At 67.4% G+C, this 56,166-nt stretch carries 53 protein-coding genes and 2 pseudogenes (1 of these 55 only partly in view); 17 read left to right on the forward strand and 38 right to left on the reverse strand.

Annotated elements, in window-relative coordinates; translation table 11 throughout:
• Nucleotides 1-95 (forward strand): annotated as a pseudogene (locus ACWELQ_RS00800) (cytochrome ubiquinol oxidase subunit I); the annotation flags it as partial.
• Between the two features lies 1 nt (nucleotide 96).
• On the opposite strand, the pseudogene ACWELQ_RS00805 reads toward ACWELQ_RS00800, so the two are convergent.
• The 3 genes and pseudogenes from ACWELQ_RS00805 to ACWELQ_RS00815 all read right to left on the reverse strand — a co-directional run.
• Nucleotides 97-906 (reverse strand): annotated as a pseudogene (locus ACWELQ_RS00805) (lipase family protein); the annotation flags it as partial.
• Between the two features lie 148 nt (nucleotides 907-1,054).
• On the reverse strand, nucleotides 1,055-1,699 hold the full coding sequence (locus ACWELQ_RS00810) for a TetR/AcrR family transcriptional regulator (RefSeq protein ID WP_452394934.1): 645 nt from the start codon (nucleotides 1,697-1,699) through the stop codon (nucleotides 1,055-1,057).
• 145 nt (nucleotides 1,700-1,844) lie between these two features.
• Nucleotides 1,845-2,195 (reverse strand): SPW repeat protein, encoded by a 351-nt coding sequence (locus tag ACWELQ_RS00815; protein ID WP_452394935.1) that lies wholly within the window; start codon nucleotides 2,193-2,195, stop codon nucleotides 1,845-1,847.
• A 157-nt stretch (nucleotides 2,196-2,352) separates the two neighbouring features.
• Here ACWELQ_RS00815 and ACWELQ_RS00820 point away from each other — a divergent pair, with 157 nt between their 5' ends.
• The 3 genes from ACWELQ_RS00820 to ACWELQ_RS00830 all read left to right on the forward strand — a co-directional run bounded on the left by ACWELQ_RS00820 (nucleotide 2,353) and on the right by ACWELQ_RS00830 (nucleotide 4,748).
• The gene (locus tag ACWELQ_RS00820) at nucleotides 2,353-3,549 is read left to right on the forward strand and encodes an NAD(P)/FAD-dependent oxidoreductase (protein ID WP_452394936.1); all 1,197 of its coding nucleotides are present in this window, start codon (nucleotides 2,353-2,355) and stop codon (nucleotides 3,547-3,549) included.
• 84 nt (nucleotides 3,550-3,633) lie between these two features.
• On the forward strand, nucleotides 3,634-4,428 hold the full coding sequence (locus ACWELQ_RS00825; RefSeq protein WP_452394937.1) for a glutamate racemase: 795 nt from the start codon (nucleotides 3,634-3,636) through the stop codon (nucleotides 4,426-4,428).
• 35 nt (nucleotides 4,429-4,463) lie between these two features.
• Entirely contained in the window at nucleotides 4,464-4,748 is a 285-nt protein-coding gene (locus tag ACWELQ_RS00830; RefSeq protein WP_452394938.1) for a hypothetical protein, read from the forward strand.
• Between the two features lie 9 nt (nucleotides 4,749-4,757).
• Here the strand turns inward: ACWELQ_RS00830 and tuf are convergent, their stop codons facing one another.
• The 7 genes from tuf to hppD all read right to left on the reverse strand — a co-directional run bounded on the left by tuf (nucleotide 4,758) and on the right by hppD (nucleotide 11,823).
• Complete coding sequence (gene tuf / locus ACWELQ_RS00835) at nucleotides 4,758-5,948, reverse strand: elongation factor Tu (protein WP_452394939.1); 1,191 nt, start codon at nucleotides 5,946-5,948, stop codon at nucleotides 4,758-4,760.
• Between the two features lie 115 nt (nucleotides 5,949-6,063).
• On the reverse strand, nucleotides 6,064-8,169 hold the full coding sequence (gene fusA / locus ACWELQ_RS00840; RefSeq protein ID WP_452394940.1) for an elongation factor G: 2,106 nt from the start codon (nucleotides 8,167-8,169) through the stop codon (nucleotides 6,064-6,066).
• Between the two features lie 179 nt (nucleotides 8,170-8,348).
• On the reverse strand, nucleotides 8,349-8,819 hold the full coding sequence (gene rpsG / locus ACWELQ_RS00845; RefSeq protein WP_040813378.1) for a 30S ribosomal protein S7: 471 nt from the start codon (nucleotides 8,817-8,819) through the stop codon (nucleotides 8,349-8,351).
• The gene (gene rpsL / locus ACWELQ_RS00850; protein ID WP_014353064.1) at nucleotides 8,819-9,193 is read right to left on the reverse strand and encodes a 30S ribosomal protein S12; all 375 of its coding nucleotides are present in this window, start codon (nucleotides 9,191-9,193) and stop codon (nucleotides 8,819-8,821) included. Before rpsL ends, rpsG begins: the two co-directional genes overlap by 1 nt.
• Before the next feature lie 279 nt (nucleotides 9,194-9,472).
• Nucleotides 9,473-10,036: a DUF3558 domain-containing protein gene (locus tag ACWELQ_RS00855; protein ID WP_452394941.1), complete on the reverse strand. Its 564-nt coding sequence runs from the start codon at nucleotides 10,034-10,036 to the stop codon at nucleotides 9,473-9,475.
• Nucleotides 10,037-10,047: 11 nt separating this feature from the next.
• Nucleotides 10,048-10,581: a DUF3558 domain-containing protein gene (locus ACWELQ_RS00860; RefSeq protein WP_452394942.1), complete on the reverse strand. Its 534-nt coding sequence runs from the start codon at nucleotides 10,579-10,581 to the stop codon at nucleotides 10,048-10,050.
• A gap of 36 nt (nucleotides 10,582-10,617) precedes the next feature.
• Nucleotides 10,618-11,823 carry a 4-hydroxyphenylpyruvate dioxygenase gene (gene hppD, locus ACWELQ_RS00865; RefSeq protein ID WP_452394943.1) on the reverse strand — a complete coding sequence of 402 codons (1,206 nt, stop codon included), beginning with the start codon at nucleotides 11,821-11,823 and terminating at the stop codon, nucleotides 10,618-10,620.
• A 161-nt stretch (nucleotides 11,824-11,984) separates the two neighbouring features.
• Between hppD and ACWELQ_RS00870 the strand changes: the two genes are divergently transcribed.
• Nucleotides 11,985-12,506 carry an Lrp/AsnC family transcriptional regulator gene (locus ACWELQ_RS00870; RefSeq protein WP_452394944.1) on the forward strand — a complete coding sequence of 174 codons (522 nt, stop codon included), beginning with the start codon at nucleotides 11,985-11,987 and terminating at the stop codon, nucleotides 12,504-12,506.
• A 20-nt stretch (nucleotides 12,507-12,526) separates the two neighbouring features.
• Here the strand turns inward: ACWELQ_RS00870 and ACWELQ_RS00875 are convergent, their stop codons facing one another.
• The 9 genes from ACWELQ_RS00875 to ACWELQ_RS00915 form a co-directional block, all read right to left on the reverse strand.
• Nucleotides 12,527-13,171 (reverse strand): GntR family transcriptional regulator, encoded by a 645-nt coding sequence (locus tag ACWELQ_RS00875; RefSeq protein WP_452394945.1) that lies wholly within the window; start codon nucleotides 13,169-13,171, stop codon nucleotides 12,527-12,529.
• A 28-nt stretch (nucleotides 13,172-13,199) separates the two neighbouring features.
• Nucleotides 13,200-14,192 (reverse strand): isopenicillin N synthase family dioxygenase, encoded by a 993-nt coding sequence (locus ACWELQ_RS00880; RefSeq protein ID WP_452394946.1) that lies wholly within the window; start codon nucleotides 14,190-14,192, stop codon nucleotides 13,200-13,202.
• On the reverse strand, nucleotides 14,189-15,349 hold the full coding sequence (locus ACWELQ_RS00885) for a nitrate ABC transporter substrate-binding protein (protein ID WP_452394947.1): 1,161 nt from the start codon (nucleotides 15,347-15,349) through the stop codon (nucleotides 14,189-14,191). The genes ACWELQ_RS00880 and ACWELQ_RS00885 overlap by 4 nt, the downstream gene beginning before the upstream one ends.
• Before the next feature lie 29 nt (nucleotides 15,350-15,378).
• Entirely contained in the window at nucleotides 15,379-16,278 is a 900-nt protein-coding gene (locus ACWELQ_RS00890) for an ABC transporter permease (protein ID WP_452394948.1), read from the reverse strand.
• Nucleotides 16,278-17,009 carry an ABC transporter ATP-binding protein gene (locus ACWELQ_RS00895; RefSeq protein WP_452394989.1) on the reverse strand — a complete coding sequence of 244 codons (732 nt, stop codon included), beginning with the start codon at nucleotides 17,007-17,009 and terminating at the stop codon, nucleotides 16,278-16,280. Before ACWELQ_RS00895 ends, ACWELQ_RS00890 begins: the two co-directional genes overlap by 1 nt.
• 137 nt (nucleotides 17,010-17,146) lie before the next feature.
• Nucleotides 17,147-18,481: an amidohydrolase family protein gene (locus ACWELQ_RS00900; protein ID WP_452394949.1), complete on the reverse strand. Its 1,335-nt coding sequence runs from the start codon at nucleotides 18,479-18,481 to the stop codon at nucleotides 17,147-17,149.
• A gap of 117 nt (nucleotides 18,482-18,598) precedes the next feature.
• Complete coding sequence (locus ACWELQ_RS00905; RefSeq protein ID WP_452394950.1) at nucleotides 18,599-19,720, reverse strand: winged helix DNA-binding domain-containing protein; 1,122 nt, start codon at nucleotides 19,718-19,720, stop codon at nucleotides 18,599-18,601.
• A 40-nt stretch (nucleotides 19,721-19,760) separates the two neighbouring features.
• Entirely contained in the window at nucleotides 19,761-20,735 is a 975-nt protein-coding gene (locus tag ACWELQ_RS00910; protein WP_452394951.1) for an NADPH:quinone oxidoreductase family protein, read from the reverse strand.
• A 110-nt stretch (nucleotides 20,736-20,845) separates the two neighbouring features.
• A complete protein-coding gene (locus ACWELQ_RS00915) occupies nucleotides 20,846-22,654 on the reverse strand; it encodes a protein kinase domain-containing protein (protein WP_452394952.1) in 1,809 nt (602 codons plus the stop codon).
• Nucleotides 22,655-22,950: 296 nt separating this feature from the next.
• Here ACWELQ_RS00915 and ACWELQ_RS00920 point away from each other — a divergent pair, with 296 nt between their 5' ends.
• Nucleotides 22,951-23,724 (forward strand): acyl-[acyl-carrier-protein] thioesterase, encoded by a 774-nt coding sequence (locus ACWELQ_RS00920; protein WP_452394953.1) that lies wholly within the window; start codon nucleotides 22,951-22,953, stop codon nucleotides 23,722-23,724.
• A 63-nt stretch (nucleotides 23,725-23,787) separates the two neighbouring features.
• On the forward strand, nucleotides 23,788-24,567 hold the full coding sequence (locus ACWELQ_RS00925) for a hypothetical protein (RefSeq protein ID WP_452394954.1): 780 nt from the start codon (nucleotides 23,788-23,790) through the stop codon (nucleotides 24,565-24,567).
• 63 nt (nucleotides 24,568-24,630) lie between these two features.
• Here the strand turns inward: ACWELQ_RS00925 and ACWELQ_RS00930 are convergent, their stop codons facing one another.
• Nucleotides 24,631-26,298 carry an FAD-dependent oxidoreductase gene (locus ACWELQ_RS00930; protein WP_452394955.1) on the reverse strand — a complete coding sequence of 556 codons (1,668 nt, stop codon included), beginning with the start codon at nucleotides 26,296-26,298 and terminating at the stop codon, nucleotides 24,631-24,633.
• Nucleotides 26,299-26,525: 227 nt separating this feature from the next.
• On the opposite strand from ACWELQ_RS00930, the gene ACWELQ_RS00935 reads away from it, so the two are divergent.
• Nucleotides 26,526-27,017, forward strand: a complete 492-nt coding sequence (locus ACWELQ_RS00935; RefSeq protein ID WP_452394956.1) for a SixA phosphatase family protein — start codon at nucleotides 26,526-26,528, stop codon at nucleotides 27,015-27,017.
• Between the two features lie 27 nt (nucleotides 27,018-27,044).
• On the opposite strand, the gene ACWELQ_RS00940 is transcribed toward ACWELQ_RS00935, so the two are convergent.
• A complete protein-coding gene (locus ACWELQ_RS00940) occupies nucleotides 27,045-27,248 on the reverse strand; it encodes a hypothetical protein (protein ID WP_452394957.1) in 204 nt (67 codons plus the stop codon).
• A gap of 149 nt (nucleotides 27,249-27,397) precedes the next feature.
• Here ACWELQ_RS00940 and ACWELQ_RS00945 point away from each other — a divergent pair, with 149 nt between their 5' ends.
• Entirely contained in the window at nucleotides 27,398-27,850 is a 453-nt protein-coding gene (locus tag ACWELQ_RS00945; protein WP_452394958.1) for a MerR family transcriptional regulator, read from the forward strand.
• 3 nt (nucleotides 27,851-27,853) lie between these two features.
• Nucleotides 27,854-28,855, forward strand: coding sequence for an aldo/keto reductase (locus ACWELQ_RS00950; protein ID WP_452394959.1), 1,002 nt, complete (start codon nucleotides 27,854-27,856; stop codon nucleotides 28,853-28,855).
• Nucleotides 28,856-28,921: 66 nt separating this feature from the next.
• Here the strand turns inward: ACWELQ_RS00950 and ACWELQ_RS00955 are convergent, their stop codons facing one another.
• Together ACWELQ_RS00955 and ACWELQ_RS00960 are read right to left on the reverse strand one after the other, a co-directional pair.
• Nucleotides 28,922-29,566 (reverse strand): GTP cyclohydrolase II, encoded by a 645-nt coding sequence (locus tag ACWELQ_RS00955; RefSeq protein ID WP_452394960.1) that lies wholly within the window; start codon nucleotides 29,564-29,566, stop codon nucleotides 28,922-28,924.
• 31 nt (nucleotides 29,567-29,597) lie between these two features.
• The gene (locus ACWELQ_RS00960; RefSeq protein WP_452394990.1) at nucleotides 29,598-30,020 is read right to left on the reverse strand and encodes a MerR family transcriptional regulator; all 423 of its coding nucleotides are present in this window, start codon (nucleotides 30,018-30,020) and stop codon (nucleotides 29,598-29,600) included.
• Between the two features lie 74 nt (nucleotides 30,021-30,094).
• On the opposite strand from ACWELQ_RS00960, the gene ACWELQ_RS00965 reads away from it, so the two are divergent.
• From ACWELQ_RS00965 to ACWELQ_RS00980, 4 genes are read left to right on the forward strand one after another with little or no spacing between them, the layout of a single operon-like run.
• Nucleotides 30,095-30,847: an alpha/beta fold hydrolase gene (locus ACWELQ_RS00965; protein ID WP_452394961.1), complete on the forward strand. Its 753-nt coding sequence runs from the start codon at nucleotides 30,095-30,097 to the stop codon at nucleotides 30,845-30,847.
• A gap of 59 nt (nucleotides 30,848-30,906) precedes the next feature.
• Nucleotides 30,907-31,386 (forward strand): carboxymuconolactone decarboxylase family protein, encoded by a 480-nt coding sequence (locus ACWELQ_RS00970; RefSeq protein WP_452394962.1) that lies wholly within the window; start codon nucleotides 30,907-30,909, stop codon nucleotides 31,384-31,386.
• A 3-nt stretch (nucleotides 31,387-31,389) separates the two neighbouring features.
• On the forward strand, nucleotides 31,390-31,704 hold the full coding sequence (locus ACWELQ_RS00975) for a GNAT family N-acetyltransferase (protein ID WP_157393575.1): 315 nt from the start codon (nucleotides 31,390-31,392) through the stop codon (nucleotides 31,702-31,704).
• 16 nt (nucleotides 31,705-31,720) lie between these two features.
• A complete protein-coding gene (locus ACWELQ_RS00980; RefSeq protein WP_452394963.1) occupies nucleotides 31,721-32,707 on the forward strand; it encodes a pirin family protein in 987 nt (328 codons plus the stop codon).
• Nucleotides 32,708-32,722: 15 nt separating this feature from the next.
• Here ACWELQ_RS00980 and ACWELQ_RS00985 read toward each other — a convergent pair whose 3' ends face one another.
• On the reverse strand, nucleotides 32,723-33,562 hold the full coding sequence (locus ACWELQ_RS00985; protein ID WP_452394964.1) for a helix-turn-helix transcriptional regulator: 840 nt from the start codon (nucleotides 33,560-33,562) through the stop codon (nucleotides 32,723-32,725).
• A gap of 166 nt (nucleotides 33,563-33,728) precedes the next feature.
• Between ACWELQ_RS00985 and ACWELQ_RS00990 the strand changes: the two genes are divergently transcribed.
• Nucleotides 33,729-34,736 carry an aldo/keto reductase gene (locus ACWELQ_RS00990; protein ID WP_452394965.1) on the forward strand — a complete coding sequence of 336 codons (1,008 nt, stop codon included), beginning with the start codon at nucleotides 33,729-33,731 and terminating at the stop codon, nucleotides 34,734-34,736.
• An 18-nt stretch (nucleotides 34,737-34,754) separates the two neighbouring features.
• Here ACWELQ_RS00990 and ACWELQ_RS00995 read toward each other — a convergent pair whose 3' ends face one another.
• The 3 genes from ACWELQ_RS00995 to ACWELQ_RS01005 all read right to left on the reverse strand — a co-directional run bounded on the left by ACWELQ_RS00995 (nucleotide 34,755) and on the right by ACWELQ_RS01005 (nucleotide 37,506).
• A complete protein-coding gene (locus ACWELQ_RS00995; protein ID WP_452394966.1) occupies nucleotides 34,755-35,225 on the reverse strand; it encodes a PaaI family thioesterase in 471 nt (156 codons plus the stop codon).
• A gap of 94 nt (nucleotides 35,226-35,319) precedes the next feature.
• Entirely contained in the window at nucleotides 35,320-36,825 is a 1,506-nt protein-coding gene (mqo, locus tag ACWELQ_RS01000) for a malate dehydrogenase (quinone) (RefSeq protein WP_452394967.1), read from the reverse strand.
• A 144-nt stretch (nucleotides 36,826-36,969) separates the two neighbouring features.
• Nucleotides 36,970-37,506, reverse strand: coding sequence for a CGNR zinc finger domain-containing protein (locus ACWELQ_RS01005; protein WP_452394968.1), 537 nt, complete (start codon nucleotides 37,504-37,506; stop codon nucleotides 36,970-36,972).
• Nucleotides 37,507-37,545: 39 nt separating this feature from the next.
• Between ACWELQ_RS01005 and ACWELQ_RS01010 the strand changes: the two genes are divergently transcribed.
• Nucleotides 37,546-38,499 (forward strand): EamA family transporter, encoded by a 954-nt coding sequence (locus ACWELQ_RS01010; RefSeq protein ID WP_452394969.1) that lies wholly within the window; start codon nucleotides 37,546-37,548, stop codon nucleotides 38,497-38,499.
• A gap of 77 nt (nucleotides 38,500-38,576) precedes the next feature.
• The gene (locus tag ACWELQ_RS01015) at nucleotides 38,577-39,287 is read left to right on the forward strand and encodes a hypothetical protein (protein ID WP_452394970.1); all 711 of its coding nucleotides are present in this window, start codon (nucleotides 38,577-38,579) and stop codon (nucleotides 39,285-39,287) included.
• Here the strand turns inward: ACWELQ_RS01015 and ACWELQ_RS01020 are convergent, their stop codons facing one another.
• The 11 genes from ACWELQ_RS01020 to ACWELQ_RS01070 all read right to left on the reverse strand — a co-directional run.
• Entirely contained in the window at nucleotides 39,288-39,740 is a 453-nt protein-coding gene (locus tag ACWELQ_RS01020) for a hypothetical protein (protein ID WP_452394971.1), read from the reverse strand.
• A gap of 153 nt (nucleotides 39,741-39,893) precedes the next feature.
• Nucleotides 39,894-43,847, reverse strand: coding sequence for a DNA-directed RNA polymerase subunit beta' (locus tag ACWELQ_RS01025; RefSeq protein WP_452394972.1), 3,954 nt, complete (start codon nucleotides 43,845-43,847; stop codon nucleotides 39,894-39,896).
• A gap of 95 nt (nucleotides 43,848-43,942) precedes the next feature.
• Nucleotides 43,943-47,431, reverse strand: coding sequence for a DNA-directed RNA polymerase subunit beta (gene rpoB, locus ACWELQ_RS01030; RefSeq protein WP_452394973.1), 3,489 nt, complete (start codon nucleotides 47,429-47,431; stop codon nucleotides 43,943-43,945).
• Between the two features lie 533 nt (nucleotides 47,432-47,964).
• Nucleotides 47,965-48,708: a hypothetical protein gene (locus ACWELQ_RS01035; RefSeq protein ID WP_452394974.1), complete on the reverse strand. Its 744-nt coding sequence runs from the start codon at nucleotides 48,706-48,708 to the stop codon at nucleotides 47,965-47,967.
• Between the two features lie 12 nt (nucleotides 48,709-48,720).
• On the reverse strand, nucleotides 48,721-49,578 hold the full coding sequence (locus ACWELQ_RS01040; protein ID WP_452394975.1) for a hypothetical protein: 858 nt from the start codon (nucleotides 49,576-49,578) through the stop codon (nucleotides 48,721-48,723).
• Between the two features lie 59 nt (nucleotides 49,579-49,637).
• Nucleotides 49,638-50,882, reverse strand: a complete 1,245-nt coding sequence (locus tag ACWELQ_RS01045; protein WP_452394976.1) for an MCE family protein — start codon at nucleotides 50,880-50,882, stop codon at nucleotides 49,638-49,640.
• Complete coding sequence (locus ACWELQ_RS01050) at nucleotides 50,879-52,120, reverse strand: MCE family protein (protein ID WP_452394977.1); 1,242 nt, start codon at nucleotides 52,118-52,120, stop codon at nucleotides 50,879-50,881. Before ACWELQ_RS01050 ends, ACWELQ_RS01045 begins: the two co-directional genes overlap by 4 nt.
• Nucleotides 52,117-53,388: an MCE family protein gene (locus ACWELQ_RS01055; RefSeq protein ID WP_452394978.1), complete on the reverse strand. Its 1,272-nt coding sequence runs from the start codon at nucleotides 53,386-53,388 to the stop codon at nucleotides 52,117-52,119. The genes ACWELQ_RS01050 and ACWELQ_RS01055 overlap by 4 nt, the downstream gene beginning before the upstream one ends.
• Before the next feature lie 3 nt (nucleotides 53,389-53,391).
• Nucleotides 53,392-54,399, reverse strand: a complete 1,008-nt coding sequence (locus ACWELQ_RS01060) for an MCE family protein (protein ID WP_452394979.1) — start codon at nucleotides 54,397-54,399, stop codon at nucleotides 53,392-53,394.
• Complete coding sequence (locus tag ACWELQ_RS01065) at nucleotides 54,399-55,475, reverse strand: MCE family protein (protein WP_452394991.1); 1,077 nt, start codon at nucleotides 55,473-55,475, stop codon at nucleotides 54,399-54,401. The genes ACWELQ_RS01060 and ACWELQ_RS01065 overlap by 1 nt, the downstream gene beginning before the upstream one ends.
• An 8-nt stretch (nucleotides 55,476-55,483) precedes the next feature.
• Nucleotides 55,484-56,166, reverse strand: partial view of an MCE family protein gene (locus ACWELQ_RS01070; RefSeq protein ID WP_452394980.1) — the 3' portion only. It continues 670 nt past the right edge of the window; the window shows 683 of its 1,353 coding nt (coding positions 671-1,353); the start codon falls outside the window, past its right edge — the gene reads right to left on this strand; the stop codon is at nucleotides 55,484-55,486.

Consider the following 56,166-nt stretch of genomic DNA (forward strand, 5'->3'; position numbering starts at 1 on the left):
TGTGGATCTTCGGCTGGACCAAGCTGCCGCAGAAGGTGCACCTGGCCTGCATCTGGCTGGTCGCCATCGGCGTCAACGCGTCCGCGTACTTCATCCATTGGCCATGGCATCGCGCGCGGCCAGGCCCGCCGCGTTCATCTGCGTGCTGATCGGCAGCCGATCCGGATACTCGCGCTCCAGCCCGATAGCCGCCGCCATGGCCAGCCCGAACGCCGGATGCGGTTGCAGGCCCAGCGCGTTCACCATCTTGCGCAGATTCATCGGCACGCCGCCGGTTGCCGCGCCCGCGATGGTCAATTCCGGTGCGTAGCGGGGCGCGAGTGCGGCCGCCCAGGCCGTGGCCATGCCACCACCGGAATAGCCAGCCATCGCCACCGGACTGTTGCCCACCCCCAATTCGGGCAGCCGCTTGACCGCGCGAATGCCGTCCAAGGTGATCTGACCACCCAATTTGGCTGCGCCGTAGGCGAAATTGGGGCCCAGGTGATCCGGCAGCGCGACCGACCAGCCCTTGCGCAGCGCCACATTCAACGCGACCGCTTCGCGCACTTGCAGATTCGGGTCACCGGTGTACAGCACTCGCGATACCGCGCACTGCGCGCCGAGACCATTGATGATGTGCTGGTAGGAAAGCAGCGGGCCGTCCGGTGCGTGCTCACGCGGGGTGAGCACGGTGGTGACCGCGGCGATCGGCGCGCCCGCCGAGCTCGTGGAGCGGAATTTCACCAGCGTGACAGTGGTTTCGGGGAACATCGCCAGGGGCGGCATGGGCCGCGTCGCGAGCACCTCGCCGGGGGCGCGGTCGCCGAGATCGGCGGTCTGCGCGTAGAAGGGATCCGGATCCGGCGCCGGATAGATCGGATCCGCCCGCGCCACGGCGGTACCGCCGAGCACCAGACCCGCCATGACAATTCCGAACGCGCGTAGCAACCACTCAGCCTTCACCAGTTTCCTCCACGAACTCGCAGTGGGAATCACACGCTTGCCCCACAACGAGTGTCGTTCGGGAGTCCCGAAGAAGAAACAGCGACACGCCAGCAAACAGCAGCGGCGCTCAGCCCATATGGCTCATGCCCGCCGCGACCACCTGGGCCACATTCATGATCTCGTCGGCCGTCGGCAGCGGCACCCCGTCCAGGGCATGCAGCCGATCCGTGCTCGAGATGGCCAGCATCGCCGACACCCAGGCCGCCGCGCAGGCCCGCAGCGTGCCCGGCTGCACCGGACCCGGCGCACTCGCCGCCAGAATCCGGGCCGTCGTCTCCAGCAACTGATCGCGCATGCGGCGCAACTGCTTCCGCACATCCGGATGGGTATCGGCCTCGCGCCACATGATCACGCGCAGTACCGAGGAGCGGTTGTCGCGCAGATTCAGTGCCGCGTCCATATTGACCAGGCTCTTGGCCGGATCACCCGGCACCACCACCGAATCGATGTCATCGATCGGCTCGGGCGGGACACGCTCATCCATCAGCGCCGACAGAATCGCGCCCTTGGTGGGGAAGTAATAGAAGACCAGGCCCTTGGGCACCCCGGCCGCGTCGGCGATGGATGCCGTGGGCGTCGCGTCGAATCCATTGGCCGCGAACAGACTTTCGGCGGCATCGAGAATGAGCTGGCGAGCGTCCCCGTCGACCTTCTTGCTGCGCCGACGCCCCACCCGGCGAGGTGCGGGTCCCGCATTTGCTGGTGTGGGCACTGCTCGCATTCCTCCTCACGCTTCGAAGCGGAGGCGACCGCCACCGGCTGGGCGGACGTAGACGACAAGCATATCCCCGCGTATGCGCCGACCTCGATTCATCACCCGATTACCGGGAGGAACCGAGGCCGGCGCCGCGAAGCGGTCAGTGCGCCGCCGCCCCGAAACGACCCGAGACCTCGGGCATCTCGGCCAAGGCGACCACTACCGTCAACGCACCCACGATCCAGGCAACCCACGAGGCGTTGCTGTAGGAGTGGAAGTTCATCACCCAGGGGGAGATGAACATCAGGACGCCCAGCACGCCGAGCGCGCGGCCGGTCCAGCCGGCGGCCCGATCGGTGATCTGCGACAGGCCCGCGAGTGCGATCAGCACGCCCAGGACCACCAGGGTCCAGAGTGCGTGGGTGCTGTGCGAGACCCAGATCGGGGACAGCGCGGCGACTGCGCCGAGCACGACGGTGACGGCCTGCTCCGCGCGACTCACGGTGAACATGGAATGCCTCCTTTGAAAGGCGAGGGAATATGTTCTGCTTCCGTTGTATTCCTGATTGACCGCCCGATCAATCAATGACCGGCCACGCTTCGGCCGCAGTTCGGGTGTGACAGGCGACACAGCGGTGCGCGCGGGGCCGGACCGCTATGGTTGCCCTATGTCGTCGTCGGTAGAACGCGTTCTAATTGTTGGGGCTGGCCTCGCGGGCCTGCGCACCGCCGAAGAGCTGCGACGTGGGGGTTACACCGGCGAGCTCACGCTGCTCGGCGACGAGAACAAAGCGCCCTACGACCGGCCTCCGCTGTCCAAGCAGTACATGCGCGGCGACATCGACGACACCGCGCTGCGGCCCGCGGAGTTCTACGCCGAACACGACATCCGGCTGCGGCTCGGCGTCGCCGCCACCGGGGTCGACACGGCTGCCCGGACGGTCCGGCTGTCCGACGGCACGGCACTCGAATACGACGCGCTGGTGATCGCCACCGGATTGCGGCCGCGCCGGATCCCCGGCCTGCCCGAGGTCTCCGGGGTGCACGTGCTGCGCTCGCACGCGGACGCCGCCGGGCTGCGCTCGCACGTCGGCAATGCCCGCAACGCCGTGATCGTCGGCGCGGGGTTCATCGGATGCGAACTCGCGGCGAGCTTCCGGGCGATCGGCCTGGACGTGACCATTGTCGAACCCCAGCCCACGCCCCTGTTCGCCGCGCTCGGCGCGGAGGTCGGGGCGCTGGTGACCCGGCTGCACGAGGCGGAGGGTGTCACGCTGCGGTGCGGCATCGGCATGGAATCGCTTGTCACCGAGGGCGACTCGGTCAGCGGCGTGCGGCTGGCCGACGGCAGCGTGCTCGACGCGGACCTGGTGGTCATCGGTATCGGGTCACTGCCCGTCACCGACTGGCTGGCCGACTCCGGCATCCCGCTGGCCGCACCGGCCGACGGCGGCGGCGTCCTCACCGACGAGACCGGGCAGACCTCGGTACCCGGCGTCTGGGCCGTCGGCGACGTCGCGGCCTGGCCGCACGCCACCGGACGCAACAAGCGCGTCGAACACTGGACCAATGCGGGGGAACAGGCCCAGATCCTGGCCGCCGCGCTGCTCGGCGGCGAACCGGCCGCAGAGGTCCAGGTGCCGTACGTGTGGAGCGACCAGTACGACATGAAGATCCAGGTCCTCGGCATTCCTGCGCTCGCCGACGAGATCGTCCTCGTCGAGGACAAGGGCCGTAAATTCCTCGCCCACTACCTGCGCGCGGGCGAACTGGTCGCCGTCGTCGGGGCGAGCATGGTCGGCAAGGTCATGAAGGCCCGCGCCGAACTCGCCGCCAACCTCCAGCAGCGCGCGAACGTCGGCTAGCGACCGCCCGGTAATCACGGCCCGCGCCTGCCGTTTCGACCCGCGGTTCGCGGTCGGGCGGGGGTCTTGTCTACCGTGGCTGGTGTGATCGTCGCGCTCATCGACTCCGGACTGGGGCTGCTGCCCACGGCCGCCTGGTTGCGGAAGCTGCGGCCCGATCTCGACCTGCTGCTGCTCAACGATCCCGACGGCGCGCCGTGGGGGCCCAAACCGGAGCAGTGGGTGGTCGACCGGGTGCTGGACACGGCCCGCCTCGCGCTCCGCGAAGGCGCGGAAGTCATTGTGCTGCCCTGCAATACGGCCAGCGTGACCGCGCTCGAGCAGGTCCGGACCATGGTCGGTGACGGCGTGCCGGTGATCGGCACCGTGCCCGCGATCAAACCCGCCGCCGCGGCTTGCCAGAAGGTTGCGGTCTGGGCCACCGCGGCCACCACCGCCAGCGCCTACCAGGCCGACCTGATCGCCCGCTTCGGCGGCGAAGCCGATATCACCGGCGTCGCCTGCCACGGCCTGGCCGACGCCATCGACCGCGGCGACCTCCCCGTCATCGCCGAGGCCATCGCCGACGCGGCCGCCCGCACCCCCGCCGACACCGAGGGCATCGTGCTCGGCTGCACCCACTACCCCCTCGTCCTCGACGACATCCTCGCCGCCCTCCCCGCCGGCGTCCGCGTCTTCGACAGCGCCGAGGCGGTGGCGGGCCAAACCCTGCGCCGCATGGACGCTTTGGGCCGCCCCACCGCGGGGACCGGCACCGTCCGCGTCATCGCCAGCGGCCGTCCCGGCGAATTGCCGCCCGCCGCAGCGGCTTTCGAGTCCGGCCGCCTGCTCGGCGCGACCCCCGCACCCGGCCCGGTCGCCACCGCACCCCAGCGCTGACGTTTGCCCCCGGCGAGCCCGGGCACGTCTGCGTTATGAGCACGAAAGAACAACCGGCACCGGACGAATCGCCGCGGCAGCGCGACGATCGCCCGACCACTCCCGAACCCGAGATCACCGACGAGCACCGCGCCCGCGCGCACCGCATGGCCGAAACCTATCGCGACGATCGGCCGCTGACCGTGCTACCCGGCAGCGACGGCATGGTGTCCGGCACCGCCGTCACCGACTGGGAATCGATTCCGGATCGCGAAAACGCAAACGGCGCCGCTCCTTTCGGAGCGACGCCGTCTGACAGCGATTCAGCGAATCACCAATGAGTCAGAGACTCACTTGATGATCTTGGTGACGCGACCGGCACCGACGGTGCGGCCACCCTCACGGATCGCGAAACGCAGGCCCTCGTCCATGGCGACCGGCTGGATGAGCTTGACGCTCATCTCGGTGTTGTCGCCGGGCATGACCATCTCGGTGCCCTCGGGGAGGGTCACGACGCCGGTCACGTCCGTGGTACGGAAGTAGAACTGCGGGCGGTAGTTGTTGAAGAACGGGGTGTGGCGGCCGCCCTCGTCCTTCGACAGGATGTACGCCTGGCCCTCGAACTCGGTGTGCGGGGTGGTGGTGCCCGGCTTGATGACGACCTGGCCACGCTCGACGTCGTCACGCTTCAGACCACGAACCAGCAGACCGACGTTGTCGCCCGCCTGGCCCTGGTCCAGCAGCTTGCGGAACATCTCGACACCGGTGATGGTGGTCTTCTGCGACTTCTCGCGGATGCCGACGATCTCGACTTCCTCGTTCACGTTGATCACACCACGCTCGATGCGACCGGTGACGACGGTGCCACGACCGGTGATCGTGAAGACGTCCTCGATCGGCATCAGGAACGGCTTGTCGGTCTCACGGACCGGGTCCGGGATCGACTCGTCGACGGCGTTCATCAGGTCCAGGACCGACTGGGTCCACTTCGGGTCGCCCTCGAGCGCCTTCAGGCCGGAGACGCGCACGACGGGGGCATCCTCGTCGAACTCCTGCGAAGCCAGCAGCTCGCGGACCTCCATCTCGACGAGCTCGAGGATTTCCTCGTCGTCGACCATGTCCGACTTGTTCAGCGCGACCAGGATGTAGGGCACGCCGACCTGACGGGCGAGCAGCACGTGCTCACGGGTCTGCGGCATCGGGCCGTCGGTGGCGGCCACGACCAGGATCGCGCCGTCCATCTGGGCGGCACCGGTGATCATGTTCTTGATGTAGTCCGCGTGGCCCGGGGCGTCGACGTGCGCGTAGTGGCGCTTCTCGGTCTGGTACTCGACGTGGGAGATGTTGATCGTGATACCACGAGCCTTCTCCTCCGGCGCCTTGTCGATCTGGTCGAACGCGAACGCAGCGTTCACGTCCGGGTAGGTGTCAGCCAGCACCTTGGTGATCGCGGCAGTCAGCGTGGTCTTGCCGTGGTCGACGTGACCAATGGTGCCGATGTTGACGTGGGGCTTCGTCCGCTCGAACTTCGCCTTCGCCACTGTTGTCCTCCTGGACTAGTTAGTGCGTGCTTTTTGCAGCAGTGCAGTTTGTATTACTGGGGGTCGATCGACGACCACTCGGGACCGATTCTCGCAAACCGGTCCCGACAGCGAATTACTCGCCGGTCGCCTTGGCGATGATCTCCTTCGACACGTTGGCCGGAACCTCCGCGTACGAATTGAACACCATCGAGAAGTTCGCTCGGCCCTGGGTCTTCGACCGCAGATCACCGATGTAGCCGAACATCTCCGAGAGCGGAACCAGCGCCTTGACGACACGGGCACCACTGCGTTCCTCCATGGCCTGGATCTGGCCACGGCGGGAGTTCAGGTCGCCGATCACTTCGCCCATGTAATCCTCGGGCGTGGTGACCTCGACCGCCATCAGCGGCTCGAGGATCACCGGACCGGCCTTGCGGGCCGCTTCCTTGAGGGCCATCGCACCCGCGATCTTGAACGCCATTTCCGAGGAGTCGACCTCGTGGTAGGCGCCGTCGAGCAGCGAAGCGCTGACATTGACCAGCGGGAAGCCGGCGAGCACGCCGTACTGCATGGCGTCCTGGATGCCCGCGTCGACCGAGGGGATGTACTCACGAGGAACGCGGCCACCGGTGACCTTGTTCTGGAACTCGTAGGTAGCGCCGTCCTCGGTCTCGCCCAGCGGAGCCAGAGCGATGATCACGCGGGCGAACTGGCCCGAGCCACCGGTCTGCTTCTTGTGGGTGTACTCGTACTTGTCGACCGGCTTGGTGATGGTCTCACGGTAGGCCACCTGCGGCTTACCGATGTTGGCCTCGACCTTGAACTCGCGCTTCATGCGGTCGACGTAGATGTCGAGCTGGAGCTCGCCCATGCCGCCGATGACGGTCTGGCCGGTCTCCTGGTCCAGCTTCACGTTGAAGGTGGGGTCCTCTTCCGCGAACTTCTGGATCGCGGTGCCCAGCTTCTCCTGGTCGGCCTTCGTCTTCGGCTCGATGGCCACCTCGATGACCGGATCCGGGAAGGTCATGGACTCCAGCACGATCTGGTTCTGCGGATCGCACAGGGTGTCACCCGTGGTGGTGTCCTTCAGACCGATGACCGCGTAGATGTGGCCGGCCACGGCCTCGGGAACCGGGTTCTCCTTGTTGGAGTGCATCTGGAACAGCTTGCCCAGACGCTCCTTCTTGCCCTTGGTCGCGTTGATGACCTGGGCGCCGGAGTCGACCTTGCCGGAGTACACACGGACGTAGGTCAGCTTGCCGAAGAACGGGTGGGTCGCGATCTTGAACGCCAGCGCCGCGAAAGGCTCGTCCGAGGACGGCTTCCGGGTCAGCACCTCGTCCTCCTTGCCGGGCACGTGGCCCTGCACGGACTCGACGTTCAGGGGCGACGGCAGGTAGTCGACGACCGCGTCGAGCATGGGCTGAACGCCCTTGTTCTTGAACGCGGAGCCGCACAGCACCGGGTACAGCTCGGAGTTGACGGTCATCTTGCGAATCGCGCCCTTGATCTCCTCGACCGAGAGCTCCTCGCCACCGAAGAACTTCTCCAGCAGCGACTCGTCGGACTCGGCGACGGTCTCGAGCAGTTCCTGGCGGTACATGTCGGCCTGATCCTTGAGATCGGCCGGGATCTCGACGACCTCGTACTGCTCGCCGAGCTTGGTCTCGCCCTTCCAGACCTTGGCGTTCATCTCGACCAGGTCGACGATGCCCTCGAAGGTGTCCTCGGCGCCGATCGGCAGCTGGATGACCAGCGGCTTCGCGCCCAGACGGTCCTTGATGGTCTGAACGGTGAAGTAGAAGTCAGCGCCCAGCTTGTCCATCTTGTTGACGAAGCAGATACGCGGCACGTCGTACTTGTCGGCCTGACGCCACACCTGCTCGGACTGCGGCTCGACGCCTTCCTTGCCGTCGAACACCGCGACGGCGCCATCGAGCACGCGCAGCGAACGCTCCACCTCGACGGTGAAGTCGACGTGGCCGGGGGTGTCGATGATGTTGATCTGGTTGTCGTTCCAGTAACAGGTCGTCGCGGCGGACGTGATGGTGATGCCGCGTTCCTGCTCCTGCGCCATCCAGTCCATGGTGGCGGCGCCATCGTGAACTTCACCGATCTTGTAGGTGATACCGGTGTAGAACAGGATGCGTTCGGTGGTGGTGGTCTTGCCCGCATCGATGTGGGCCATGATGCCGATGTTGCGGACCTTGTTCAGGTCGGTGAGCACTTCCTGTGCCACGGAAACTTCCCCGCTCGTAGCTAGTTGGGATTCAACGGGATGGGCTTCGGGTTCTTCCGAGAGCCCTCGGTGTCAACGTCGGGCGCGACGCGTTAGTGCCTCGCTTGCAGCAGCTCGGCGGTCGCGCCCGACATGTGACTCGTCTCCCGGCACTTCCGAACGGAGGGCCGGGCCACAGGTCACCAGCGGTAGTGCGCGAAGGCCCGGTTCGACTCGGCCATCTTGTGGGTGTCCTCACGACGCTTCACCGAAGCGCCCAGGCCGTTGCTGGCGTCCAGCAGCTCGTTGGCCAGACGCTCGACCATGGTCTTCTCACGACGAGCGCGGGAGTAGTTGACCAGCCAGCGCAGCGCCAGGGTGTTGGCGCGGCCCGGACGAACCTCGACCGGAACCTGGTAGGTGGCGCCACCGACGCGGCGGGGCTTCACCTCGAGGGCGGGCTTGACGTTGTCCAGCGCACGCTTGAGGGTGACGACCGGATCGGTGCCGGTCTTCTCACGCGCCTGCTCGAGGGCACCGTAGACGATGCGCTCGGCGGTGGACTTCTTGCCGTCCAGCAGGATCTTGTTGACCAGCTGCGTCACCAGCGGGGAGCCGTAGACCGGGTCGTTGATCAGGGGACGCTTGGGAGCGGGACCCTTACGCGGCATTAGCTCTTCTCCTTCTTGGCGCCGTAGCGGCTGCGGGCCTGCTTGCGGTTCTTGACACCCTGGGTGTCGAGCGAGCCGCGGATGATCTTGTAGCGCACACCCGGGAGGTCCTTCACACGACCGCCGCGGACGAGCACCATCGAGTGCTCCTGCAGGTTGTGGCCCTCACCGGGGATGTAAGCCGTGACCTCGACCGCGCTGGTCAGGCGAACACGCGCGACCTTACGCAGCGCGGAGTTCGGCTTCTTCGGGGTCGTGGTGTACACGCGAGTGCACACGCCACGACGCTGCGGGCTCCCCTTGAGGGCCGCAGTCTTGGTCTTGGCGACCTTGTCGCGGCGACCCTTGCGGACCAGCTGGTTGATGGTTGGCATAGACCGGCTTTCCTTATTAGTAACCAGGTGTCTGGAACTTCATGTCTTTGTCATTCGAGCTTTCCGCCCAGTTCTCGCGGCATTTCTTCCCCACGAGGTCGGGCGTGTCGAGTGCAGGTCAGAGGCCTTTTTCAAGGCATGCCGGAAACGGTCGGCCGCTCTCGCTGGCCTACGTACTGCACATCAACTTGCCCGTATGCTCCGGGCACAGCGGTCAACGATACCCGCGAGCTCCACGGGGGGCAAAAGAGGGTCCCTCGAGCGCGGCTGGTAGAGGGCTTATCGAGCCAGATTCAACGTCAACTCGACCAGCTTGCGGGCCGCATCGCAGGGGTCCGCATGCTGAGATCCGTTGCGGTAGTTGACCCACCAGCCCACGATGCCGGTGTCGGCGGCCGGAGCGCTCACGCCACACGAGTCCGGATCGTTGGGGCGACGGGTTTCCACCGAGCGGCGACCCTGCACGGTTATGTCGTTGCTCACATATTTCAGACGGTCGTTGTTCGCCTTCTCGTTGGCGAGCGAACCGAGCTCGTACCAGTTGAGGGTGACCATGCCGCTGCCCGCGGTGCCGCCGGTGAGATTCCACATGCAGACCGCGCCGTTGAAGGACGGCTCCACATACATGTTGTCGCCGACCGACTTGGCGATGTCGTCCTGGGCTACCACCGTGCACTCGCGCAGCAACTTGTCGAAGTTGGTGTTGATGCGCGAGGTGCCACCGGTTCCGCTGGTGCCGCCCGCGGGGAGCGCGGTGCCGGAGACGGTCTTGCCGCAGCCCGCGAGGCCGGCGGTCAGCGCGACCGCCGCGAGGATGATCGCGGTCTTGGATCGCCGTGCCATTCCGGTCCCCCTCATCCGAGCCGCTGCACGGTCAGTTCGGCCATCTTGCGGGTGCGGTCACACGGGTTGCCGAGATTGCCGCCGCTGTTGAAGACGCCGTAGGAGATGGACCATTCGAAGAAGTCGTCGTCGAGCTGGACCGCGAGGTCGCAGACGGCGTTGCTGGGGTCGAGGGCCTGGAAGCCCTTGCGGCCGCCCACGTCGATGGTGTCCGGGGTGCGGCCGACGCTGGCCACCCACGCCTTCTCGCGGTCGATCGGGCTGCCCCGGTAGGAGGCGAAGGTGACGCTCGAGGAGCTGATGCCGCCGGCCTGCCAGTTGCAGCCGACGGAGTTCTTGAAGACGGTGGTGAGGGAGCTGAGGCCACCCAGGTCGCGCACTTCGTCGTCGGTGAGGTGACCGCATTCGCCGACGAACGGCCCGAGCGTCGCCACCTTCTGCGGCGGCCGGAAGCTCGGGTCGTCGTTGGAGTCCTTCTTCCCCCCACACGCTGACAGCAGCAGCACGAGGCTCAACCCCGTGATGATCGCCGACGCCATTCGCATGGCGTGAACTCTACTGGTCTTGTGCTGCTTTGCTGTTCAGAGGTTTCCGCGTGCGTCTTGTTCGCGTTCGATGGCCTGGAACAGGGCTTTGAAGTTGCCCTTGCCGAAACCCAGTGAGCCGTGGCGTTCGATGAGTTCGAAGAAGACGGTGGGGCGGTCGGTGATGGGCTTGCAGAAGATCTGGAGCAGGTAGCCGTCCTCGTCGCGGTCGACGAGGATGCCGCGGCGTTGCAGTTCGGCGACGGGGACGCGGACGTGGCCGATGCGTTCGCGCAGTTCGGGATCCTCGTAGTAGCTGTCGGGGGTGTCGAGGAATTCGATGCCCTCGCGGCGCAATACGTCGACGGCGGTGAGGATGTCGCCGGTGGCGAGGGCGATGTGCTGGACGCCCGGGCCTTGATAGAACTCGAGGTATTCGTCGATCTGGGAGCGCTTGCGGCTGACCGCGGGTTCGTTGAGCGGGAACTTCACCCGGTGGTTGCCGTTGGCCACCACCTTGCTCATGAGCGCGGAGTATTCGGTGGCGATGTCGTCGCCGACGAATTCGGCCATGTTCTGGAATCCCATGACGCGCCGGTAGAACTCGACCCATTCGTCCATGCGGCCGAGTTCCACATTGCCGACGACGTGGTCGATGGCCTGGAAGATGCGCTTGGGTTGCCCGGCGCGCGGGGCGTAGGCGGATTCGCGCCGAATGTAGCCGGGGAGGTACGGGCCGTAGTAGCGGGAGCGGTCGACGAGGGTGTGGCGGGTTTCGCCGTAGGTGGCGATGGCGGCGGTGCGGACGGTGCCGAATTCGTCGGTCTCGTCGTGGGGTTCGACGAGGACGGTGGCGCCCTCGGCGCGGGCCCGGGCGATGCAGCGGTCCACGTCCGGGACCTCGAGTGCGATGTCCACCACCCCGTCCCCGTGCCGATCGTGGTGTGCGACAAGCGGACTGGCCGGATCCACCGCACCCTTGACGACGAATCGGGCGCCGCCGCTGCGCAGCACGAACGCCTTGTGGTCACGATTGCCGGTCTCGGGGCCCGAGTAGGCCTCCAACCGCATGCCGAAGGCGGACTGCAGGAAGTGCGCGGTCTGGGTGGCGTTGCCGACCGCCCACACCACCGCGTCCCAGCCCAGCACGGGGAACGGGTCGGCGGCGGCATCGTGGTCCACCAGGCCGACGAGGCGGCGTAATTCGTCGTCGCCGGGCAGGTCGCCGGATCGGGTGCTCTGGTGTCCTGCGTCGATGCTCATGCGCTCAGAAAAACCCAGGGCACCGGACTAGGCAATATCGTCGAATTCGACTGGACACTCTGGTGAATTGCACCACCATCTGCGCCCGGGTGCTGGACAATTTGAATAGCAGCGAACGCACGAGCGGAGCTTCCGCTCGACTCACCAGCGGAGGTTCCGCGATGTCCCGCACGCCCGCCCGGCTGGATGAGCTGGATCTGGCCATCCTCACCGCCATGCACGAGTATCAGAAGGCGGGCATTCTCGAGCTGTCCCGCCGCACCCGGGTGGCCCGCGCCACCGTGCAGTCGCGGATCGCGCGCATGGAGGAGGCGGGGGTGATCTCCTCCTATGATCCGCAGATCGATGTCACCGCAGCGGGTTTCGATGTGCAGGCGTTCGTGACGCTGGAGATCGCGCAGGGTGCGCTGGAGGCGGTGAGCGCGGATCTGGAGGCGATCCCGGGTGTGCTCGAGGCGTATGCGACAACCGGTTCGGGTGATGTGCTGTGCCGCATCGGCGCGGATTCGCATGCCGGGTTGCAGACGGTGCTGCTGAGTATCGACAAGACGAGTTCGGTGGTGCGGTCGCACAGCGTGGTGGTGTTGTCGACGGTGGTGGCGCATCGCACGCTGCCGCTGTTGCGCACGCTGACGCCGTCGGGGTCGAGCAAGGCTCCGGCGTATCGGGCCGCGCAGTCTTGAGCGGTGTCGGTCGAGCCTGATCAGTGCCTGTCCAAGCGGGTGATGAGCCCGCAGACGTGAGCTTCGGCGGCGGCGCGGGCGTCGGCCGCGTGCCCGGATTCGAGGGCGTCGAGGATCCGGCGATGTTCGCGCAGTGCCGTGTTGCGGTTGCGGGGGTGGGTCCACAGGTCACCGCGGTAGAGGTGGGCCTGGGCCTCGAGGCGGGCGAGTTCGCTTGCGAGGGTGGCATTTCCGGCCCGGTCGCGGATGAAGGTGTGGAATTCCAGGTCGAGTTCGGTGTCGCGGGCCGGGTCGGCGTTGTCGCGCAGGAAGCGTTCCTGGGTGGCGAGGATGGCGGTGAGTTTGCCGAGGTCGGATTCGGTGAGGCGGGTGGCGGCGCAGGCGGCGGCGAGGCCGTCGAGGACCGCGCGCACGGCGAGCACCTCGCGGATGCGCTCGTCGTCGACGACGGCGACCCGCGCGCCCGCGTGGGGAACCGTGACGGCCAGGCCCTCGGAGATGAGCTGCTGCACGGCTTCCCGGACCGGGCTGCGGCTGACGCCCAGGCGGGCGGAGAGGGCGAGCACGCTCAGCGGCGCGCCCGGTTCGAGTTCCCCGGACAGGACGAGCTGCCGCAGCTGGCGGTGCACGGTCGGGCCGAGCAGCTCGCCGTCCGGTTCGGTCATCGTGAATCCCTTCGTATTGCCTCGAAACTTACCGCTGCGGCCGGTAGTTGGCTTGCACGCGCTGGGTGAGGAAGTCGGCGGCGGTGACGGGCGGGTAGACGCCGCGCGGGCCCTGGATGATCGCGTCGCGGTCGGCTTGGGCGAAGTAGGCGATGCTGTAGCGGTCGCCTTGGTATTCGTCGGGGCCGGGGCCGCGCACGCGGTGGAAGTTCGACGGCAGCAGGTCGTCGCTCCAGCGGGTGAGCATGTCGCCGATATTGCAGGTGATCAGCGCGGAGGACGGGGTGATGGAGGTCCACTGCTGATCCTCCATCTCCTTGCCGGGGCAGACCTGCAGGCCGCCCTGGCCGTCGCGTTGGAAAAGCAGGGTGAGGCAGTCGAAGTCGGTGTGCGCGCCCGCGCGCCAGCGGCCGGGGACCTCGCGCAGTTCCTCGGGGACGGCGAAGTAGTGCAGGAGCCGGAGCGTGGACTGGTAGTGCGCGGAGTCCGGGTCGTGGGCGGCGGTGAAGTGGTCGCGGGGGAAGCCGAGGCGGTCGGCGAAGCAGGACAGCACCCGCATGGCCACGCTCCAGCAGCGGTGTTCGAAATCGAGGATGGCGGAAGGGAATCCGGGGAGTTCGTCCTCGGCGGGCCACAGGTCGGCCATGTGCGGCCGGGTGACCTGGTAGGACTCCTTCTGGTCCGGGACGCCGATGGAGGGCCGCACCTGGCTCAGGCTCTCCCAGCCCGCATTGTTCGCCTTGACCAGCGGGTATTGCCCCTTGACCGGTTCGGGGAGGGCGAAAAGGGCTGCGGTGCGGGCGAAGACGTCGTCGATCTGCTGCTGCGGGATGCCGTGGCCGGAAAGCTGGAAGAAGCCGATGTCGGTGGCGGCGGCCCAGAGCTGGTCGGTGATCTCGGCGCGGCGGTCTTCGAAGTCGGTGAGGTCGATGACGCGGATCTCGCGGGTGTCGGTTTCCGCGCCGAGCCCGCCCATGCGCTGTTCGCGGGCGACTTCGGACAGGTCGTAGTCGGTGGTCATGAGATCTCCTTGTCGATGAATTCGGTGGTGACCAGGTCTTTCGCGGCAAGACCGGCCGGGACGTCCGCGCCGCCGCGGCGCAGGATCGGGCCGAAGGAGTCGATGACGCGCTGTACCCGGGCGGTGTCGAAGCTGCCGATCACGCCGTCGGTGTCGGGGCCGATGAGGCCGCTGTCGATGAGGACGCGGGCCCCTGCGGCGGCGAGTTCGGCGCTGTAGGGCGAGAATTTCGGGCTCTTGGCCACGACGTCCACGATGATGTCGTTCGCGGGCTTGGGGTCGGTGCGGAATCGTGCTGTGGCCCTTTGGATCATGGGAACCAGCCGTTGCAGGCAGGGGCGCAGTTCGTTCAGTTTGTCGGCGCGGACGTTGACGGTGCGGGCGTAACCCTCGTAGCCGACGTCCCGCAGCAGCTGGTAGGCGACCGGCTTGTTCCAGGCGTGCACCTCGTGCTCGTAGAGGTAAGGCTCGGAGCTGGCGAAACCCTGTTGCGCGAAGGACGGATCGGCGACGAAACGCGACGGCGAGTTGTCGTAGGAGGCGTCGATCTGCTTGGCGTTCAGCAACCCTCGATCCACCAGCCAGTCCGGGTACAGCTGTCCCTTCGAGACCACCACGGGCGCACCGGCTTTGCCGATATCGGCGATGCCCTTCCAATCCGGATGGGTCTTGGGATCCCACATGAGCATCTGCGGGCTGTTGCGCAGCAGCGTGGTGACGGCGACCACCGGTTGCTTGCCGGCGGCGGCGATGGCCTGCTCGGAGTGGACCAGCCCCAGGGTGATCGAGGAGTCGACGTACATCTGCGAGGGCACGGTCTGGAAGCCGATGGCCGGGCCGCCCGCACGGATCTCGAGCTTCACGCCGGTGTCCTTGCCGTCCACCACGAGCGGGCCGGTGACCTTGCTGTTGTCGGCGTCGACGCGGTAGCCGGGGCCGAGCAGGCCGTAGAGGGGGCCCGCGTCGGTTTCGGGTTCCCACTGCAGTTGTACGACGACGGTGGCGGGGCAGACACCCGCGAGCTGCTGTTCGGGTGGGGCGGCGGGCAGGGCGACGGCGGGTGCGTCGGCGGCGGGGTCGGACGAGCAGGCCGCGCCGGTGGCGACGGTCAGGACGGTGAGGGCGGCGACGCCGAGGCGGCGTAACGGGATGTGCATGATTTCTCCACGGAGCAAAGGGTTTTCGATCAACGGCCTGAGGCGTGCCAGCGGCCGACGGTGAGTCGCTGGGCGACGGTGAACAGAGCGAAGACGGTGACGCCGAACAGGGCGGCGAGCACCAGCGCGGCCAGCAGGTCCTCCGATTGCAGGCGGGCGCGATAGGTGTCGAGCAGCGTGCCGATGCCGGGCTGCCCTTTGGCGAAGAACATGTCGCCGATGACCGCGCCGGTCACCGACAGTCCGGCGGCGGTGCGCAGGCTGGCCATGATGGACGGCAGCGCGGCGGGCAGGTCCAGGGATATCAAGCGGCGCAGACGATTCGCACGGCCGAGGGCGAACAGCTCCCGCAGATTGGCGTCCACGGATTGGATCCCGAACAGCGTCATGGCGATGATCGGATGCACCGCGATCAGCACGCACACGATGGTCCGCGCCGTCGCCCCGTACCCGAACCACAGCCCGATGAGCGGCACCACCGCCAGCACCGGGATCGCCTGCAGCACCACGGCATACGGATAGACGACCCGCTCCACCACCTTGGCCTGCGCCATCAGGACACCCACCGCGACGCCGATCACCGCGGCCAGCGCCAGCCCGGTCACCGCGATCCGCGCGGTCACGGCCAATGCCCGCAGCATCGTCTCCAATTTGGCCGGGTTGGACAGCGATTCGGAGAACACCCGATGCGGCGGCGGCAGCAGGAACCGACGCTCCGGTGACAGCAGCACCAGCGACACCAGATACCAGGCGCCGAGGGCGAGCCCGGCCGACACCAGGGGCACCAGCGCCTTGCGCAGCAGGCGGGCGGCGAGCGCTCCCGCTGCCGAGCCGGGGTGGGCCGAATCCTTTGGTGTGGTGGTTCTTTCGGGGCGCGGGACGACGTCGCGGGTGGTAGGCCCGGCGAGGGATGCGGCGGGAGCGGCCATCAGGAGGCTTCTTTCAGGGATGCGGAGACGCGGGCCGCGAGGGTCGTGAACGCGGGTTCGTAGCGGAGGTCGCGGGTACGCGGGTACGGGAGGTCGATGTCGATCACCTCGTGGATGCGGCCGGGGCGGGCGGACATGACCACGACGCGGTTCGCCAGGAAGACCGCTTCGGAGACCGAGTGGGTGATGAACAGGGCCGTGAAGGCGTTGTCGGTGTAGAGGCGCAGTAGCTCCTCCTGCATGCCGAGGCGGGTGATCTCGTCCAGGGCGCCGAACGGTTCGTCGAGCAGCATGAGTTCGGGTTCGAGGGCCAGCGCGCGGGCGAGGGAGACCCGCATGCGCATGCCGCCGGAGAGCTGACCGGGGAGTTTGGTCGCGAAGTCGGCCAAACCGACCGCCGCCAGGGCGCGGGTGGCGCGGGCGCGGCGGGTGGCGCGGTCGACGCCGCGCAGTTCGGCGGAGAGTTCCACATTGCGCGCCACCTTGCGCCAGGGCAGCAGGGTGGCGTCCTGGAAGATGAAGCCGACCGAATCGGTGTGCACCGCAACGGTTCCCGAGGTGGCGCGCTCGAGTCCGGCGGCCAGGCGCAGCAGGGTGGATTTGCCGCAGCCGGAGGGGCCGACGACGGCGACGAACTCGCCGCGCCGCACCTCGAGGTCGATATCGGTCAGGGCTACCACCTCACCGGAACCATTGCCGCCGAAGCGTTTCCCGGTTCCGGTGAAGGAGATCTCCGCAGTGAGGATGTCCGTGGGCGCTGCCACCGCACTCACCTACTCTCGCTTGATTGCGTGCAACGTTTGAATGAGTTCAGTGTTGCGGAGATTGATTACATGCAATCGAGTCCCTGTTTCGGGTTGATTAACTGCTATCGCATGCCATTCAGCAGTTTCACCAGACCCCGCTCGTCGACGCGGGTGCTGCGGCCGTCGCGGATCACCGGCTCGCCGTCGACCCAGACCGTGTCCACCACGCGCGGTGACGCCGTGGTCAGCAAGGTCGCGCCGGGATCCCGGACCGGCAGGCAGGCGAAGTCGCGGTCGAAGCGGAGAAGAGTGAGGTCGGCGCGGTCGCCGACGGTGAGACCGGCGGGTCCGGCGGGTTCGCCGAGGGCGGTGGCCGCGCCGCGGGTAGCCAGGTGCAGCATGTCCGCGAAGGGCAGCAGGTCGGCGCGGCGGTGGTGGGCGCGTTGCAGGTACGCGCCCATGCGCAGGGCCAGCAGCATGTCCTGGGTGTCGTTGCTGGCCGCGCCGTCCACACCCAGACCGACACCGATTCCGGCCGTGAGCATTTCGGGGACCGGGGCGACGCCGCTGCCCAGGCGCATATTGCTGAGCGGGTTGTAGGAGACGCACACGCCACGGGCGGCGAGGATCTCGCGGTCGGCGGCGTTCACGCGGACGCAGTGCACGGCGAGGGTGCGCGGGCCGAGCAGGCCGCCCGAGTCCAGGTAGTCGACGGCCGAGCGGGCTGCATGCAATCGACACATGTCTTCGTCGGTGTCGGTCTCGAGCAGGTGGATGGAGATGGTTTTGCCGGTGGCGTCGGCGAATTCGCGCACGGCGGCCATGCCCTCGGGGGTGAGGCAGCGGGGGTTCGGGACCGCGAGCGCGGTGGTGATCCGCGAATCCTTCAGCCGCGCATCGAGTTCGGTGAGGTGGGCGAAGACGTCCGGGAGCGGTTGCACCAGGCGGGGATCCATCCCCCACTTGCGGGTCGGATCGGGTCGATCGGCGATTCCACGCCCGAACACCACCCGGATGCCCAACTCGCCCAGCGCCCGCAGGGCGGCGTCGTGGACCGCCTCCGACGGGTTCGGCCACATGTGCTCCACCACGGTGGTGACGCCGCTGCGCAGCAGTTCCAGGCCACCGGCGAGCGCGGCCAGGTAGGTCTGCTCGGGGGTGGCGGCCACCGTGAATTCGCCGACGCAGTGCAGCCATTCGAGCAGCGGCAGCCCCTCCCCCGCGCCGCGCAGCACCGATTGCTGCAGATGGGTGTGGGTGTTCACGAAGCCGGGGATCAGATGGCCACCGGTGGTACCGGACAGGTCGAGACCGGCGCCCGCGCCGGGGCCGATGGCGGTGATCACACCGTCGGTGACCACCACGTCGTGGCCCGCGAGCCAGCGAGATCCGTCGGGTGTGGCGGTGTAGGCAGTGACGTCGCGGATGACAGTTGAACCGGGCACAGTGCGCACCATGCGGCATCCCTTTCGAAATGCGGCTGGTTCGCCCACCGTGTCCCGGCGGTACCCGTGCGCCCGTTTCAGCCATGAGCGCCGTGCGGGGAAGCCTAGCGAGGCAATATTTCCCGGCGGTTAATCCTTGCCGGGTCGCAGATCCGCGCCGGTGGCGAGGATTTCGACGCTGTGGGTGCGGTCCGGTTCGAGGAATCGCAGCAGGGCGGCGGCCTCGGATTCGACGGCGGCACGGTCGGCGGACGGCCACGCGGCGTGCGGCACGATCCGCAGCCGGGCCGTATCGCCCTTGGTGAAGACCTTGAAGACGCCGGTCAGATACCCGTCGACCAGGATCGGCGACACCTGGTTGGCGAAGGCGCGCAGGGGCGGAGCGTTGCCGTCGGGGACGATGCGGCTCCGATCCTGGTGGGACAGAATCGCGTTGTCGTACCAGCCCAGCAGTCGGACCGGGGCGGGCAGGTCGGGATCGGCGAGGGTGGCGTCGGCGGCGTCGTAGAGGGTGCGGCCGCGCTCGTCGGTGTAGGTGCGGACCCGGTCGCCCAGTTGCTCGACGGCCTTCTTCATGCCGGTGAGTTTGGACCAGGTCTGCATGTCCATGGTGGTGGCGGGGCCGAAGGCGCGCAGGTAGCGCAGCAGGAGTTCAGCGAGCGGATATCCGGGGTCCAAGGGTGCACCGAGCCACGGCTGGACGCGGGACCAGACCGGGCGGCTGCTGTCACCCCAGCGACCGCGCGGCGGGGTTTGCAGGACCGGGAGCTGATACAGCCATGCCTGCACGACCGCCCCGGGATCGCGGTCGGGATACAGCGCGGCGGCGTGCTCGCGCAGGGTCGCGGCGGGGGTGGGGTCGTCGCCGAACACCGATTCCCCCTGTGCCCGAACCTCTTCCGGATCCAGGCCGACCAGCGCCCCGAAATTGAAGCCCTTGCGGAACGGGATCTTCTCCAGCTCCGGCTGGATGTGCGGGGCGATGCGCAGCGCGTCGGGCGGGGTGACCAGGTGAATGGTGCCGCGCATCAAGGTGATTCGCACCAGGGAGCGGTCGTCCAAGGCCTTGGACACCGTCTCCGGGTCGAAATCGACTGTGCGACTCCACAGTGCGACGAACGGCGGCAACATGTCCTGGGCCTGCAGCCCGATCAGGTGATCGCACAGGTCGGGCACGCCGAGCGTGGACCGCTCCAGCAGGTGCTGGCGCGCGAGCAGTGTCCGGTTCAGGGTCCGGTTGGACAGCTTCACGATTCAGCACCGTACGGGAGCATGACGCGTCGTGCCCGGCTCAGCGCAGCGTGACGACGATCTTGCCGGTGGCGGTGCGCTTGTCGAGGGCGGAGACGGCCTCGGCGGTGTGCTCGAGGTTGTAGAGGACCGGCTCCGGCGGCGCGATCTTGCCGTTGGCCAGCAGCGGCGCCACCTCGTCCCACTGTTCGGCCAGGTAGCCCGGGTGGCTCATCACCCATTCGCCCCAGGCCGCGCCGACCACCTCGACGTTCTTGAGCAGCAGCCGGTTCACCTTCACGGTCGGGATCTCGCCCGCGGTGAAGCCGACCACCAGCAGGCGGCCGCCCCCGGCCAGCGAGCGGATGCTGTCGGTGAAGCGGTCGCCACCGACCGGATCGAGCACGATGTCGACACCGCGCCCGCCGGTGATCTCCTTGACCGCGGCCAGCCAGCCGTCGGTGAGCACCACGTCGGTGGCCCCGTTGGCGCGCGCCACCTCGGCCTTCTCGTCTGTGCTGACCACCGCGATCACCCGGCCCGCGCCCAGCGCCTGCGCCATGCGCAGGGTGGAGGTGCCGATGCCGCCCGCCGCGCCGTGCACCAGCACGGTCTCGCCCTCGGCCAGGCGGCCGCGGTTGCGCAGGCAGAAGTGCACGGTCAGGTCGTTGAACAGCACGCCCGCACCGGATTCCAGCGAGACGTTGTCGGGGAGTTTGAACACCATCTCGACCGGGGTGACCGCGACCTCGGCGGCGGCATTGCCCAGCAGCGTCAGCGCCACCACGCGGTCACCGGGGACCACGTGCGCGCCTTCGGGAGCCTCGCGCACGATGCCCGCGACCTCGCAGCCCACGACGTAGGGCAGCGGCGGCTTCATCTGGTAGAGCCCGCGGGTCATGAGCACATCGGGGAAGGCGATACCGGCGGCGTGCACGTCGATGACGACACCGCCCGGATAGCTCGCCGGCTCCGGGAAATCGAGAACCTCGATGGCCTCCGGGCCCTCCAGTTTGCTCACCACGGCTGCGCGCATTCTCGATCAACTCCGATCAATCCACCGGCGGATACCCTGCCGAACGTAGTCGATGCACCCGGGCCCTGCCAACGCTTACATCGGGTACGAGGGAATACCGTGGGTTCCCCTCAGCGGTGGGCGTATTCGAGCATGGATTCATTGGCCAGGCTCTGGCCGCCATTGCTGATGACCAGGGCGTAGGCGGTGATGCTGTACTTGGTGCCGTCGGTGGGGTTGGTGACATTGAAGCCGCCGGTGCCGTCGGGGGTCGGGTCGTCGAGCTGGATGCCCGCATTGTCGCTGATGCGCAGGCCCTTGTAGTAGTAGCGGCCCGCGGCGGTACGGCAGACGACGAGCCGCGACTTGTCGGTGCGGCCGATGGCCATGGCCGGATCGTCGGCATTGCAGCGCGGGCTCTGCGAGGTGAATCCCTGTCCGTCCGTGCCGGATACGCTGCCGGTCAACGGGACCAGGGTGGTGGTCGGCACGGTCGTGGTGCCGCGATAGGCGGAGGTGGTGGTCACCGGCGGCCCGGTCGGGGTGACCTGCTGCCCGCTGTTGCCGCCGGCGGTGGTCCCCGACGAGCCCGAGGACCCGGACAGCAGCTTCCAGCCGAGCACGCCGCCCAGCACCAGCACCACGCCGATGAGCGCGCCCACCAGCAACGGCAGGTTGCTGCGCCGCTTGGGCGGCAACGGCAGTGGCGCGGAAGGATGTTCGCGCGGCGCGGCCGGATCCGGGTAGGTGGGCTGGTAGGCGGGCTGACCGGTCACCGGCTGCCGCCGCACGGTCGGATCGTAGTTGCCGGGACCGGAGTAGACGGGCGGGCCGACCACCCGCTCACCGCTCGTGTGCGCGGCGGGCCCGGAAAGCCGTTGCGGGCCCGAGGGATCCACCGGACCCGAGGGACGCGCACCGGGCTGGTAGCCGACCGGCCCCGACGGGTTCGTGCCCCTGGCCGGGCCTCCGTACGGCTGCGCCGGACCCGACGGATGATCGAGATAGTGCGGCCCCGAATGGCCGGGCGCGACCGTCCCGCCCGGCGGCACCGCCCGGCTCGGCAGGGTCGGCGGGGCGGGCGGGATGATCCGGGCGGGCTCCTGCGCGGCCCGTTGCAGCGCCGCCCGCGCAGCGCGCGCGAGTTGCCCGGCACTGGCGTAGCGGCGGGTCGGATCCTTGGCCATGCCGATCGCGACCACCTGGTCGAACCCGACGGGGACGCCCGCGCGGATGCTCGGCTGCGGCGGCGGGGTCAGCATGTGCGCGCGGATATTGGCCAGATTCCCCTCGACGAGGAACGGCGGCCTGCCGGTGAGGGATTCGAAGAGCACGCACGCCAGGGCGTAGATATCCGCACTGGCCGAGGCGGACGCGCTGTGTTCGAAGCGCTCCGGAGCCATGTAGGCGAACGAGCCGATGGCATTGCCGGTCTGGGTCAGCTGGGCATCGGATTCGGCGTGCGCGATGCCGAAATCGACCAGGTAGGCAAACATTTCGCCGGTGAGCAGGATATTGGCGGGCTTGACGTCGCGGTGCACCAGGCCGCTCTCGTGGGCGGCGTCCAGCGCGGAGGCCATCTGTTCCACGACCGACACCGCCTGCTCCGGCGGCAGCGGACCCTCTTCGCGCAGGTACGCCTTCAGGTCGCGGCCCTTGACCAGGCGCATGTCGATGAACAGGACACCGTCCACCTCACCCCAGTCGTGGACCGGAATGACATGCGGTTCCTGCAATTTGGCGGCGGTGCGGGACTCGCGACGGAAGCGTTCGATGTAGCTCGCCTGGCGGGCCAGGTCGGCGTCGAGCAGTTTCACGGCGACAACCCGGTCGCGCACGGTGTCGTAGGCCTCGTAGACCTCGCCCATGCCGCCCACCCCGAGCAGCCTGCGCAACTCGTACTGTCCGAACCGCGAACCGGCCCTCTCGCCTGCGGCCACCCGCTAGTCCTCCCTACTGCTGGATGTACAACAGGAAAGGCTACGGCGACTGCAGCGCACTGTCATTACTCCCGGGCGCACTGCTATTACTCCCGAACGCGCTGTCATTACTCCTGCTGGAGCGAAACACTGGCGTTCCCGGAAGAGAAGTACAGGTGACTCGACGCGAGTGTGTCCCGCACGCCCCGTAGAGTCATGTCACAGACTTCGGTCAACGAGCATCTCACCGGTGCTCACGGAAAGACATGCGGCACGCTGGGGTCCAAGCCAGACGGTGTGCAGCGCGAGGAGCACCAGTGTCACTCGATGAGCCACTCGCCCCGCTTCCCGAGGAGGGCATGGGCTTCGCTTCCACGTGGCCGGTTCGGGCCGGCGATGTGGATCCCTATCACCGGCTGCGATTCGACGCGGCGGCCCGCTACCTCCAGGACATCGCCTGGGAGGAAATGCAATCCGGGTTCTTCCATCGCACCGACCCGGCCTGGATCGTGCGCCGCACGGTGGTGGACGTGGTGCGACCCATCCACTGGCCCGACCAGGTGGAGTTGCGGCGCTGGTGTTCGGCCATGTCGACGCGGTGGACCAATATGCGGGTGCGCATCACCAGCGCGGACGGCGGGCTGATCGAGACCGAAGGGTTCTGGATCAATATCAACGAGTTCACCAATATGCCGACCCGCATCAGCGATGAGGGCCTGGCCGAACTCGGTCGCACCACCGACGAGCACCGGCTGCGCTGGCGGCCGTGGCTGACCGATCCGACCCCGCCGGAGTCGGATGTGGATCTGCCGTTCCCGGTGCGCGCCACCGATATCGACCAGTACAACCACGTGAACAACGCGGCGTACTGGCAGGCGCTCGAGCAGTACCTGGTCGACTATCCGAAGCTGGTGGCCGGACCGCATCGCGCGGTCATCGAGTACATCGCGCCGGTGCTGGCGCGCCAGCACATCAGCGTGCGCAGCCGGTACGAGCCGGGCGACCGGACGGGGCATCCGGCCTTGCGGCTGTGGTTCGTGGTGGGCGGGGTGACCACGACGGCGGTGCGGATCGGTCCGCTGCCGGGCTGATCGTTCGCGACATTCCCTGCGAAGCAGCGCGTTCGCTGATGGTTTGCCTGCGAGACTTCCGCCATGCGATTCACTCGTCTCGTCCTCCTCGCGGCCCTACCGGCGCTGACCGTCGGCCTCACGGCGTGCAGCCATTCCAAGGATTCCGCCAAGACCACCACGTCGACCACGGTTGCGGCGAGCAGCAGCACCACACCGGGCGGCACGTCGACGACCCCCGCGCCCAATCCGAAACCGTTGCCGCCCAACCCGACCCGGCCGCCGGTGCCGACCACCGTCGCCCCCGCCGATGTCAATTGCGGGCCGGTAACCGGAGCAAATGGCAAGAACGCCGACGTGATCGCCTACGCCAATCAGGCGGGGATCCCCGGCTGCACCGAGGCCATCACCGTCGCCAGCGATTACGTGAACGCCACCCGCTCCGGCGATGCCGTTCAGGTCGACGGCTGGACCTGTGAACCCCAGCCCGATACCGCCGTCCCGCACATCTGCTTCAAGGACGGCTTCATCATCGGCCTGCGCGGCGCGGCCGCCCCGAACCCGCCCGCACCCCCGACCACCACTCCCCCGCCGACCACCACCTCGGTCGCGCCCGCGGGCAATGTCAACTGCGGCACCGTGACCGACGCGGGCGGCGGCACCCGGACCGTGATCGCGGTCGCCACCCCGGCGGGCACGGTCGGGTGCACGGAGGCCATCAATGTGGCGAGCCAGTACGCGCAGACGATCAGCACCACCGATGTGGCCACGATCAACGGCTGGTCCTGCAACGCCCAGCCGGACCCCGCCTACCCGTCCATGTGTGCCAAGGACGGGCTGCTGATCAACCTCGGCGCGCAGTAGACCGAGGCAGTGAACGCGATGCGGCCCCACTCGAATTCGAATGGGGCCGCATCGTTTCAGGGTCTATCCTTTGGCGGCCTTGAGCAGGTCCTCGATCTTGGTGAACTTCACGCGGGGGCGGCCTCCGGCCTTGCCCGCGGTCTTCTCCGCCGCGTCGATGGCCTTCCAGCCGTCCCGCCCGATCTGATCGGGCTGACGCTCGGACAGCAGCGCTTCCAGGGCGGCCCGGTTGCCCTGCGGGGCGGCCAGCTTGCCAGCGGTGAAGTCCGCGATCAGCTGGTCGACGGTCTCCTGCGAATCGACCCGGTTGGAGCCGATCACGCCGCGCGGACCTCGCTTGATCCAGCCGGAGACGTACACGCCCGCAACGGGGTTGCCGTCGGCCAGGACCCGGCCCTTGTCGTTGGGGATGACACCCTTCGACTCGTCGAACGGGACATCCGCGACCGGCTGACCCTTGTAGCCGATGGACCGCAGCACCAGCGACGCCGACAGCGAATCGGTGCGGTCGGAGGCGCGGGCCACGGTGCGGCCGTTCTCCTGCACCAGCTCGTTGTGCACGAACTCGATGCCCTCGACCTTGTCCGTACCGGTGACGGCGGTGGGCGAGACCAGGTAGCGGAACACGATGCGCTTGTGGTCCGGGTTGCGCTTACCGGCCGCGTATTCCTCGGCGAGGGTGTACTTGAGCTTCAGCGAGGGCTCGACCTCGGGATCGTCCAGTTCCGCCTGCGAGGCCGGGTCCAGCACCAGGTCCTCGGGGTCGACGATGATGTCGACGCCCTTCAGGTGGCCCAGCGCCAGGAATTCCGACGAGGTGTAGGCGGCCTGCAGCGGACCGCGGCGGCCCAGCACCACGACCTCCTTGATGTTGCTGCGGCGCAGCGCATCCAGGGCGTGGTCGGCGATATCGGTCTTGGCCAGCTCGTCCGGGTTCACGGTGAGCACGCGGGCGACATCGAGGGCGACATTGCCGTTGCCGACGATGACGGCACGCTCGCCGGAGAGGTCGAACTCGCGGTCCGCGAAGTCCGGGTGGCCGTTGTACCAGGCCACGAACTCGGTGGCGGAGTGGCTGCCGGGCAGGTCCTCGCCCGGGACGCCGAGGCGGCGGTCGGTGGCCGCGCCGACGGCGTAGATGACCGCGTGGTGGTGGCTCAGCAGCTCCTCGTGCGAGATGTGCTTGCCGACTTCCACATTCAGCCGGTACTGCAGCGCCTCGCGCCGGAACGCCGACTCGAACAGGCTCGCCACCGACTTGGTGCCCGGGTGGTCGGGGGCCACACCGGCGCGCACCAGGCCGTAGGGCGTGGGCAGCCGGTCGAACAGCTCCACCTCGACATCGGCGCGGCGCAGTAGCTCCTCGGCGGCGTAGCAGGCGGCGGGACCCGCGCCGATGACGGCCACCCGCAGCGTGCCCAGATCCTTGGGCGCGCGCGAGGGTGCGACCAGCGGCTCGAAGTTGGACTCCAGCGGATGCCGCACGAAGTACGCCGCGTTGATGTCCTTGAACCGGGCCAGCGAGTTGAGCAGGTCGTCCTCGGAGAAGATCGCGTCGACCGGGCAGGCGTCGACGCACGCGCCGCAGTCGATGCAGGTGTCCGGGTCGATGTAGAGCTGCTCGGTCGTGGCGAACTCGCGTTGCTCAGGCGTGGGACGAATGCAATCGACCGGGCACTCGGGTACGCAGCTGGCGTCGTTGCAACAACGCTGCGTGATCACATAGGCCATATCTCGCAGATCCTCGAAACTGTCGCGTGGTGCTACTCGGGCTCGGGCTCGAGCAGAGTCGGTAGAACACGTTCTAATATAGGCGGCATTCCATCGGGTGTCGGCACGGCGATGTGTCGCCACCTTCAGTGTGCCTCGAGTGTGAGCACCGTCTCGCCTCGGCACTGGCGTGCACCGCTGTGAGACCGGTCTCGGGCTGCCACTCGAGGACACCTACCGTAATACCTATGGTGCGGACTCTCATCTTGATGCGGCACGGCAAATCCGGATATCCCGACGGCGTGGCGGACCATGAACGGCCACTGGCCCCGCGCGGGCAGCGGGAAGCCGCGCTGGCGGGCGACTGGCTGCGCGCCACGCAACCGGCCATCGACGCCGTGCTCTGTTCCAGTTCGACCCGGACCCGGGAGACCTTGGCTGCCACCGGGATCACCGCGCCGGTGTCGTACGAGAAGGCGATCTACGAGGCGTCACCGCACGCGTTGATCGAATTGGTGCAGCTCACCGATGCCGACGTGGAGACACTGCTGCTCATCGGGCACTCACCCGGAATGCCTTGGACGGCATGGGAACTGGCGGCCAATCGGGATTCGAGCGCGGCCGAGGAGCTGAGCGTCAAATTCCCCACCTCCGCGCTGGCGGTCATCGAATTCGACCGGCCCTGGGCAGCGGCCGACCCGGGCACGGGTGAGCTGGTGCGCTTCCACGTGCCGCGCTGAGGAATTCGACGGGCCGATTCGGTCGAATCAGCCGAGTAGCTTGCCCTTCCACACCACGACTCCGCCGAAGACCAGCAGGAGCAGCAGCGCGGGCCAGAAACCCAGCAGCCACCACACCACACCCAGCACCGCCACCACGGGCAGCGCGGCGATGGCCGTGATCACCGGTTGTTCCTTGGCCGTTTCCAGGGCCGAGCGCGCCCTGATCCGATCCATGTCTTTTCCAGGCATGACCCCAGCGTAGGCGCGCGATCGGCAAGTGGCTCGACTCATCGAAACTCCGCGCACGGTCATTCGATCTTCACGCGCATTAGCCTTGCTTGGAGTGCACTCCAACCCACTAGCGTCGTGGGTGGACCGGTAAGAGAAGGGTGAGACCGATGAGCGCAGCGCCCGTGGCCACGACCACGACCTCCGAGCTCGACCGGCCGCGGTACTCGATCGGCGAGGCGTCCGACCGTAGCGGCCTGACCCGGGACACGCTGCGCTGGTACGAGCGCATCGGACTGATGGACTACGTGGGCCGCGACCACAGCGGTCAGCGGCGCTTCAGCGACCGGGATCTGACCTGGCTGGCGTTCATCGGAAAGCTGCGCAGCACCGGCATGTCGGTGGCCGACATGGTCAAGTACGCGGAACTGGTCCGGGCCGGGGAGCACACCTACCCGGAGCGGCTCGACATGTTCCGCAGCACCCGCGCCCACGTGCTCGCCCAGATCGAGGAATTGCAGTCCACCCTGGTCGTTCTCGACCGCAAGATCGCGCTCTACGGGGGCGGGCCCGTCTGTGAGCCCAGCCTCCTCTCGAATTGCACCGCCAGTGAAGGGGATTGATCGATGACCAACACAACGGCCCTGCCCACCACCGCCCTCGGCACCATCCGGGTCGGCGCGCAGGGATACGGGGCCATGGGCATCAGCGAGTTCTACGGCCCGACCGACGCGGCCGAGGCCCGGGCGACGCTGGAGCGGGCGCTGGAACTGGGCGTGACGCTCTTCGACACCGCCGACGTCTACGGCTCCGGCCACAATGAGGAGTTCGTCGGCGAGTTCGTGCGCGCGCACCGCGAGAACGTGGTGCTGGCAACGAAATTCGGCATCGTCCGCAAGGAGGAGGACCCCGCCTACCGGGGCATGGACAACTCGCCGGAGTACATCCGCCACGCGGTGGACGCCAGCCTGCAGCGGCTCGGCATCGACGTCATCGACCTGTACTACATGCACCGCAAGCAGGCGGGCGTGCCGATCGAGGAAACGGTCGGCGCCATGGCGGAACTCGTCGCGGCGGGCAAGGTCCGGCAGCTCGGGCTGTCCGAGGTGACCGGCGCGGAGCTGCGCGCCGGGCACGCGGTGCATCCGATCGCGGCGTTGCAGTCGGAGTGGTCGCTGTTCTCGCGGGACGTGGAGCGCACCGCGGTGCCCGCCGCCGCCGAACTCGGCGTGACCGTGGTGCCGTACTCGCCGCTGGGCCGGGGGTTCCTGACCGGGGCCGCGCCCACGACCGGCGCGGACGATATCCGCCGCAGCATGCCGCGCTTCAACGGCGAGAACGCCAAGGCCAATGAGGAATTGCTGGCCCCGCTGCACGCCATCGCCGCGGCCCGCGAGCTGACCCCGGCACAGGTGGCGCTTGCCTGGGTGCACGCGCAGGAGCGGGTGCACGGCCTGTCGGTGGTGCCGATTCCCGGTACCCGCAGCCGGATTCGGGTGGCCGAGAACGTCGCGGCCGCCACGGTGAAACTCACCGACCTGGAACTCGCGGCGCTGGATGCCATCGCCGGTCAGGTGGCCGGAGATCGCTACGCGGATATGAGCTTCACCGCGGCCGGACGCGAATAGTCCGCTGACACAACACCGCTCGGGCCCGCTACCGGTTCATCCGGAGCGGGCCCGTTCGTGTGCGGTTCAGCCGACCAGGCGAATCGTGTGCCCGGTGTGGTCGGCCTTGGCGCGCAGGTAGCGCAGGTTGGCGGGGTTGGCGTGCACGCCGGTCGGCACCGTGTCCCGTACGGCCACACCGAGTTCCGTCAACTGCCGTACCTTGTCGGGATTGTTGGTGAGCAGGTCGATGTCGCGGACGCCGAGCGCGGACAGCATCTGGGCGGCCGCGGTGTAGTCGCGGGCGTCCTCGTCGAAGCCGAGTTCGGTATTGGCCTGGTAGGTGTCGCGACCGGCGTCCTGCAGCGCGTAGGCGTCGAGCTTGTTGTAGAGGCCTATATCGCGGCCCTCCTGGCGCAGGTACAGCAGGATGCCGCCTGCGTCGGTGATGCGTTCCACGGCCTCGCGCAGCTGGGGGCCGCAGTCGCAGCGGGCGGAGCCGAACACGTCGCCGGTCAGGCATTCGGAGTGCAGCCGCACCAGCGGCGTGGCGCCGGACTCGAGATCCGGATCGCCGAGGCTGTGTCCGCCCAAAAGCAGCGCGAGATGCTCACGCCCGTCGGTCAGCCCGTCGAAGGTGACCGCCTGCGCGGTGGTCGAATACCCGTCGGCGAAGGTCAGCGGAATCCGCACGCTGGTGCGTACGCTCGCGCCGACGAAGGTGCTGCTCATCAATGCTCCTGAAAGCCAGGGACCATTCCGATCAATGCTGAACGGCAGTAACCGGACGGATATTCCTGGGCAATCGACCGGCATCGGAGGGCGAACGGTCAGCATCGGGATCCGGGTCGAAGGGAGCCGACAGCACCGCGTCCCGCTGCCGGGCCAGCAGCTCGCGCTGCCGGGCGAGTTCGGCGATCTGATCGTCGAGCCGGTCGAGCCCGTCGCTCACCACCTGCCGCGAGTGCTCGCAGTGCTGGAAGCCGGAATCGGTGGCGCAGGGCAGGAGTTCGCGGATCTCGCGCGTCGGCAGGCCCGCCGCGAGGAGTTCGCGGATGCGGGCGACCCGGCTCACGGCGGCGGCCGGGTAGCTGCGGTAGCCGTTCGAATCGCGGTGCGGGACAAGCAGTCCCTGCTCCTCGTAGTAGCGCAGCAGTCGTGGCGCGACGCCGGTGGTCGCGACAATTCACCGATCAGCACTGTGACCTCCCGCACATCGCGTTGACCTTCACATCCATGTGAATCCCTAACGTCGCCGCCATGACGAACATTTCGCTCCGTACCCAGGTTTCCGGCTCCGGCCCCGCGATCGTGCTCGCGCACGGCGGGGGCGGCGGCATCGACGCCAACTTCGGCGGGCTGATTCCGCTGCTCGCCAAGGATCATCTGGTGATCGGTTCCGACTTCCCCGACGACGACACTCCGCTCACCCTCGACACTCTCGCCGACGCCCTCGTGGCCGAGGCGGTCGCGAACGGGGCGGAGACGTTCAGCATCGTGGCGTTCTCGCTCGGCACCACGGTCGCCATCCGCGCCGCGATCCGTCACCCGGAGCGGGTGCGCGGCCTGGTGCTCACCGGCGGCTTCGCACGCATCGACAACCGCGGGCGGATGAATGTCGAACTGTGGCAGCGGGCCCTGGCCGCCGGTGACCGGGACGCGTTCGCACGCTTCGTCATGCTGGCCGGATTCAGCAAGGAGTTCGTGAATGCCATTCCGGCGGAACAGCTCTCCGAGATTCTCGCGCAGACCGCGGCGAACATCCCCGGCGGCACCGCGGCGCAGGCCGCCTTGGTGGAGTCGGCCGATGTGCGCGACGATCTGGCGCGGGTGGCGGTGCCGACACTGGTCCTCGGCATGACCGGCGATCTGCTGGCCGACCCCGCCAATGCCCGGGAGCAGGCGGCGGGCATTCCGGGTGCGGTCTACCGGGAACTGCCGGGCGGACACGTCGTGATGATCGAGCAGCCCGAGCTCTGGTACGCGGCTGTACTGGAGTTCTTCGCGGACTGAAACGCCAATTTTCAGACCGGAAGGCATGGTTCGCGTTCTCGGCTTACGATGCAGCCACTATGCAGTCTGTAACTCACGACCGGATTTGGATCGACAAGCAAACGCCCGAGGCCTTCCGCGCCTTCGAGAGCGTCGCGGTCACGGTCCGGGACGCCGCCACGGCCGCCGGGCTCGACCGCGCCGTCATGGAACTGGTGAACGTCCGCGTCTCCCAGCTCACCGGCTGCCCCTTCTGCCTGGACCTGCACACCCGCTACGCCCGCGCCGCCGGCGTCACCCAGCAACAACTGGATGTATTGCCGGCCTGGCGGCGCGCGCCCTACCTGTTCACCGATATCGAACAGGCGGCGCTGCGGGTGGCGGAAACAGTGACTTCGTTGCCGGATGAAGACAGCATGCAGCGTGAGTATGCTGCTGCGCGGCAACAATTGTCGGATGACCAGATGTCTGTCCTCATCTGGGCTGCCACCACTATCGGCGCGTTCAATCGCGTGTCGATTATGAGCAAACATCCGGTGCGGGTGCGGAAGGAGAACTGAACAATGAGCGAACAGGCCGTGGCGGCCGCAGTCGTTCGCAACGACGCGCAACACCGGTACGAGGTGTGGTACGGGAATTCGCTCGCCGGGTTCAGCGAGTACCGCGAGCGCGACGACAACGACACCACATTCATTCACACCGAGGTGGACCAGGAATTCAGCGGAAAGGGCCTGGCGAATCTGCTCGCCCAGGAGGCGATCAAGGATGTGATCGCTCGCGGTCGCGTCATCGTGCCGCGCTGCCCGTTCATCAAGAGCTGGTTGGATAAACACCCGGAATACGACGAGTACGTCGTCGGCAAGGGCATCAAGAGGTGATCAGGGAGGAGCGGGAATGAGTGATCTGGAACCCCGGCCGGAGGCCGCACTGTGCGAACCCTCCGGACGACCCGGCCCGCGCACGGAATTCTTTCCGGCCCGGGAGGTGCCGCTCGGCGGCGTCCGCGGGGTGACGGTCTTCCGGACGCTCCCGCAACGCGACCTGCCGACCGTCGGCGCGTGGTGCTTCCTGGACCACTTCCACCCGGGCTCGGAGATCAACCCCGACGGCCATGACATCGAGCCGCATCCGCACATCGGATTGCAAACGGTGACATGGCCTTTGGACGGGCGCATCCGGCACCGCGACAGTGTCGGCTCGGATGTGGAGATCGCGCCCGGACAGCTCAACATCATGACCTCGGGGCATGGCATCGCGCACTCGGAATACCGGGTGCCGGGGCACATCTCGGGGAACGGATTGCAGTTGTGGGTGGCGCTGCCGGACGAATCCCGGAATATCGCACCGCATTTCGAGCAGCACACGGCGCTGCCGGAGTTCACGATTCCGTCGGTCGACGGAATCGTGCTGATCGGGACACTGGGCGGGGTCACCTCACCGGCGACCGCGTACACCCCGATCGTCGGCGCGGATCTGCGGGTCGCGGCCGGGGCGGACACCGCGCTGCCGTTGAATCCGGAATTCGAGCACGCGATCCTGGTCATCGAAGGGGCCGTCACCGTCGACGGCACCCCGGTCGAGCCGGGCAGCCTGTTCTATCTGGGCAGTGATCGCGAGTCGATTCGCTTGCACGACACCGCGGGTGCGCATCTGCTGCTGCTCGGCGGTGAACCGTTCGGCGAGGATCTGGTCATGTGGTGGAACTTCGTGGCGCGCAGTCACGAGGAGATCGAGCAGGCCCGCGATGATTGGGAGAAGCACGATGTCGGCCGGTTCGCCGATATCGCGGGGCACACGCCGGAACAGCGTATTCCGGCGCCGCCGCTGCCCGGCTTGCACTTGAAGCCGCGCAAGCGCCGGTGCGGAGTTCCGCACGAATAGCCGGTAGTACGTCGGTCAGTGTCTGGTCATGGATTGAGTTCCGATGACCCGCAACAGATCCAGCTTCTCCTGCGTATCGGTATTCGGCGCGGGGTAGTAGATCAGGACGTGACGGGTGGCGCTGGGCGTGAGCAGCGGTTCGCAGATCAGGTCCAGCACACCGACTTCCGGGTGAATCATGCGTTTGGTGTGCCCGCGCCCGCGGCCCACCTCGTGTTCGAGCCACAGCCGCTCGAACTCCGGGCTGGCGGCCCGCAGCCGGGCCACCAGCTCGGCGACGTCGGCGTCACCGGCCCGGCGCGCAGAGGTCGCACGCAGATCGGCGACATGCTTGTGGCTCAAGGCATCCCAGTCGTCCTCCGGGAAGATGCGCCGCGAATCGGGTTCGGTGAACCAGCGCCACGGGATGCAGCGATCCAGGCCGCGCCGCTGCGAATAGTCCCCGGACAGCAGTGTGTGCATGCGGTTCTGCACCAGTACCTCGCCCAGATCCGAGATGACCACGGCCGGGGTGTCGTCCAGTTTGGAGAGCACGTGCAGAATGCCGGGACCCACGTGCGGATCCCCGCCGCGCGCCGGAGCCTGATGCCCGCACAGATAGTAGAGATGGTCCCGCTCGGACTCGGTAAGCCGCAGTGCCCGCGCCAGCGAGGCCAGCACCTGCACCGACGGCCGCGGCCCGCGGGCCTGCTCGAGCCGGGTGTAGTAATCCGTCGACATCCCCGCGAGCATCGCGACCTCATCGCGGCGCAGTCCCGGAGTGCGTCGCCGCGCGCCCGGCTGCAACCCGACGGTCCCGGGTTGCAGCTGTTCACGGCGGCGGCGCAGGAAGTCTGCCAGCTCGTCTCGATCCATTCCCCCACTCTCCCCTGTCCCGGTCCCGCTATCCAGGTACCGGCGATCCCAGGCAACGGGGACGCCTCGATATCCACATCCGTCCACAGGTCGTAGCCAGGGATCGGCGATCCCTGGATGAACGGTCCTCTCCCGCGCATCCCTGGATCCGGGCAGTGTTATCGGCATGACGCAGACACTCAGCACCGTTCAGCTCGGCCAGACCGGGCCCGCCGTCTCCCGCCTCGCCCTCGGGGCCATGGGGATGTCCGGCATGTACGGCACGGCCGACGAGGCCACCTCGATCGCCACCGTGCACGCCGCCCTCGACTCCGGCGCGAACCTCATCGACACCGGCGACTTCTACGGCATGGGGCACAACGAACTGCTCCTGCGGCAGGCGCTCGCCGACCGCAAGCGCGAGGACTACCTGCTCAGCGTGAAGTACGGGGCGCTGCGCGGACCCGACAACAGCTTCGGCGGCGTCGACACCAGGCCCGCCGCCACCAAGAACTTCCTCGCCTACTCGCTGCAGCGGCTCGGCGTCGACTACATCGACATCTACCGGCCCGCGCGGCTGGATCCGAACGTGCCGATCGAGGAGACCATCGGCGGGCTCGCGGACATGGTGCAGGCCGGGTACATCCGCCACATCGGGCTCTCGGAGGTGGGCGCGGAGACGCTGCGCCGGGCTGCCGCCGTCCACCCGATCGTGGACCTGCAGATCGAGTACTCACTGCTCTCACGCGGTATCGAGGCCGAAATCCTGCCCACCGCACGCGAACTCGGCATCGGCATCACCGCCTACGGGGTGCTCTCGCGCGGCCTGCTCAGCGATTCGATGAAGCCGGGACAGCAGTTCGCACCCAGCGACTTCCGGGCGCACAGCCCGCGCTTCCAGGGCGAGAACCTCACCGCCAACCTGCGCCTGGTCGACGCGCTCGCCAAGATCGCGGCCGATCACGACGTGACCGTGGCGCAGCTGGCGATCGCCTGGGCGCTGTCGCGGGGCACCGACATCGTGCCGCTGATCGGGGCGCGCAAGCCGGAGCGCTGGGCGGAAGCCGTTGCGGCGGCCGACATTCAGCTCTCCGACGACGAGCTGGCCACCATCGAGGCGGCCGTGCCCGCCGACCAGGTCGCGGGCGGCCGCTACGCCCCGGCGCAGATGGCCATGCTCGACAGCGAGCGCTGATTTCTCAGCGCTGGGCCGCTACGTCCGACGCGGACGGATCACCGCGGTGAACGCCGCGGTGGCCACGGGCTTGCCGGTGACATCGGCGATCGTCACCGGCACCTCCAGCTCGATCTCCGTGCGGGACGCGATATTCGCGCGGGTCCGCTCGATCGTCTCCGGCGTCAGCTCGGCGGTGGCGCTGAACGGGCCCAGCTCGCCCTTGGCGCGCGCCAGGTATTCGATGCGGCCGTCGCGGGCGACGATGAAGGTGTCGCCGAGCAGATCGGTGATGCCGGAGATGGACGCGCCCATGGCAGCGGTCTCGGCCAGGCCGAACAGCAGCGCGGCGTGCACATCGCCATTGTGGTTGTAGTGCTCGGGCTTGCCGGCCATCCGCACCACATTGCGGCCGGGCGCGTATTCCACGCCCTCGATGCCGGTGAACTGGATGAAGCCGAGCTTCTGGAAGCCCGCCATCACCATTTCGCCCATGGTGGCGCTGTCCATCGTGTCTCCCGCCGACGCGTAGAAATTGAAACCTGTTCCAATTTACTACCGGCTCGGACCGGGCTTTGTCGACGGCAGCTTCCTGCCACCCGGATCAGCCGACCACGCGGCCCTGCAAACCCAGCGCCTCGGAAGTGCTCGCCATGGTCTGGCGCGCCAGCCGGGCATCCTTGGCCAGACTGTGGCCCAGCGTCGGCATCAGCTCACGCAGGCGCGGCTCCCACAGCGCCGCGTAGCGCGGGAAGCAGCGCTCCAGCACCTCCAACATGATCACCGGGGCGGTCGAGGCGCCGGGCGTCGCGCCCAGCACCGCCGCGATCGAACCATCGTGCGCGGCAACCACTTCGGTGCCGAACTCCAGCACGCCACCGCGTTCGGGATCCGGCTTCACGATCTGGGCGCGCTGGCCCGCCGTGATCAGGGTCCAGTCCTCGAGCCGGGCCTCCGGCACGAAATTCCGCAGCGCCGCCAATTTCTTCTTGCGCGTCGAGGCCACCTGGGATGCCAACAGCCACACCAGATCCCGGTTCTGCTTCAGCATCGACATGAGCGGCCCGACATTGTCCGGGCGCAGCGAAGCGGGAGCATCGAAGAGCGAACCGCGTTTCAGGAAACGGGGATTCGAGCCCGGGAACGGGCCGAACAGCAAGGACTTGGAGCCGTTCACGACCCGGGTATCCAAGTGCGGCATGGAAATCGACGGTGCGCCGACCGGGCCGCGGCCGTACACCTTGGCCTCGTGCTCGGCCACCACCTCCGGATTGTCGCAGCGCAGGAATCGGCCGCTCACCGGCAGCAGACCGTAGCCGCGCGCCTCCGGAACACCCGCCTTCTGCAAAACCTTCAAGGCCCAGCCGCCCGCGCCCGCGAACACGAAGCGCGCGTCCACCTTCCGCGTGAGCCGGTCATTGTCGGTGCGCCAATCCACCCGCAACTGCCAGGTGCCGTCATTGTTGCGGCGCATGCCGCGCACCTCGCAATTGCGATGGATCTCGACGTCACGCCAGCGCAGCCAATGGAAGAGCTGGCCGGTGAGCTCACCGAAATCGATATCGCTGCCGGTGATGTCGCGGGTCGCGGCGATCGGCTCGGACGTGTCGCGCCCCGCCGTGAGCAGCGGGGCCCATTCGCCGATCACCGCCGGATCGTCACTGAATCGCATATTCGCGAAAAGGTGATGCGCGGAGAGGGTTTCGTGGCGGCGGCGCAGGAAATCCACCTCGTCGCGCCCGCGTGCCAACGTCATGTGCGGCACAGGATTGATGAAGGTCGACGGGTCCCGCAAAACCTTCGACGTCACCAGCGACGCCAGCAACTGGCGGGTCAGCTGGAACTGCTCGTTGAGTTCGACGGCGGGCTCGATATCGATCGAGCCGTCCGGACTCTGGACGGTGTAATCGAGTTCGCACAATCCCGCATGGCCGGTACCCGAATTGTTCCAGGCCGCCGAGGCTTCCGACCCGACCTCGGGCAAACGCTCATAGACAGCGATGGTCCAACTGGGCTCCAGATGCTTGATCAGCATCGCCAGCGTCGCACTCATGATGCCGCCGCCGATCAATACGACATCGTAAGGCCGGAGCGGCAGTTGTGTTCTCATCGTCATTACCTGGAAAACCCCGATTGAACTCGTACAGCGTACGGGCACGCTAGCACTATCCACCGGCCCGCCAGGGCGGCGCAGCAACCCTATCCCCGAACCCGCTCCCGCGCACCCGGAGCTATTCACCCGCAGCCGACGGGATCAACCCACGGCTTTGCGCGCCCGATATGCCGCCACCGCATTGCGATTGGTGCACGCCACCGAGCAATAGCGGCGCGAGCGGTTACGGGACATATCCAGCACGATGCCCTCGCAGGATTCGTCGGCGCAGATCGCCAGGCGCGACAACTCGTCGGCGCGAATCAGATCGATCATGGCCATGGCGGTCTCGACCGCGATCCGCACCTCCAGCGGGGCGTCGGGCGCGACGGCGTGAATGTGGTAGTCCAGCGCGTCGTGCCGGACCAACTGCGGGACGGCGCGATGCTTCGCCAGGATGCCGTTCACCAGCTCGACGGCGGTATCGCGATCGGCGGTGAGCAGGCGACGCAGGGGCGCGCGCTGGGCACGAACGGCGGCGAGCTCCGCGGCCGTGCGGGTGTGCGTGCCGGTATAGCGATGCCGTTCGAAAAAGGCGTCGAGCTGGGTGATCTCGGTGAGGGTGTCCGGTTCCTCGGCCGAGTTCACCAGCTCGACCGCCGCGACCATGGATGCCACCGTGTCATCAGCGAAAAGCACGTTGACATATTACACACCCGCCCCTTAGCGTCATTAGTCATGGCGACTTTGACTCATGACACGGTGGTGGCTCCGCATCGGCTGCGCACGGGCCTGCTCACCGCCGCCCTGTCGGCGTCGTCCTTCGGACTCTCGGGGCCGCTGGCCCGCGGGCTCATGGACGCGGGCTGGAGTCCGGCCGCGGTCGTCATCGTGCGCGTGCTGCTCGGCGCGGCCGTCCTGCTGCCGGTCGCCCTGGTGCAGCTGCACGGCGACTGGAACCTGCTGCGCCGCAATGCCGGACTGCTGCTCGGCTACGGTCTGCTCGCGGTCGCCTCGGCGCAGCTCGCCTACTTCAACGCGGTCGCGCACATGGCAGTCGGCGTGGCATTGCTCATCGAATACACCGCGCCCATCGCGGTCATCGTGTGGCTGTGGTTGCGGCACAGCCAGAAGCCGGGGCGCGCAACGATTCTCGGCGCGATCATCGGCATCGCCGGACTGATCCTGGTGCTGAACCTGCGCGACGGGGCGCACACCAGCTGGGTCGGCATCGCCTGGGCGATGGGCGCGATGGTCGGCGCGGCAGCGTATTTCATCCTGTCGGCGCACGCCGGGGACGCGGTGCCCGGCACCGTGCTGGCCACCGGTGGATTGCTGGTCGGCGGGCTCGGCATCCTGGCGGCCGGGCTGATCGGCATCGTGCCGTTGCACGCCACCACGAATGCGGTCGCGTTCCAAGGCTTCACCGTCGACTGGTGGGTGCCGTTGGCCGCGCTCGGCGTGGTCACAGCCGCCATCGCCTACGTCACCGGGATCACCGCGACGCGACTGCTCGGCTCCCGGCTCGCGTCCTTCGCGGCGCTCGGTGAAGTGCTGGCCGCCATCCTGTTCTCCTGGGCGCTCTTGGGCCAGACGCCCGCACCGATTCAATTGCTCGGCGGCGCATTGATTCTCATCGGAGTGGTCGTGGTGCGACTCGGGGAGCCCGACGAAGACCTGTCTGCGCCATAAGTCTTCACATCTCGAGTTGATAACGGTAGTTTGTCGCAAATGCCGGGGGAACTCGTCCGCGACCGAGAGAAGCCACCATGCGTGTCACCAAATACCTTGCGCCCGCCCTGCTCTGCCTGACCGCCACCACGGTGACCGGCACCGTCTACGCGGGCACCGCCGCCGCGGACCCGGCCCCCGCGCCCGCCCTCCAGATCAAGGGCACCGACCACAACATCGGCTACGACGTGGCACTCTCCACCGACCAGCGCTCCGCCGTCAGCACCCTGCAAGCCGGGCATTTCCTCGCCACCTGGGACGGCGAGGCCGTCATCGTCACCGACGACAACGGCGTGCTGGTCTCCAGCATCCCGCTGAAGTACGACATCGCCGGTAAGACAGCCGAATTCACCCCGGTCATCGACCAGGACAACCACCGCCTGACCCTCACCCCGGTCGGGGAATCCACTACCCCGCTGCACGATGTCGACGCTCAGCAACGGCTCTTCGACGTGGTCCAGGCACACATGCCCGCCGTGGCCACCGGCGCGGCCATCGGCGCGACCATCGGCTTCATCGCGGGCTTCCCGCTCGGCCTGTTCGTCGTCGACTTCATCACCGCCCCACTGCTCGCCGTGGTCGGCGGCGTCATCGGCGGTGTGGTCGGTCTCGCGGTGGACGGCGGCCAGGAAGCCTCCGACGCCACCACCGACTACCTCAACTCCCTGGCCCCCGGCACCGGCGACGCCTTCCGCCCCGCCTTCGCGGCGCTGTCCACCCTGCCGATCCCGCTGCCCTCGAACAACTGATCAATCGAGGAAGCTCACCGATTCGATCGGGAGCGTGTTGGCCCAGTGGTACCACCAGACATTCACTTCCTGGGTGAGACCGAAGCGCAGTGTGTGTCCGGTGGCCGGACCATCCACAACCGTCCACAGGCCATTGGGCTGACCGATCACGCGACTGACACTGCCGTCGGACCAGGCGAATTGGCCCAGCGACGGTGAATCGAGTGCGTTCCAAGGCAATTCGGCGCTGAAATGTCCCGCCGTGATGCCGGGCAGCAGCGGGCCGGAGCATCCCCAGACGTCCGCCTCACGGCGGATGCTCTGGCCCGCGCTACCGGTGCCGGGCGTCATGACGCCGGTCAACAGGCCGCCGTGCGCGCAGCCCGGACTCGGATCGGCCTGTGCCAGCGGCACACTCGCCGATAACGCCGCCCCGCACAGCAGGGCCGCGACCACACCACCACGAGCAGACATGCCGACTCCTCCGGCCGGGGACTGGCAAAACTCTCGCAACCAGCTTAGACCCGCCCCCGGCCAACCGGCCCGGAACGACAAACCGGCCCCGAACAGAGAACGGCCCCCGCTCCGAGTCGGAGCGGGGGCCGAAATCTATTGCCTGGCTACTGCTTAGCGGTAGTCGCTGAAGCCGTAGTCGTCCAGCGGGACCGCGGCACCGGTGGAGGTGCCGAAGCCGTCCGGGCTGTAGTAGCTGTCGTCGTAGGACGGGACAGCGTACGCGGCCTGGCGGGCCTCCTCGGTGGGCTGAACCTGGATGTTGCGGTAGCGGTTGATACCGGTACCGGCGGGGATCAGCTTACCGATGATCACGTTCTCCTTCAGGCCGATCAGCTTGTCGGAGCGGCAGTTGATCGCGGCGTCCGTGAGCACGCGGGTGGTCTCCTGGAAGGAGGCCGCCGACAGCCACGAATCGGTCGCGAGCGACGCCTTGGTGATACCCATCAGGACCGGACGGCCGGAGGCCGGCTCGGCACCCTCGGAGACCACGCGACGGTTCGAGTTCTCGAACTCGGCGCGCTCCACCAGGGAGCCGGGCAGGAACTCGGTCGCACCCGAATCGATGATCGTCACGCGACGCAGCATCTGGCGCACGATGACCTCGATGTGCTTGTCGTGGATCGACACACCCTGCGAGCGGTAGACCTCCTGGACCTCGTGGACCAGGTGGATCTGCACCTGACGGGGGCCCATCACGCGCAGCACCTCGTGCGGATCCGCGGAGCCCTCCAGCAGCTGCTGGCCGACTTCCACGTGATCGCCGTCGGCGAGCAGACGCTCGGAACCGTCCTCGTGCTTGAACACCCGCAGCCGCTGACGCTTCGACAGCTTGTCGTACAGGACCTCGTCCGACCCGTCGTCCGGGATGATCGTGATCTTGTAGAAGCGGTCGTCGTCCTCGAGCCGCACGCGACCCGACACCTCGGCGATGGGGGCCTTGCCCTTGGGCACACGAGCCTCGAAGAGCTCCTGAACTCGGGGCAGACCACCCGTGATGTCGTCACCCGCGACACCACCCTGGTGGAAGGTACGCATGGTCAGCTGGGTACCGGGCTCACCGATGGACTGGGCGGCGACGATACCGACGGCCTCACCGATGTCCACCAGCTTGCCGGTCGCCATCGAGCGGCCGTAGCAGGTGGCGCACACGCCGGTGCCGGTGGTGCAGGTCAGCACGGAGCGGACCTTCACCTCGGTGATGCCGGCCTCGAGCAGCGCCTCCAGGGCGGGATCGCCCAGGTCGTGGCCCTTCTCGACGACGACATTGCCCTTGGCGTCCACCGCGTCGGTGGCCAGCGTACGAGCGTAGGTGCTGGTCTCCACGTGGGCGTCCCGGATGAGCGAGCCGTCGGCCTGCTTCTCCGCGATCGGCACCACGATGCCGCGCTCGGTGCCACAGTCGGTCTCGCGCACGATGACGTCCTGCGACACGTCCACCAGACGACGGGTCAGGTAACCCGAGTCGGCGGTACGAAGCGCGGTGTCGGCCAGACCCTTTCGCGCACCGTGGGTGTTGATGAAGTACTCCAGAACCGTCAGGCCCTCACGGAAGGAGGACTTGATCGGCTGCGGGATGAACTCACCCTTCGGGTTGGTCACCAGACCCTTCATGCCCGCGAGGGTACGAGTCTGGGTGAAGTTACCCGTGGCGCCCGAGTCGACGATCGTGATGATCGGGTTGTCGGCCGGGTAGTGCGCGCGCAGCGCCTTACCGACCTCTTCGGTCGCTTCCTGCCAGATCTTGACCAGGGCGTTGTTGCGTTCCTGGTGGTCCAGAGCACCACGCTGGTACTTCTTCTCGATCTGGTCGGCCTGGGCGTCGTAGCGCGCCATGATCTCGGCCTTCTCGGTCGGAACGAGAACGTCCGACATGGAGACGGTGACACCCGAACGCGTGGCCCAGTAGAAGCCGGAGTCCTTCAGCTTGTCGACGGTCTGCGCGACGACGATCATCGGGTAGCGCTCGGCGAGATCGTTGATGATCGCCGCCTGACGCTTCTTCGGCATCGGCTCGTCGATGAACGCGTAGTCCGCCGGGAGCAGATCGTTGAAGATGACGCGGCCCAGCGTGGTCTTGGTGATCCACGCGTCGCCACGCTGCCAGCCGTTCGGGAACAGCTCGGCCTCGACGTCCCGCGGGGGACGCTGCTCGGTCAGACGGATCTTGATGAGCGTCCGCACGGTCAGCTCACCGCGGTCGACGGCCATCTGCGCCTCGGCGGGCGAGGAGTAGACGCCGAACTCGGCCTCGTCCTTGGTGGCGGCCCGGTACTCGCCCTTCGCGCCCTCTTCGAGGCGGGTCAGGTAGTACAGACCGGTCACCATGTCCAGACGCGGCATGGCGAGCGGACGACCCGACGCCGGCGACAGGATGTTGTTCGAGGACAGCATCAGGATGCGGGCCTCGGCCTGCGCCTCCGCCGACAGCGGCAGGTGCACGGCCATCTGGTCACCGTCGAAGTCGGCGTTGAACGCCTCACACACGAGCGGGTGCAGCTGGATGGCCTTGCCTTCGACCAGCAGCGGCTCGAAGGCCTGGATACCCAGGCGGTGCAGGGTGGGCGCACGGTTCAGCAGCACCGGGTGCTCGGAGATGACCTCTTCGAGGACATCCCACACCTGGGGACGCTGACGCTCGACCATCCGCTTGGCGGACTTGATGTTCTGCGCGTGGTTCAGGTCGACCAGACGCTTCATGACGAACGGCTTGAACAGCTCGAGCGCCATCAGCTTGGGCAGACCACACTGGTGCAGCTTCAGCTGCGGGCCGACCACGATGACCGAACGGCCGGAGTAGTCGACACGCTTGCCGAGCAGGTTCTGACGGAAACGACCCTGCTTGCCCTTGAGCAGATCGCTCAGGGACTTTAGCGGGCGGTTACCCGGACCGGTGACCGGACGGCCACGACGGCCGTTGTCGAACAGCGCGTCCACCGACTCCTGAAGCATGCGCTTCTCGTTGTTCACGATGATCTCGGGCGCACCCAGATCGATCAGTCGCTTCAAACGGTTGTTGCGGTTGATGACGCGGCGGTACAGGTCGTTGAGGTCGGAGGTCGCGAAGCGGCCACCGTCCAGCTGCACCATCGGACGCAGCTCCGGCGGGATCACCGGCACGGCGTCGAGGACCATGCCCATCGGCGAGTTGCCGTTGGTCTGGAACGCGGCGACGACCTTCAGACGCTTCAGCGCGCGAAGCTTCTTCTGGCCCTTGCCCGTACGAATGGTCTCGCGCAGGTTCTCGGCCTCGGCGTCGATGTCGAAGGTCTCCATGAGCTTCTGGATCGCCTCGGCACCCATTGCGCCGGTGAAGTATTCGCCGTAGCGGTCCTGCAGCTCGCGGTAGATCACCTCGTCGATGATCAGCTGCTTCTTGGCCAGCTTGGTGAAGGTGGTCCAGATCTCGTCGAGCCGGTCCAGCTCACGCTGGGCGCGGTCACGCAGCTGACGCATCTCGCGCTCGCCGCCGTCCTTGACCTTGCGGCGGACGTCGGACTTGGCACCCTCGGCCTCGAGCTCGGCCAGGTCGGCCTCGAGCTTCTGGGCGCGGGCCTCCAGGTCGGCGTCACGCTGATCGGCGACGGTCTTCTTCTCGACCTCCATCTCCGCCTCGAGCGTGGACAGCTCGTTGTGGCGGAGCTCGTCATCCACAGCGGTGATGACGTAGGCGGCGAAGTAGATGATCTTCTCGAGATCCTTCGGCGCCAGGTCGAGCAGGTAGCCCAGACGCGACGGGACACCCTTGAAGTACCAGATGTGCGTGACCGGAGCGGCCAGCTCGATGTGGCCCATGCGCTCACGACGCACCTTGGCGCGAGTCACCTCGACGCCACAGCGCTCACAGATGATGCCCTTGAAGCGGACGCGCTTGTACTTGCCGCAGTAGCACTCCCAGTCCCGGGTGGGACCGAAGATCTTCTCGCAGAAGAGGCCGTCCTTCTCCGGCTTCAACGTGCGGTAGTTGATGGTCTCCGGCTTCTTGACCTCGCCAAACGACCAGTTGCGAATGTCTTCGGCGGTCGCCAGGCCGATCCGGAGTTCATCGAAGAAGTTGACGTCTAGCACGTAACTTCCTTTCCCCTGTTCGGGTTGAGTTTGAGCAAAAGTTCGCTAAATCCGTTGCCGCGGAGCGCTTTTCACAGCGCTCCGCGACCGATCGCTCACTGCGCCAGGTCGTCGACCGTCGCAGCCTCGTTGCGGGACAGGTTGATACCCAGGTTCGCCGCGGCGCGCTCCAGGTCCTCGTCGTCGCCGTCGCGCATCTCGATGGCCGCGCCGTCCGAGGACAGCACCTCCACGTTCAGGCACAGCGACTGGAGCTCCTTGAGCAGAACCTTGAACGACTCCGGGATACCCGGCTCCGGAATGTTCTCGCCCTTGACGATGGCCTCGTACACCTTCACGCGGCCGACCACGTCGTCCGACTTGATGGTGAGGAGTTCCTGCAGGGTGTAGGCGGCGCCGTAGGCCTGCATGGCCCAGCACTCCATCTCACCGAAGCGCTGACCACCGAACTGCGCCTTACCACCCAGCGGCTGCTGCGTGATCATCGAGTACGGACCGGTCGAACGCGCGTGGATCTTGTCGTCGACCAGGTGGTGCAGCTTCAGGATGTACATGTAGCCGACCGAGACCGGGTACGGGAACGGCTCGCCGGAGCGGCCGTCGAGCAGCACCGCCTTGCCGTTGTCGTCGATCATCTTCTCGCCGTCGCGGTTCGGCAGCGTCGAAGCCAGCAGACCGGTCAGCTCCTCCTCGCGCGCACCGTCGAACACCGGGGTGGCGATGTTCGTGTCGGCGGGCTGTCCGATCATCTCCTCGGGCAGGTTCTTCGCCCAGTCCGGAGTGCCCTCGACCTGCCAGCCGGTCTTGGCGATGTAACCCAGATGGGTTTCCAGCACCTGACCGATGTTCATACGACGCGGCACACCGTGGGTGTTCAGGATGATGTCGACCGGGGTGCCGTCCGGGAGGAACGGCATGTCTTCCTGCGGAAGGATCTTGCCGATGACGCCCTTGTTGCCGTGGCGACCGGCGAGCTTGTCGCCGTCCTGGATCTTGCGCTTCTGCGCGACGTAAACGCGCACCAGCTCATTGACACCCGGGGGCAGATCGTCGTCGTCGTCACGCGAGAAGACGCGCACGCCGATGACCTTGCCGGACTCACCATGCGGCACCTTGAGGGAGGTGTCGCGAACCTCGCGCGCCTTCTCACCGAAGATGGCGCGCAGCAGGCGCTCTTCGGGAGTCAGCTCGGTCTCGCCCTTCGGGGTGACCTTGCCGACCAGGATGTCGCCGTCACGGACCTCCGCGCCGATGCGCACGATGCCGCGCTCGTCCAGGTCCGCGAGGACCTCGTCGGAGACGTTCGGGATGTCCCGGGTGATCTCCTCGGCACCGAGCTTGGTGTCGCGAGCGTCGATCTCGTGCTCCTCGATGTGGATCGAGGTGAGCACATCGTCCTCCACGAGGCGCTGCGACAGGATGATCGCGTCCTCGTAGTTGTGGCCTTCCCACGGCATGATCGCCACGAGCAGGTTCTTGCCCAGGGCCATCTCACCGTTCTCGGTGCAAGGACCGTCGGCGAGCACGTGCCCGGCCTCCACGCGCATGCCCTCGTCCACGATCGGACGCTGGTTGGCGCAGGTGCCCTGGTTGGAGCGCTCGAACTTGCGCAGGCGGTAGCTGCGGCGGGTGCCGTCGTCGTGCATGACGGTGATGAAGTCGGCCGAAACCTCTTCCACCACACCGGCCTTGGCGTTCACGACCACGTCGCCGGCGTCGACCGCGGCACGCAGCTCCATACCGGTGCCGACCAGCGGCGACTCGGAACGGATCAGCGGCACGGCCTGACGCTGCATGTTCGCGCCCATGAGGGCACGGTTGGCGTCGTCGTGCTCGAGGAACGGAATCATCGCGGTCGCGACGGAAACCATCTGTCGCGGCGAGACATCCATGTAGTCGATGTCACGGGCCGGGACGTATTCCATCTCCTCGTTGCCGTGGCGGGCGAGGACGCGCTCCTCGAGGAAGCGGCCGTCCGCGTCCACCGGCGAGTTCGCCTGGGCGCGGATGTGGCGGTCTTCCTCGTCGGCGGTGAGGTACTTGACCTCATCGGTGACGCGGCCGTCGACGACCTTGCGGTACGGGGTCTCGATGAAACCGAACGGGTTCACCCGGGCGTAGACCGAGAGCGAACCGATCAGGCCGATGTTCGGGCCTTCCGGGGTCTCGATCGGGCACATGCGGCCGTAGTGCGACGGGTGGACGTCACGGACTTCCAGGCCGGCGCGCTCACGGGACAGACCACCCGGGCCCAGCGCCGAGAGACGACGCTTGTGGGTCAGACCCGAGAGCGGGTTGTTCTGGTCCATGAACTGCGACAGCTGCGAGGTGCCGAAGAACTCCTTGATCGCCGCCACGACGGGACGGATGTTGATCAGGGTCTGCGGGGTGATGGCCTCGACGTCCTGAGTGGTCATGCGCTCACGCACGACGCGCTCCATACGCGAGAGGCCCACGCGGATCTGGTTCTGGATCAGCTCGCCAACCGTCCGCAGACGACGGTTGCCGAAGTGGTCGATGTCATCGACGTCGACCGGGACCTCGGAGCCGCCGGGGGCGGTCATCATGCGATCGCCCTGGTGCAGACGGACCAGGTACTCGATCGTCGCGACGATGTCTTCCTTGGTCAGCGTCGAGCCGGTGACCGGCTGGTCCAGGTTCAGGCCCAGCTTCTTGTTGATCTTGTAGCGACCGACGCGCGCCAGGTCGTAGCGCTTCTCCTTGAAGAACAGGTTCTCCAGCAGGGTCTGCGCGGACTCCTTGGTCGGCGGCTCGCCCGGACGCAGCTTGCGGTAGATGTCGAGCAGCGCCTCGTCCTGACCCGGGGTGGAGTCCTTCTCGAGGGTGGACATCATGATCTCGGAGAAACCGAAACGCTCGGTGATCTCCTCGGTGGTCAGACCCAGCGCCTTGAGCAGCACGGTGACCGGCTGGCGACGCTTGCGGTCGATACGCACACCGACGGTGTCGCGCTTGTCGACGTCGAACTCCAGCCACGCGCCACGCGAGGGGATGACACGCACGGAGTGCAGCGTCTTCTCGGTCGACTTGTCGATGGAGTCGTCGAAGTACACACCCGGCGAACGGACCAGCTGCGACACGACGACGCGCTCGGTGCCGTTGATGATGAACGTGCCCTTGTCGGTCATCATCGGGAAGTCACCCATGAAGACCGTCTGAGACTTGATCTCACCGGTGTTGTTGTTGATGAACTCCGCGGTCACGAAGAGCGGTGCCGCGTAGGTCATGTCCTTGTCCTTGCACTCTTCGATGGAGGCCTTGACCTCTTCGAAGCGCGGGTCGGAGAAGGACAGTGACATGGAGCCGGAGAAGTCCTCGATCGGCGACAGCTCCTCGAGCACCTCCTCGAGGCCCCCGACGGGGTTCGTGACGTCGCCGCGCGCGGTGGCACGCTCACGCCAGTCTGCTGAACCGACCAGCCAGGCGAACGATTCGGTTTGTAGATCGAGAAGTCCGGGAACCTCCAGGGGTTCGCGAATCTTCGCGAAAGACACCCGCTTCGGGGCTCCGGGGATACCGGCCTTGGTCTGGGTGGAGACTGCCAAGATGCGTCCTTCCAGCACCTCACGCGCGTCGCGTGGTGGTCCGCGACCGTCGCTTGTCTGCTACGAATTCCGCTGGTAGCACCCGAACGAAACTCGAACAGCAAACAGCGGAAGTAACACCGGAAGGGTGGAACTTTCGTGATGCGATCGAGGTATGGACAGGAGGCAGCCAGCGCAACGTCCAAAACTACACCCAAACCTACGGGGGTGTCAAAGTACCACCCGTGGCGATCCGTGGGCGGCAACTTCGCCCCGGTGTGTCTGTGTCGATATCGGGGCGACCCGCGCCCGATATCGGCACTTCCGAGTGACGGTCTCCACATGGATTTCCGGCTGGGCCGCAGAGTCCGCTGGCTGCGTTCGCAAGGCCCTCGCCGGCGTTCTGTCCCCTGTGACAGCCGCCGCTGTTGTGAATAGCGTGACGGCTCGGGCGAAAGTCGTCAAGTGGCGGCCCGAGTTGACAAATCGCGAGATCGCCTGTCCCACTACAAGATCACCCGGCGACGTGGCGCGATACCGGAAAGACACCGGTGAGCGGCCTGCTGCGCGCCCTACTTATCGGTGATATCCGAGGCCAGCCAGTGGCCGCCGACCTTCTGCATGCGCAGCACGATCGGGCCCGAGGCCAAGGGTTCGGGCTTGCCGTCCTTGATGGCCGAAATGTTCAGGTTGACCAGCAGTTCCGCGCGGTCGCCGGTGAGCAGGGTCACGCCGATCGGGTCGGTCTTGACCTCGGTGTCGGTCTGGGTCTGCTTGATGGTGTCGACCGTGGTGTCGACGTACTTGGCGAAGTCCTTCTGCATCTTGTCGGTGAGCACCGAGTTGACCGAGGTCTTCCACTTGTCGATGTCGGCGGCCTTGTAGCCGTAGAGGGTGGCCAGGGCGTGATCGCCCGCGGCCTTCACCTCGTCGGTGGCGCCGTTGTCGACGTAGGCGAGATTGCCGGAGTCCGACTTCGGCTTGCTCACCCAGTGATGCACCGCACCGGTGACCGCGAAAGCGAGCAGCAACACCGAGAGCGCGCCGCAGACCGTGGCGACACCCCAGTTACGCCAAAATCCGCCCTGTCGGGTCGGCTTGGAATACTGTTGCGAGGCAGGGAGTTTGGTCAGGCCCGAGCCGCGCGGCGGGGTGGAACGTGCCGCGGATCGGTTCGAACGCTCGGTGGTGGACCGGGCGTTCTTCACTGTCGGAGCGTTCTGCACGTCCGCCGCGGTGGTGCGCGACGCGGTGCCGCGAGCGGCGGCCGGGCGGCGCGGGGTGACGCGGTTGACGGGGCGTTTCCGGTTGGCCATGGTCACTCCCTCCTAGTTGCCCGGTTTGGGGGTCGAAGTCGGCTGCGGGGTCGAGGTCGGCTGCTGAGCGTCCTGCGCGGCCGAGCCGAGCGGTACCGGTTCGCCCAGGTTCTGCGCCTTCTCGGCCTTCCAGGTGTTGCCCTGCTTGACCATGTCGAGGGTCCACAGCTGGCGGAAGGTGGCGGGCTGGCCGCCGGGCCAGCTGCGGGTGATCTTCAGCACCGCGAAGGCGGAGGCGTGGTCGAGCTCGCTGTTGAGCGAGGTGAGCGTGAGGCCCTCGACGTCGGCGGTGATGCGGGTCTTGGAGTCCTGGGCGGTCTGCTTGAGCTGATCCTGCCCGTCCTCCTGCTGCTTGAGCAGGTCCCCGGTCATGGATGACCGGATATTTGCCAGCGATCCGTCGATATCGTCCGGGTTGATCGACATGAGGTTGACCGCGGCCTGCCGGGCGTCGGTCAGGGCGGCGTCGCGGGCGTTCGCGCGGGAGTCGTCCTTGTGGTCGCCGAACCAGAGGAAGCCGACCACCGCCGCGGCGACCACGGAGGCCGCCAGCAGCACGACGGAACCGACCAGCGCGAAACGCCGCATGTCCGAGCCAGGCGCGAAATCCGAGGCAGGCTCGGCCGGAGGCGGCGCGTCCACGGGCGTGGCGGGCTTGTCCAGCACCACCGTGGGTTCGGCGGATTCGACTGTGGCGGTTTCGGTTACGGCGGTCTCGGTCTCCTCCGAAACCTCCTCAGCGCCCGCCTGCTGGAAGGATTCGCTGGTCGCGACGTCGGCCCAGGACACTTCCGGGGTTGTTTCGGGAACCGACTCGCTTGTCGGCTTCTCGAGGTTCTCCCCCGAATCGCTGTCCTTTTGCTGGCTCACGCCGCCACCATACTTTCCTCTCTTCGCGCCCTGGCTGGGACTTCCGTCACCGTCAGCGGTCAGTGCTTGACGGTGACGCCCATCAGGCCCGCCAGCTGGGTCGCGACCGGGTTCAGGTTGAGCTTGTCCGGGTCGTACTTGGGCTTGTCGTCCCACGGCTGCGGGACGCTGGGGTCGGCCAGTTCGGCGCGCCCGGCGCCGCGGACGGCGGTCTCGCTACCCTGCGGGACCGTGCAGGCCGCCTGGGTGTTGAACGGGAAGTCGTCGCGGCTGTCGTCGAAGTTGGGGTTCTGGGCCTTCATCTGGTCCAGAATCCGTTGCGTGCCTTCGTATCCGACGGTGCAGGCGGGCGGGTTGTTGGTCTCGAGCACCAGGCCGAAGTGGGTGGTGCCGTCGCCGGGCGCGGTGGAGGAGCCACCGAGCGGCAGCAGCGGCAGCATGGCCAGTACCGGTCCGAGCGCGTAGAACTTGGGCGAGATGGCCAGCAGCAGGGTGCGCAGGTTGCCGAGGTCCGTGGTGAGGGCCGGGCCGCTCTCCTGCAGCAGGCGCTGGATCGCGGAGCCCGCGTCGGTGCCGGTGCCGATGAGGCGGCGGATGTCCGGGTCGTTGGACTTGAGCTGCGCGGTGAGCTTGTCGAGGCCGTCGCTGAACTGCAGGATCGCCGGGGACTGCTCGGCCTGGGTGCCGAGCGCGGTACGGGCGGAGCGGATCAGTGCGAGGGTCTGCTGCAGGTTGTCGCCACTGGCGGTGGCGGTGAACTTGTTGAGCGAGTCGACCAGGATCTTGAGGTCGTCGCCGCGGCCGTCGAACGCCTTGCCCAGCTCGGTGATGGTGGTGGACAACGCCTTCAGATCGGTGGTGCCGGCGAAGCTGTCGACGCTGGAGAGCAGGTCCTCGACGTGAATGGGCGTGGTCGCGCCCTTGATGACCGACCCGTCGTGCAGGTAGGGCGAGGTGTCGCTGGTCGGCATCAGGTCGACGTACTGCTCGCCGATGGCGGAGCGGTCGGCGATGGCGGCCACCGCGTTGGCGGGGACCTTGGGCTTGCCGGAGTTCATCTCCAGGGTGATGAGCACGCCGTCGGGGGTGACGTCGAGGTCGCCGACCCGGCCCACGGGGACGCCGCGGTAGGTGACCTCCGCGCCCTTGGACAGGTTGCCGGTCTCCTTGGCCTCGACCTTCACCTTGTAGAGCCCGAAGCCCAGCATGTTGTCCAGGCGAACGTATTTGGCGCCGACGAACACCACGCCCAGCACGGCGATCAGCGCGAAGGCGATCAACTGATTACGTACCAGGCGTGTCATCGCGGACCACCCACTCCCAGCTGCTCGAGGATCGATCCGAGCGGATCGGTCGGTCCGGTGGCCCCGGTCGGCCGCGCCACGGTGTTCGGCAGCGGCAGTAGGGAGATGGTCGGCCAGCCGCCGCGCGGCCCGTTGCCGTTGTAGTACGGGTTGGTCGGATCCACGTAGACCGGGCGGCCCGTGGGCGGCAGGTACTGCGGATCCTGTTTGCCGACACCGAGATTCGACAGCAGCGTGCCGATCTGCAGGTCCACCGAGAGCCAGGTGTTGACCTGACCGCCGAAGGTGGACTTGATCGCCTCGTCCGGGAACGGGTACGTCGGCAGCAGCGGGAACGCCGACACCAGATCGTTGGACGACGCGCCCAGCGCCTGCAGCGTGGGCCGCAGCGAGGACAGGTCGGTGATCAGGTTGTCCTTCGAGTGATTCAACACGTCGAATCCGGCCTGCCCCACCCGATCCAGCTGGGTGAGCAGCTGAATGAGTTGCGGCCGTTGCTCATTGAGGATCTTGATGCCCGCGGGCAGCTCGTCGAGGACCTTCGAGATCTGGGTGGTCTGCTGCGCCACCCGGCTCGAGAGCGTGTCGAGGCTGTCGAGCGCGCGGGTGATGTTGTCGACCTGGTCGTCGAGACCCTTGATCAGGGTGTTGGCCTGGTCCAGCAGATCGCGGACCTTGCCCTCACGACCGCCGAGGGTCTTGTTGAGCTCCACCACGATCGGCTGCAACTGCGCCACGCCACCACCGTTGAGCAGCAGCGAGAGCGCGCCCAGCACCTGCTCGACCTCGGTCGCGGTCTGGGTGTTCTCGACCGGGATCTTGGCTCCGTCCTTCAGCGGCGCGGAGTCGGGATCCTTTGCGGGAGCGGTCAATTCGATGTACTTCTCACCGAGCAGGTTGGTCTGCTTGACCTCGGCGTGGGCATTGGCGGGCAGCTTCACGTCATCGTTGACCAGCACCTGCACGCTGGCTTCCCAGGCGTTGTCGGGCGCGATGCGGATCTTGTCGACCCGGCCCACGGCCACACCGTCGACCTTCACCGAGGACTGCGGGACCAGGTCCAGCACGTCGGCGAAGCGGATGTCGAGGTGCAGCGGGTGCTTGCCCACGTTCGGGCCGCCGGGCAGCGGAATGCTGTTCGCGCCGCAGCCCGCGACCACCAGGGTGACCGCGCCCAGCGAGGTGGCGGCCAGGGCGGCCCGCCTGATCCGGCCTCCGCGAATCCGGTTGGCGCTCATCGCTGCCCACCTTCCTGCTGCGACGGCGGCAGCTGGTCGGACGGATTGCCGGGGACGGTGCCGGGCACCGTGTTGTGCTGCTCGTTCTCGCCGCTGAGGATGCCGAACGGCAGGATCAGCGACGGCGTCTTCACACCCGCGGTGATCTGATCGGTGATCGCCTTGCAGTTGTTCAGGATCGGCCCGAGCTGCCGGGAGATGGCGTCGAACTTGGGGTCGCCGGGACGCAGCTTGCCCAGGTCCAGCATCTTGCACACGACACCGAACGGGTCCTGCATGTCGGTGAAGTTGGTGCGCATGGCGAGCGTGCCGGTCTCGGCGTCGTGCACGTTGATCAGGTTGCTCAGCGCGGTCGGGATGAGCGGCAGCGCCTTGGCCAGATCGTCGCGCTGATCGGCGAGGGTCTGGGTGAGCTTGGTCAGCGCATCCGCGTTGGACTGCACCAGATCCCGGTTGTTGTCGATGAACCGGGCCACGTCGCCGAGCGCGACCGACAGCAGGCTCAGCGCGTCGCCGAGGGTCTGGCGCTCGTCGGACAGGAACCCGGCCAGCGAGGCCAGCTGGGTGTTGAAGGTCCGCACCTGGGAGTCGTTGTCGGCCAGCATCTGCACGAAGGTCTGCAGGTTCTTGACCGTGTCGAAGATGTCGGTGCGCGAATCCGAGAGCGCGTGCGCGGCCTTGGACAGCTGGGTGAAGCTGTTGCCGAGCGCCTCACCGTTGCCGGAGAGGTTCTCCGCGCCGGTGCGCACCAACTGGTTCAGTGCGCCTTCGCCGTTCGCGCCGGGCTTGTTCGCACCGTCCGGGCCGAGGGCGTTGGACAGTTCGGTGATGCTCTTGTAGAGCCGATCCACCTCGACGGGAGTCGCGGTGCGGTCCTTGGGGATTGTCGCGTTGCGGCCCATCTTCGGTCCGCCCTTGTAGGCGGGCGCGAGCTGGATGTACCGGTCCGACACCACCGACGGGGTGATCTGGGCGGCCTTGGCGTCGGCGGGGACGTCGTACTTGCGGTCCACCTCCATCACCACCTCGACGATGTCGCCCTTGGGCGTCACCTTCGTGACATGGCCGACCGGGACTCCCAGGATGCGGACGTCCGAGCCCTCGTAGATGCCGATGGACTTGTCGAAGGACGCGGTGATGGTGGTGGTGTTGAGCTTCTGGAAGCCCCACCAGGCCACGCCGGCGAGCACGACGGCCAAGACGGCCACCGCGGCGATGACTTTGCTCTTGGTGCTCGAACCGCGCAGGGCGGTCAGCGGATTCGTCACGGACTAACCTCCCAGCTTTCGGATCGGATCCCGGTTGCCCGGAATATCCGGCAGGGCGGGCGGAATCAGGTTGGTGATGACCGCGTCGAACCAGCGGCCGGTGCCCAGCACGTTGGAGTAGAGCCCGTAGAAGGGCGCGGCCAAGGCCAACGTCTTGGAGATGTCGGCCTGGTGGTTGTTGAGGATGTCGATGGTCTTGTTGAGGTTGGTCAGCGCCGGGCCGATCTGCTCCTCGTTGTCCTTGACCAGCGCGGTCAGTTCCGTCGCAACGGTTTTCGCGCCGGTGAGCAGCTGATGGATGGCCTGCTGGCGCACATTCAGCTCGGCGAGCAACTGGCCGCCGTTGGCGATGAGCCGCTCGAATTCCTGATTGCGGTCCGCCAGCACCTTGGAGGTGGTCTTGGTGGCCGCGAACAGCTGCCGCAGCTGATCGTCGCGCTTGGCCAGCGACTCCGAGAGCCGGGCCACGCCGTCGATGGAGCCGCGCAGTTCCGGCGGGGTCGCCGAGAAGGCGTCCGAGAGCACCCGGAAGCTCTGCGCGAGCTGATCGGTGTTGGTGTCCTCGATGTTCTTGGCGGCGTCGCTGAAGGCGTCGACCACGTCGTAGGGAGACACGGTGCGCGAGAGCGGGATCCGGTCGGACGGGTTGAGGATCTTGGTGCCCTTGGGGTCGAGCGCCAGGTACTTCTGCCCGAGCAGCGTCTTGATCTGGATCGAGGCGGTGGTCTCGTTGCCGACCCAGGCGTCCTGGGTGCGGAAGTCGACGAGCACCTTGTCGCCGTCGAGGCGGACGTCGGAGACCGCGCCCACCTTCACACCGGCGATGCGGACCTCGTTGCCCTTCTTCAGGCCCGCGGCCTCGGAGAACTCGGCGGTGTACTTGGTACCGGCCGACAGCAGCGGCAGCTTGTCGAGGCTGAACGCGGACATGGTCACCAGCAGCACCATGAGCAGGCCGAGCCCGCCCATGAATGCCGGACTGCGCTTGCCGAGTACGGCGCGATCGTCCATCAGCGGCCTCCCTTCCCATGGCAGCGCGGGGCCGGATTCGTGTAGATCGGCTGATTCACCGTCGGCATGTTCTGCAGTGCGGGCGGCAGATTCAGCTGCGGCGCGTCCTTCGTGCCCGGCCCGGCGACGATGTCGATGCCGCACAGGTAGAACTGGAACCAGGAGCCGTAGGAAGCGGCGCGGCCGAGCTTCTCCATCTTGATCGGCAGGTTGGTCAGGCCCTCGTCGACCTCGTCCTTGCGGTCGTTGAGCGTGCCGGTCAACTGGTTGAGGCCCGCGATCGCGCCCTGCAGGTTCGGCCGGACCGGGACCAGCAGGTCGCCGGTGGCCGAGGCCAGATTGCCCAGCGAGGTGATCGCGGAACCGATGGTGCCGCGGTCGGCGTTGAGCCCGGTGACCAGCGCCTCGGTGTTCACGATCAGCTGGTCGAGCTGGTCGCCGCGCGAATTGATGCTGTCCAGAACGGCATTCAGGTTCTTGATCAGTGAGCCGATCACCGCGTCCTTGTCGGCCACCTTGTTGGTGAGCGAGGCCGTGGTGGCGACCAGATCCCGGATGGTGCCGGATTCACCCTGGAAGACCTGGATGATCTCCGAGGACAGCTTGTTCACGTCCTCGGGCGTCAGCGTCTGGAACAGCGGCCGGAAGCCGTTGAACAGCTCGGTCAGATTGACCGCGGGCTTGGTGCGCTCCAGCGGAATCGTCGAGCCCTTGTTCATCTTGCGGCCCTGCTGCCCGGCGCCCTGCTCCAGCGCGATGTAGCGCTGGCCCACCAGGTTGCGGTACTTGATGGTCGCGGTGGTGGAGGCGGGCAGCCAATCCCGGTCGCTCAGTTCGAATTCCACATTGGCCAGGCGCTTGTCCACGATGGACACGCCGGTCACCTTGCCCACGCGAACACCCGCGATGCGCACCTCGTCGCCCTTGTTCAGCGACGTCACGTCGGTGAAGCGGGCATTGAACTTGGTGCCGCCGCCACCGTAGTTGGCGATGGTCAACGCCAGCACGCCCGTCAGGAAGACCGTGACGAGAATGAAGGCGATCAGTTTGGTCAGCGTCGGCCCGAGGCCGCGCAACAGATCCTTCACTTGACGCTCACCTCACTGCCGCGGAACGCCGGGGCGGCGATCTTGGTCACCCAGGTGGGCACCTCTTCCGGCGAGACACCGTGGGCCGCACCGTAGATCGCGCCCAGCGCCTGGGCCTCCTGCGGCGAATACGCGGTGCTGGGGGCCTGCGGCCCGTACACCTTGTACTGCGGCTCCGCCATCTTGCCGATGTTCTGGTCGCCCGGGTTGCGGCTGGGCACCTGGTAGGAGCCGTCGTTCGCGGAACCGTCGGTGTACTGGCCCGGGTCGGTGCCGGGCGGGTACATCGGGACGCACAGCGGCGGACGCGTATCGAACCAGCGCGGCTCGTCCTGGTTGGGGATGTAGCGGCCGCGCGGATTGATGATCTGCACGGTCACTCGCGAACCCGGCAGGTCGGTGCCCTTGCCGAAGATCTGGTCGATGCGCGGCTTGAGCTCCGCGAAACCGGCCAGCGCGCAGGCGTAGCTGGGCGAGTACTTGGCCAGCGCCTCGAGCGCGGGTCGCGAGTCGGCGGCCACGTCGATGATGTTGTCGCGGTTGGCCACCAGGAAGTCGGCGGTGGTCGAGGCGCTCGGGGTGAGCGTCGCGAGCAGCGTGTCGATCTGCGAACGCTTCTGCACGATGGTCGCGTTGGTGGTGCGCAGGTTGTCCAGCGCGTTCACCAGCTGCGGGGCGG

The sequence above is a fragment of the Nocardia sp. NPDC004722 genome (assembly GCF_053601505.1).

What these genes read in the sequence shown, in the direction of transcription:
- ACWELQ_RS00815 (WP_452394935.1), bottom strand. Translation starts at nt 2,195, where the DNA reads ATGTTCACCGTGAGTCGCGCGGAGCAGGCCGTCACCGTCGTGCTCGGC.
- ACWELQ_RS00820 (WP_452394936.1), top strand. Translation starts at nt 2,353, where the DNA reads ATGTCGTCGTCGGTAGAACGCGTTCTAATTGTTGGGGCTGGCCTCGCG.
- ACWELQ_RS00830 (WP_452394938.1), top strand. Translation starts at nt 4,464, where the DNA reads ATGAGCACGAAAGAACAACCGGCACCGGACGAATCGCCGCGGCAGCGC.
- rpsG (WP_040813378.1), bottom strand. Translation starts at nt 8,819, where the DNA reads ATGCCGCGTAAGGGTCCCGCTCCCAAGCGTCCCCTGATCAACGACCCG.
- rpsL (WP_014353064.1), bottom strand. Translation starts at nt 9,193, where the DNA reads ATGCCAACCATCAACCAGCTGGTCCGCAAGGGTCGCCGCGACAAGGTC.
- ACWELQ_RS00855 (WP_452394941.1), bottom strand. Translation starts at nt 10,036, where the DNA reads ATGGCACGGCGATCCAAGACCGCGATCATCCTCGCGGCGGTCGCGCTG.
- ACWELQ_RS00860 (WP_452394942.1), bottom strand. Translation starts at nt 10,581, where the DNA reads ATGCGAATGGCGTCGGCGATCATCACGGGGTTGAGCCTCGTGCTGCTG.
- hppD (WP_452394943.1), bottom strand. Translation starts at nt 11,823, where the DNA reads ATGAGCATCGACGCAGGACACCAGAGCACCCGATCCGGCGACCTGCCC.
- ACWELQ_RS00870 (WP_452394944.1), top strand. Translation starts at nt 11,985, where the DNA reads ATGTCCCGCACGCCCGCCCGGCTGGATGAGCTGGATCTGGCCATCCTC.
- ACWELQ_RS00875 (WP_452394945.1), bottom strand. Translation starts at nt 13,171, where the DNA reads ATGACCGAACCGGACGGCGAGCTGCTCGGCCCGACCGTGCACCGCCAG.
- ACWELQ_RS00880 (WP_452394946.1), bottom strand. Translation starts at nt 14,192, where the DNA reads ATGACCACCGACTACGACCTGTCCGAAGTCGCCCGCGAACAGCGCATG.
- ACWELQ_RS00885 (WP_452394947.1), bottom strand. Translation starts at nt 15,349, where the DNA reads ATGCACATCCCGTTACGCCGCCTCGGCGTCGCCGCCCTCACCGTCCTG.
- ACWELQ_RS00890 (WP_452394948.1), bottom strand. Translation starts at nt 16,278, where the DNA reads ATGGCCGCTCCCGCCGCATCCCTCGCCGGGCCTACCACCCGCGACGTC.
- ACWELQ_RS00900 (WP_452394949.1), bottom strand. Translation starts at nt 18,481, where the DNA reads ATGGTGCGCACTGTGCCCGGTTCAACTGTCATCCGCGACGTCACTGCC.
- ACWELQ_RS00910 (WP_452394951.1), bottom strand. Translation starts at nt 20,735, where the DNA reads ATGCGCGCAGCCGTGGTGAGCAAACTGGAGGGCCCGGAGGCCATCGAG.
- ACWELQ_RS00925 (WP_452394954.1), top strand. Translation starts at nt 23,788, where the DNA reads ATGCGATTCACTCGTCTCGTCCTCCTCGCGGCCCTACCGGCGCTGACC.
- ACWELQ_RS00930 (WP_452394955.1), bottom strand. Translation starts at nt 26,298, where the DNA reads ATGGCCTATGTGATCACGCAGCGTTGTTGCAACGACGCCAGCTGCGTA.
- ACWELQ_RS00935 (WP_452394956.1), top strand. Translation starts at nt 26,526, where the DNA reads ATGGTGCGGACTCTCATCTTGATGCGGCACGGCAAATCCGGATATCCC.
- ACWELQ_RS00940 (WP_452394957.1), bottom strand. Translation starts at nt 27,248, where the DNA reads ATGCCTGGAAAAGACATGGATCGGATCAGGGCGCGCTCGGCCCTGGAA.
- ACWELQ_RS00945 (WP_452394958.1), top strand. Translation starts at nt 27,398, where the DNA reads ATGAGCGCAGCGCCCGTGGCCACGACCACGACCTCCGAGCTCGACCGG.
- ACWELQ_RS00950 (WP_452394959.1), top strand. Translation starts at nt 27,854, where the DNA reads ATGACCAACACAACGGCCCTGCCCACCACCGCCCTCGGCACCATCCGG.
- ACWELQ_RS00955 (WP_452394960.1), bottom strand. Translation starts at nt 29,566, where the DNA reads ATGAGCAGCACCTTCGTCGGCGCGAGCGTACGCACCAGCGTGCGGATT.
- ACWELQ_RS00965 (WP_452394961.1), top strand. Translation starts at nt 30,095, where the DNA reads ATGACGAACATTTCGCTCCGTACCCAGGTTTCCGGCTCCGGCCCCGCG.
- ACWELQ_RS00970 (WP_452394962.1), top strand. Translation starts at nt 30,907, where the DNA reads ATGCAGTCTGTAACTCACGACCGGATTTGGATCGACAAGCAAACGCCC.
- ACWELQ_RS00975 (WP_157393575.1), top strand. Translation starts at nt 31,390, where the DNA reads ATGAGCGAACAGGCCGTGGCGGCCGCAGTCGTTCGCAACGACGCGCAA.
- ACWELQ_RS00980 (WP_452394963.1), top strand. Translation starts at nt 31,721, where the DNA reads ATGAGTGATCTGGAACCCCGGCCGGAGGCCGCACTGTGCGAACCCTCC.
- ACWELQ_RS00985 (WP_452394964.1), bottom strand. Translation starts at nt 33,562, where the DNA reads ATGGATCGAGACGAGCTGGCAGACTTCCTGCGCCGCCGCCGTGAACAG.
- ACWELQ_RS00990 (WP_452394965.1), top strand. Translation starts at nt 33,729, where the DNA reads ATGACGCAGACACTCAGCACCGTTCAGCTCGGCCAGACCGGGCCCGCC.
- ACWELQ_RS00995 (WP_452394966.1), bottom strand. Translation starts at nt 35,225, where the DNA reads ATGGACAGCGCCACCATGGGCGAAATGGTGATGGCGGGCTTCCAGAAG.
- mqo (WP_452394967.1), bottom strand. Translation starts at nt 36,825, where the DNA reads ATGAGAACACAACTGCCGCTCCGGCCTTACGATGTCGTATTGATCGGC.
- ACWELQ_RS01010 (WP_452394969.1), top strand. Translation starts at nt 37,546, where the DNA reads ATGGCGACTTTGACTCATGACACGGTGGTGGCTCCGCATCGGCTGCGC.
- ACWELQ_RS01015 (WP_452394970.1), top strand. Translation starts at nt 38,577, where the DNA reads ATGCGTGTCACCAAATACCTTGCGCCCGCCCTGCTCTGCCTGACCGCC.
- ACWELQ_RS01020 (WP_452394971.1), bottom strand. Translation starts at nt 39,740, where the DNA reads ATGTCTGCTCGTGGTGGTGTGGTCGCGGCCCTGCTGTGCGGGGCGGCG.
- ACWELQ_RS01035 (WP_452394974.1), bottom strand. Translation starts at nt 48,708, where the DNA reads ATGGCCAACCGGAAACGCCCCGTCAACCGCGTCACCCCGCGCCGCCCG.
- ACWELQ_RS01045 (WP_452394976.1), bottom strand. Translation starts at nt 50,882, where the DNA reads ATGACACGCCTGGTACGTAATCAGTTGATCGCCTTCGCGCTGATCGCC.
- ACWELQ_RS01050 (WP_452394977.1), bottom strand. Translation starts at nt 52,120, where the DNA reads ATGAGCGCCAACCGGATTCGCGGAGGCCGGATCAGGCGGGCCGCCCTG.
- ACWELQ_RS01060 (WP_452394979.1), bottom strand. Translation starts at nt 54,399, where the DNA reads ATGGACGATCGCGCCGTACTCGGCAAGCGCAGTCCGGCATTCATGGGC.